Annotated in this window: 52 protein-coding genes (1 of these 52 running past the window's edge); 38 read left to right on the forward strand and 14 right to left on the reverse strand. The window is 71.9% G+C overall.

Going from position 1 to position 57671, the window contains the following annotated elements:
- The 6 genes from ACTWP9_RS14225 to ACTWP9_RS14250 form a co-directional block, all read right to left on the reverse strand.
- The coding region (locus tag ACTWP9_RS14225) for a (2Fe-2S)-binding protein (RefSeq protein WP_443246478.1) at positions 1-404 on the reverse strand (404 nt) is incomplete at its 3' end.
- Positions 401-1720 (reverse strand): NAD(P)/FAD-dependent oxidoreductase, encoded by a 1320-nt coding sequence (locus ACTWP9_RS14230; RefSeq protein ID WP_443246479.1) that lies wholly within the window; start codon positions 1718-1720, stop codon positions 401-403. The genes ACTWP9_RS14230 and ACTWP9_RS14225, both read right to left, overlap by 4 nt.
- 273 nt (positions 1721-1993) lie before the next feature.
- A complete protein-coding gene (locus ACTWP9_RS14235; RefSeq protein ID WP_443246480.1) occupies positions 1994-2635 on the reverse strand; it encodes a helix-turn-helix domain-containing protein in 642 nt (213 codons plus the stop codon).
- A gap of 127 nt (positions 2636-2762) precedes the next feature.
- On the reverse strand, positions 2763-4973 hold the full coding sequence (locus tag ACTWP9_RS14240; RefSeq protein ID WP_443246481.1) for an ABC transporter permease: 2211 nt from the start codon (positions 4971-4973) through the stop codon (positions 2763-2765).
- A gap of 71 nt (positions 4974-5044) precedes the next feature.
- On the reverse strand, positions 5045-5845 hold the full coding sequence (modA, locus tag ACTWP9_RS14245) for a molybdate ABC transporter substrate-binding protein (protein ID WP_443246723.1): 801 nt from the start codon (positions 5843-5845) through the stop codon (positions 5045-5047).
- A gap of 179 nt (positions 5846-6024) precedes the next feature.
- Complete coding sequence (locus tag ACTWP9_RS14250) at positions 6025-6420, reverse strand: TOBE domain-containing protein (protein ID WP_443246482.1); 396 nt, start codon at positions 6418-6420, stop codon at positions 6025-6027.
- A gap of 253 nt (positions 6421-6673) precedes the next feature.
- On the opposite strand from ACTWP9_RS14250, the gene ACTWP9_RS14255 reads away from it, so the two are divergent.
- Complete coding sequence (locus tag ACTWP9_RS14255; RefSeq protein ID WP_443246724.1) at positions 6674-7453, forward strand: SAM-dependent methyltransferase; 780 nt, start codon at positions 6674-6676, stop codon at positions 7451-7453.
- 23 nt (positions 7454-7476) lie between these two features.
- Here ACTWP9_RS14255 and ACTWP9_RS14260 read toward each other — a convergent pair whose 3' ends face one another.
- Together ACTWP9_RS14260 and ACTWP9_RS14265 are read right to left on the reverse strand one after the other, a co-directional pair.
- Positions 7477-8151, reverse strand: coding sequence for a response regulator (locus tag ACTWP9_RS14260; protein WP_443246483.1), 675 nt, complete (start codon positions 8149-8151; stop codon positions 7477-7479).
- On the reverse strand, positions 8121-9296 hold the full coding sequence (locus ACTWP9_RS14265; protein WP_443246484.1) for a sensor histidine kinase: 1176 nt from the start codon (positions 9294-9296) through the stop codon (positions 8121-8123). The genes ACTWP9_RS14260 and ACTWP9_RS14265 overlap by 31 nt, the downstream gene beginning before the upstream one ends.
- A gap of 110 nt (positions 9297-9406) precedes the next feature.
- On the opposite strand from ACTWP9_RS14265, the gene ACTWP9_RS14270 reads away from it, so the two are divergent.
- The 27 genes from ACTWP9_RS14270 to ACTWP9_RS14400 all read left to right on the forward strand — a co-directional run bounded on the left by ACTWP9_RS14270 (position 9407) and on the right by ACTWP9_RS14400 (position 42130).
- Positions 9407-10279 carry an ABC transporter ATP-binding protein gene (locus ACTWP9_RS14270; protein WP_443246485.1) on the forward strand — a complete coding sequence of 291 codons (873 nt, stop codon included), beginning with the start codon at positions 9407-9409 and terminating at the stop codon, positions 10277-10279.
- Positions 10276-12696, forward strand: a complete 2421-nt coding sequence (locus ACTWP9_RS14275) for an ABC transporter permease (protein WP_443246486.1) — start codon at positions 10276-10278, stop codon at positions 12694-12696. The genes ACTWP9_RS14270 and ACTWP9_RS14275 overlap by 4 nt, the downstream gene beginning before the upstream one ends.
- A gap of 306 nt (positions 12697-13002) precedes the next feature.
- The gene (locus ACTWP9_RS14280; RefSeq protein ID WP_443246487.1) at positions 13003-13983 is read left to right on the forward strand and encodes a pentapeptide repeat-containing protein; all 981 of its coding nucleotides are present in this window, start codon (positions 13003-13005) and stop codon (positions 13981-13983) included.
- A gap of 415 nt (positions 13984-14398) precedes the next feature.
- Positions 14399-16078: a tetratricopeptide repeat protein gene (locus tag ACTWP9_RS14285; RefSeq protein ID WP_443246488.1), complete on the forward strand. Its 1680-nt coding sequence runs from the start codon at positions 14399-14401 to the stop codon at positions 16076-16078.
- A gap of 292 nt (positions 16079-16370) precedes the next feature.
- Complete coding sequence (locus ACTWP9_RS14290) at positions 16371-17306, forward strand: thiopeptide-type bacteriocin biosynthesis protein (RefSeq protein ID WP_443246489.1); 936 nt, start codon at positions 16371-16373, stop codon at positions 17304-17306.
- Between the two features lie 723 nt (positions 17307-18029).
- Complete coding sequence (locus ACTWP9_RS14295) at positions 18030-19397, forward strand: lanthionine synthetase LanC family protein (RefSeq protein WP_443246490.1); 1368 nt, start codon at positions 18030-18032, stop codon at positions 19395-19397.
- Positions 19398-19583: 186 nt separating this feature from the next.
- The gene (locus ACTWP9_RS14300) at positions 19584-21440 is read left to right on the forward strand and encodes a glycoside hydrolase family 15 protein (protein ID WP_443246491.1); all 1857 of its coding nucleotides are present in this window, start codon (positions 19584-19586) and stop codon (positions 21438-21440) included.
- A 464-nt stretch (positions 21441-21904) separates the two neighbouring features.
- On the forward strand, positions 21905-23773 hold the full coding sequence (locus ACTWP9_RS14305; protein WP_443246492.1) for a fatty acyl-AMP ligase: 1869 nt from the start codon (positions 21905-21907) through the stop codon (positions 23771-23773).
- Positions 23770-25635 (forward strand): acyl-CoA dehydrogenase family protein, encoded by a 1866-nt coding sequence (locus ACTWP9_RS14310; RefSeq protein ID WP_443246493.1) that lies wholly within the window; start codon positions 23770-23772, stop codon positions 25633-25635. The genes ACTWP9_RS14305 and ACTWP9_RS14310 overlap by 4 nt, the downstream gene beginning before the upstream one ends.
- On the forward strand, positions 25629-27476 hold the full coding sequence (locus ACTWP9_RS14315) for an acyl-CoA dehydrogenase family protein (RefSeq protein ID WP_443246494.1): 1848 nt from the start codon (positions 25629-25631) through the stop codon (positions 27474-27476). Before ACTWP9_RS14310 ends, ACTWP9_RS14315 begins: the two co-directional genes overlap by 7 nt.
- 34 nt (positions 27477-27510) lie before the next feature.
- Complete coding sequence (locus tag ACTWP9_RS14320; RefSeq protein ID WP_443246495.1) at positions 27511-27849, forward strand: acyl carrier protein; 339 nt, start codon at positions 27511-27513, stop codon at positions 27847-27849.
- Between the two features lie 2 nt (positions 27850-27851).
- Positions 27852-30875 (forward strand): type I polyketide synthase, encoded by a 3024-nt coding sequence (locus tag ACTWP9_RS14325; RefSeq protein ID WP_443246496.1) that lies wholly within the window; start codon positions 27852-27854, stop codon positions 30873-30875.
- A complete protein-coding gene (locus tag ACTWP9_RS14330) occupies positions 30875-31996 on the forward strand; it encodes a 3-oxoacyl-ACP synthase III family protein (protein ID WP_443246497.1) in 1122 nt (373 codons plus the stop codon). The genes ACTWP9_RS14325 and ACTWP9_RS14330 overlap by 1 nt, the downstream gene beginning before the upstream one ends.
- Positions 31989-33353: a hypothetical protein gene (locus ACTWP9_RS14335; RefSeq protein ID WP_443246498.1), complete on the forward strand. Its 1365-nt coding sequence runs from the start codon at positions 31989-31991 to the stop codon at positions 33351-33353. The genes ACTWP9_RS14330 and ACTWP9_RS14335 overlap by 8 nt, the downstream gene beginning before the upstream one ends.
- A gap of 4 nt (positions 33354-33357) precedes the next feature.
- The gene (locus ACTWP9_RS14340) at positions 33358-33585 is read left to right on the forward strand and encodes a phosphopantetheine-binding protein (protein WP_443246499.1); all 228 of its coding nucleotides are present in this window, start codon (positions 33358-33360) and stop codon (positions 33583-33585) included.
- Between the two features lie 114 nt (positions 33586-33699).
- Positions 33700-34605, forward strand: coding sequence for a 4'-phosphopantetheinyl transferase superfamily protein (locus tag ACTWP9_RS14345; protein ID WP_443246500.1), 906 nt, complete (start codon positions 33700-33702; stop codon positions 34603-34605).
- Positions 34595-35905, forward strand: coding sequence for an FAD-dependent monooxygenase (locus tag ACTWP9_RS14350; protein WP_443246501.1), 1311 nt, complete (start codon positions 34595-34597; stop codon positions 35903-35905). Before ACTWP9_RS14345 ends, ACTWP9_RS14350 begins: the two co-directional genes overlap by 11 nt.
- Positions 35902-37005, forward strand: coding sequence for an alpha/beta hydrolase (locus ACTWP9_RS14355; protein ID WP_443246502.1), 1104 nt, complete (start codon positions 35902-35904; stop codon positions 37003-37005). The genes ACTWP9_RS14350 and ACTWP9_RS14355 overlap by 4 nt, the downstream gene beginning before the upstream one ends.
- A complete protein-coding gene (locus ACTWP9_RS14360) occupies positions 37002-37370 on the forward strand; it encodes a DUF4260 family protein (RefSeq protein ID WP_443246503.1) in 369 nt (122 codons plus the stop codon). Before ACTWP9_RS14355 ends, ACTWP9_RS14360 begins: the two co-directional genes overlap by 4 nt.
- A 186-nt stretch (positions 37371-37556) precedes the next feature.
- Positions 37557-37760, forward strand: a complete 204-nt coding sequence (locus tag ACTWP9_RS14365) for a hypothetical protein (RefSeq protein WP_443246504.1) — start codon at positions 37557-37559, stop codon at positions 37758-37760.
- Positions 37761-37765: 5 nt separating this feature from the next.
- Positions 37766-38302: a DUF6879 family protein gene (locus ACTWP9_RS14370; protein WP_443246505.1), complete on the forward strand. Its 537-nt coding sequence runs from the start codon at positions 37766-37768 to the stop codon at positions 38300-38302.
- Positions 38299-39141: a helix-turn-helix domain-containing protein gene (locus ACTWP9_RS14375; protein WP_443246506.1), complete on the forward strand. Its 843-nt coding sequence runs from the start codon at positions 38299-38301 to the stop codon at positions 39139-39141. Before ACTWP9_RS14370 ends, ACTWP9_RS14375 begins: the two co-directional genes overlap by 4 nt.
- 272 nt (positions 39142-39413) lie before the next feature.
- Complete coding sequence (locus tag ACTWP9_RS14380) at positions 39414-39710, forward strand: hypothetical protein (protein ID WP_443246507.1); 297 nt, start codon at positions 39414-39416, stop codon at positions 39708-39710.
- 205 nt (positions 39711-39915) lie between these two features.
- Entirely contained in the window at positions 39916-40140 is a 225-nt protein-coding gene (locus ACTWP9_RS14385) for a hypothetical protein (protein WP_443246508.1), read from the forward strand.
- Entirely contained in the window at positions 40133-40528 is a 396-nt protein-coding gene (locus ACTWP9_RS14390) for a hypothetical protein (RefSeq protein ID WP_443246509.1), read from the forward strand. The genes ACTWP9_RS14385 and ACTWP9_RS14390 overlap by 8 nt, the downstream gene beginning before the upstream one ends.
- A 534-nt stretch (positions 40529-41062) precedes the next feature.
- Positions 41063-41410 carry a hypothetical protein gene (locus tag ACTWP9_RS14395; protein ID WP_443246510.1) on the forward strand — a complete coding sequence of 116 codons (348 nt, stop codon included), beginning with the start codon at positions 41063-41065 and terminating at the stop codon, positions 41408-41410.
- 66 nt (positions 41411-41476) lie between these two features.
- Positions 41477-42130, forward strand: a complete 654-nt coding sequence (locus ACTWP9_RS14400) for a class I SAM-dependent methyltransferase (RefSeq protein ID WP_443246511.1) — start codon at positions 41477-41479, stop codon at positions 42128-42130.
- 17 nt (positions 42131-42147) lie between these two features.
- Here ACTWP9_RS14400 and ACTWP9_RS14405 read toward each other — a convergent pair whose 3' ends face one another.
- A complete protein-coding gene (locus ACTWP9_RS14405; protein ID WP_443246512.1) occupies positions 42148-43419 on the reverse strand; it encodes a cytochrome P450 in 1272 nt (423 codons plus the stop codon).
- 122 nt (positions 43420-43541) lie between these two features.
- Here ACTWP9_RS14405 and ACTWP9_RS14410 point away from each other — a divergent pair, with 122 nt between their 5' ends.
- Entirely contained in the window at positions 43542-44147 is a 606-nt protein-coding gene (locus tag ACTWP9_RS14410; protein ID WP_443246513.1) for a response regulator transcription factor, read from the forward strand.
- A 17-nt stretch (positions 44148-44164) separates the two neighbouring features.
- Here ACTWP9_RS14410 and ACTWP9_RS14415 read toward each other — a convergent pair whose 3' ends face one another.
- From ACTWP9_RS14415 to ACTWP9_RS14425, 3 genes are all read right to left on the reverse strand, one after another.
- Entirely contained in the window at positions 44165-45304 is a 1140-nt protein-coding gene (locus tag ACTWP9_RS14415; RefSeq protein ID WP_443246514.1) for a sensor histidine kinase, read from the reverse strand.
- A 141-nt stretch (positions 45305-45445) separates the two neighbouring features.
- Positions 45446-47749, reverse strand: coding sequence for a TOMM precursor leader peptide-binding protein (locus tag ACTWP9_RS14420; protein WP_443246725.1), 2304 nt, complete (start codon positions 47747-47749; stop codon positions 45446-45448).
- Between the two features lie 41 nt (positions 47750-47790).
- Positions 47791-48147: a hypothetical protein gene (locus ACTWP9_RS14425; protein WP_443246515.1), complete on the reverse strand. Its 357-nt coding sequence runs from the start codon at positions 48145-48147 to the stop codon at positions 47791-47793.
- A gap of 296 nt (positions 48148-48443) precedes the next feature.
- Between ACTWP9_RS14425 and ACTWP9_RS14430 the strand changes: the two genes are divergently transcribed.
- From ACTWP9_RS14430 to ACTWP9_RS14440, 3 genes are all read left to right on the forward strand, one after another.
- Positions 48444-49307 carry an AfsR/SARP family transcriptional regulator gene (locus ACTWP9_RS14430; RefSeq protein ID WP_443246516.1) on the forward strand — a complete coding sequence of 288 codons (864 nt, stop codon included), beginning with the start codon at positions 48444-48446 and terminating at the stop codon, positions 49305-49307.
- 113 nt (positions 49308-49420) lie between these two features.
- On the forward strand, positions 49421-50281 hold the full coding sequence (locus ACTWP9_RS14435) for a thioesterase II family protein (RefSeq protein ID WP_443246517.1): 861 nt from the start codon (positions 49421-49423) through the stop codon (positions 50279-50281).
- 36 nt (positions 50282-50317) lie between these two features.
- Positions 50318-51172: an AfsR/SARP family transcriptional regulator gene (locus tag ACTWP9_RS14440; RefSeq protein ID WP_443246518.1), complete on the forward strand. Its 855-nt coding sequence runs from the start codon at positions 50318-50320 to the stop codon at positions 51170-51172.
- 303 nt (positions 51173-51475) lie between these two features.
- Here the strand turns inward: ACTWP9_RS14440 and ACTWP9_RS14445 are convergent, their stop codons facing one another.
- Positions 51476-52561, reverse strand: coding sequence for a hypothetical protein (locus ACTWP9_RS14445; protein ID WP_443246519.1), 1086 nt, complete (start codon positions 52559-52561; stop codon positions 51476-51478).
- Positions 52558-54042 carry a DUF6002 family protein gene (locus tag ACTWP9_RS14450; RefSeq protein WP_443246520.1) on the reverse strand — a complete coding sequence of 495 codons (1485 nt, stop codon included), beginning with the start codon at positions 54040-54042 and terminating at the stop codon, positions 52558-52560. Before ACTWP9_RS14450 ends, ACTWP9_RS14445 begins: the two co-directional genes overlap by 4 nt.
- A 218-nt stretch (positions 54043-54260) precedes the next feature.
- Between ACTWP9_RS14450 and ACTWP9_RS14455 the strand changes: the two genes are divergently transcribed.
- The 6 genes from ACTWP9_RS14455 to ACTWP9_RS14480 all read left to right on the forward strand — a co-directional run.
- Positions 54261-55514, forward strand: coding sequence for an aldehyde dehydrogenase family protein (locus tag ACTWP9_RS14455; protein WP_443246521.1), 1254 nt, complete (start codon positions 54261-54263; stop codon positions 55512-55514).
- A gap of 234 nt (positions 55515-55748) precedes the next feature.
- A complete protein-coding gene (locus ACTWP9_RS14460) occupies positions 55749-56087 on the forward strand; it encodes a TcmI family type II polyketide cyclase (RefSeq protein WP_443246522.1) in 339 nt (112 codons plus the stop codon).
- Entirely contained in the window at positions 56084-56344 is a 261-nt protein-coding gene (locus tag ACTWP9_RS14465) for an acyl carrier protein (protein ID WP_443246523.1), read from the forward strand. Before ACTWP9_RS14460 ends, ACTWP9_RS14465 begins: the two co-directional genes overlap by 4 nt.
- Entirely contained in the window at positions 56341-57126 is a 786-nt protein-coding gene (locus ACTWP9_RS14470) for an SDR family NAD(P)-dependent oxidoreductase (protein ID WP_443246524.1), read from the forward strand. The genes ACTWP9_RS14465 and ACTWP9_RS14470 overlap by 4 nt, the downstream gene beginning before the upstream one ends.
- On the forward strand, positions 57126-57506 hold the full coding sequence (locus tag ACTWP9_RS14475; RefSeq protein ID WP_443246525.1) for a SchA/CurD-like domain-containing protein: 381 nt from the start codon (positions 57126-57128) through the stop codon (positions 57504-57506). Before ACTWP9_RS14470 ends, ACTWP9_RS14475 begins: the two co-directional genes overlap by 1 nt.
- A 12-nt stretch (positions 57507-57518) precedes the next feature.
- Positions 57519-57671 carry the start of an anthrone oxygenase family protein gene (locus ACTWP9_RS14480; RefSeq protein WP_443246726.1) on the forward strand. Its footprint extends 303 nt past the window's final position, so only the first 153 of its 456 coding nucleotides appear in the window; it begins with the start codon at positions 57519-57521; its stop codon lies beyond the right edge, outside the window.

Raw genomic sequence — 57671 nt, forward strand, 5'->3', positions numbered from 1 at the left:
GGGTGGGGGCGGGTGTGGGGGTGGGGGCGGGGGTGTGCGTGGGGCTGGGCGTGGGTCTGTGCACATGTCCGTGGGTGGGCCTGTGGGTGCGTCTGGGCGCCGGTCTGGGTGCGGGTCTGCGTGCGCACCACGTCACCGTCCACGGCCCGCCGCCGGCAGGCGCGTACGTCGCGGTCGTCGTTGACGGTCACCAGACAGTCGAAGCAGACGCCGATACCGCAGAACACCCCGCGCGCGGCGCCCGACGGGCCGGTGCGCCAGGCCGTCCAGCCGGAGGCGAGCAGCACACCGGCCAGCGTCTGACCCTCGATACCGTCGGCCGGTTCGCCGTCGACGGTGATCCGCAGCGGCCGGTCCAGACGTCCGGTGGAGTCGCTCTCGGCGGGTACGAGTCTCGGGCTCATGCCCCCTCCTGCTCCTGCTGCCGGTCCTGCTTGTGCTGCGGGGCCGGCTTCTGCTGTCGGGCTGGTTTCTGCGGTACGCGGGGCTGCGGTCCCCGCTTTCTGCGGTCCTGCTTGTGCCGGCGGGGCGCGGTTGCGGGTTCGAGGACGGCTGGTCGGTCCACCCGGAACGCGTGGGCGTCGATCTCGGTCGGCTCGCCCAGTACGAGGTTCCGCAGCAGCCGTCCGGTGCCCACCGACAGCCCGATCCCGGCCCCTTCGTGACCGCTCGCGTGCCACAGTCCGGCCAGCCTGGGATCGGCGCCGATGACCGGCAGATGGTCGGGCACGTACGGCCGGAACCCGCCGTACGCCCGCATCACCGGCACCCCGGCCAGCGAAGGGAAGAGCCGCAGGGCCTTGGCGGCGACGGCCGACAGCACCTCGGGCCGCAGCCGGTCGTCGAAGCCGACCCGGCGCCGCGAGGAGCCGATCAGTACGCTGCCCGCCTGCGTGGACTCGACCACGGCGGAGGTCTGCAACTCCTCCTCGCTGCTGCCGACGGCGCCCACGTAGGCGGCGTCGTACACCTTGTGGAAGACGGTCGGGGGGAGCGGCGTGGTCACCAGGACGTCGCCGCGCCGTGGTTCGACGGCGACGGGTGCGCCGAGCCTGGCGGCGAGCGCACCCGACCAGGGACCGGCCGCGTTGACGAACAGGTCGGCCTCCACCAGCCCGCCGGACGTGCGCACACCGGTCAGCCGACCGTCGCGGCCTACCCCGGCCAGCACTTCTTCGCCGGTCCGTAGCGTGGCTCCTGCCGCGAGGGTGTCGGTGAGCAGCGCTGCTGCCGCGCCCGCGGGCTGGACCTGGGCGTCCTGCGGATAGTGGACGGCTGCCGTATGGGCGTGGGTGACGAAGGGTTCGGCTGTACGGAGCGCGTCCGTGGTCAGCGCGTCGGACCGTACCTCGGCGCCGCGTTGCGCGGCGGCGAACTCGGTGAGCCCGTGTGCTTCCGCCTCGGTGGTGGCGACGACGATGCCGCCCTTGGTGTCCCATTCGGCGGCTTCGACGGCCCGCCGCCCGGCCGGGGAGCGTTCGGCGATCACGGCCAGCGCCTCGGGCCACAGCCTTCGGGAGAGCTGCGCGAGCCGGAGTTCGGGACCCGGTCCCTTGTCGGAGACGAGGATGTTGCCCTCGCCGTGCGAGGTGGTCGCCGCCGCGGCGCCGCCACGGTCGAGAAGCGTCACCTCCAGCCCGGCCAGGGCCAGTTCGCGAGCGCAGGCCGCTCCGATGATGCCGGCGCCGAGCACCACGACTCGGACTCGCGTTCCGTGCACCGAACCTCCTCGTTCGTCAAAGCGAACGATTGGGACGCTATGCGAGCGCTCGAGGTGTGTCAACGGTTTCGCGGCGCACTGGTGGTGGGCTGGTGGTGGGCTGTTGGGGGGTGAGGGGTTGTTGAGGGGGGCGTTGGGGGGGGTGCCGGTGGGGTTGCCGACTGGCTGGCGCCGGTTGGGTTGCCGGGGCGGTGCCGGTGGGGTTGCCGGGGCGGTGCCGGTGGGTTGATGGGCGGTGCCGCGGCCCGGGGTGTGCGCCGGTTCGGGGTGCCCCTACGCGCCGGCCGGTGTGCCTGGTCCGCCGCACAGGGCGCCCTCGCCGGGGAGGGAGTGCGGGGCGTTGTGGTGCAGCCGCTGGTCCGCCCGGTACTGGAGGAGCAGCACCGAGCGCACCGTTCCGTCCAGGGCGGCGTAACTGTGCGGCAGTGTGGCGTCGAAACCGACATAGTCCCCCGCCTCCAGCTCCACCTCGTGCCCGTCCACCGTGACCTGCAGTCGACCGGCCTGCACGATGGTGTGCTCGACACCGACGTGACCCAGTGAGTCCCGTCGCTCACCGGCCCTGACCTGCTGGTCGTACACCTCGAAGACGGCCTGCCCCGCCTCGATCCGCTGGAGCGGACGAAGGTCGATGCCCTGGCCGCTGAGCATCTCGACATCCTTGGCCCGGACCACCCGCAGGCCCGCGGGCTGCTGGGCGTCCAGCAGATCGGAGATCGGCACCTCCAGGACGCGCGAGAGGCTGAAAACCGTCTCGATGGTGGGGTTTCCGGTGCCGGACTCCAACTGGGACAGCGTCGCCTTGCCGATCTTCGACCGTCTGGACAGCTCGGAGATCGACAGCCCCCGCTGGACCCGCGCCCGCTTCAGATTGAGCGCCAGCATTCCCCGGATCGACCCCTCAGGACCGCTCACGGCCCCTCCCTTCTCTCGCGCTTCCCTCGCGACGACCGTTCGCTTTACAGAACGATGTCCTGGCGTGCCTGCTCATTATCCCGAACAAAGGACCGTGACGGTCGGGCTCACCCCACACGCTCAGCTCTCATCTCTCCACGAGGGTGATCTCCGTGGCCTTGACGCTGGTGAACACCTCCGCACCGTCCACCAGCCCGAGCTCCGCAGCCGCCTCCGTAGTGATCTCGGCAACAAGGTCCGGGCCGGGCGGGCCGGGCGCGCCGGGCGCGCTGTCCGGGCTGGGAGGGGTGTCCGGGCTGGGAGGGGTGTCCGGGCCGGACCGGCCGCCCGGGGCGGAAGGGCTGTCCGGGCCGGGCAGGGTGTCCGGGCTGGGAGCGGTGTCCGAGTCGGGTGTGCGGTGCGGGTCGTGTGAGCTGTGTGAGCCGTGGGGGCCTCCAACGCCGGGTGTCGATGTGACGAGCACCCGCAGCCTGCTGCCGACCGCCGTGATCTCCCGTACCGTCCCCGGCCACACATTTCGCGGGCTGCCGTGCGGGCGGTCGCGGTGCAGGGCGACCGCCTCCGGAGCTATGACCGCCAGCGCTGCGGTCCCCTCCGCCACCGGGTCGGCGACCACCAGACTGCCTCCGTCGTCGAGCTTCAGCGTGCCGTCCCCCGCGGCCGTTCCCGCCAGTGCGTTACGTCCGAGCATCCGTGCCACCCACGGCGAGCGCGGATGCCGGGTGACCTCGGCGGGCGGAGCGTCCTGAAGGGCCCGGCCGTCCTCCAGCACCAGCACGCGGTCAGCCAGCGAGACCGCCTCCACCGGGTCATGTGTGACCAGCAGACAGACGCCGCCGAAGCCTGCGAGATGGCCGCGCAGCGTGTGCCGTACATGCGCGCGTGTCGTCTGGTCGAGCGCGGCCAGTGGCTCGTCGAGCAACAGCAGCCGGGGCCGCGCCGCCAGCGCACGGGCCAGCGCCACCCGCCCCGCCTGTCCGCCGGAGAGCTGCCCCGGCCTGCGGTGCGCCAGGTGTCCGACACCCAGCCGCACCAGCCACTCCTGGGCCTGGCGGCGCGCCTCGGTACGCCGTACGCCCTGTGCGCGCAGCCCGTACGCCGTGTTCGACAGTGCGCTCAGATGCGGGAAGAGCGCACCGTCCTGCGGGACCCATGCGACACCGCGCCGGTGCGGGGGCAGCGCGCCTACCTCCAAGTCACCCAGCGACAGTTCGGCCCGGGCACGCGGCGTGAGACCGAGGAGCGCGCGCAACAGCGTCGTCTTGCCCGCACCGTTGGCACCGACGACAGCCACCGTGGTGCCGGGCGCGGCATCCAGCGTCAGCTCTGTGAAACCGGTGACGCGGGCGTGCAGCGGCCAGCTTCCACGGGGGCCGGTGCCGTCGACGGGATTCCCGGCAGGGCTGAGGGCAATCCCGGAGGTGGCGGTGTCCCCTTCGGTGGGGGCGCGGCTGGAGGCGGCCGGGTCGGGGACGGTGGCCTCGTGCGGCGAGGCGGTCACGCCAGGAGTTGGGCCGGGAGCCGGGATGACGCCCCCGCGGGTGCTCCCGGCGCCCGTCCACCGGCCGCGCAGCCCGACCAGCACCGCCATGGCTATGACGAGCAGCAGCAGTGAGACGGACGTCGCCGCCTCCGGCTGTTCCTGGAGCAGCAGGTACACCTGGAGCGGCAGCGTCTGCGTCGTCCCCGGCAGATTCCCCGCGAACGTGATCGTCGCCCCGAACTCGCCCAGCGCACGCGCCCATGTGAGCGCCGCCCCCGCCGCCAGCCCCGGAGCGACCAGCGGCAGCGTCACCGTGCAGAACACCCGCAGCGGCCCGGCACCCAGCGAGGCCGCCGTCTCCTCGTAGGCGGGCCGCAGCCCGGCCAGCGCGCCCTCCAGGCTGATCACCAGGAACGGCATCGCCACGAACGTCGCCGCGACCACCGCACCCGAGGTGTGGAACGGCAGGACGATGCCGAACGTGTCCTCCAGCCACGGCCCCAGCAGCCCGCGCCGCCCGAAGCCCAGCAGCAGAGCCACGCCTCCCACGGTCGGCGGCAGCACCATCGGCAGCAGCACCAGCGAGCGCACCACCGACTTGCCGGGGAAGCTGACCCGCGCCAGCAGCCAGGCCAGCGGAACGCCCAGCACCAGGGAGAGCCCGAGCGCGCCGAACGACACCAGCAGCGAGAGCTTCAGCGCTTCGGTGACGGCCTCACTTCCCAGATGCGAGCCCAACTCCCCCCATTCCGTTCGCGCCAGAATGCCCAGCAGCGGCACCAGCAGAAACGCGATCGCGAGCAGCGCGGGCAGCGCCAGCGCGAACGGCGTACGCGGCCGGGTACGGGGCCTCATACGACGCGTGCCGGACCTCGCGGGGCCTGTACCGGTCCCCGCGGGGCGGGTGCTGAGCTTCGCCGGGGGGATCATGGGCGCTGGAAACCGGCCTTCCGCAGCAACTTCTGCGCCTTGGGTGTGCTCAGCCACTTCACGAACGACGCGGCCTCCTTCTGGTGTTTGGACTGCTTAAGGGATGCGGCCGGGTAGGAAGCAATGGCGTTCTGGCGGTCAGGGATGTCAACGGCGTCGACCTTCTTGGGCGCCGTGGCCGCGTCCGTCCTGTAGACGAGACCCGCGTCCGCCTCGCCCAACTCCACCTTGCTGAGCACAGCTCGTACGTTCGGCTCCTGCGAAACGGGCTTGACCTTCAGCTTCTGCGCGTCCAGCACCTGCTTGCCGTAGCGCCCGACGGGCACCTCCGACGCGGCCAGCACCACCTTGAGCTTGCTGTCCGCCAGGTCCTTGAGCCCCTTCACCCGCTTCGGATTGCCCTCGCCAGTGGCGATCACGAGCCGGTTCTTGGCGAAGACGGCCGGCTTGCCCGTCTCGCCCTTGAGGCCGTCCATGGTCCTGGTGTCGGCGGTGGCCAGCACATCCGCGGGCACACCCTGCTTGACCTGCGCCGCCAGCGCCTGCGACCCCGCGAAGGAGAACTTCACCTTCGTGCCGGGGTGCTCCCTCTCGTACGCCTTGCCCGCCGCCTGGAACACATCGGTGAGGGATGCGGCTCCGAGCACCGTCAGCTCGGTCTTCCCGGCCTTATCCCCGCCGCCCTTACCGCCTCCGTCGCCGCTGCCCTCATCACCACTTCCGCACGCGGCGAGGGGGACGAGAACGGCAACGGCGGCGAGCGCAGCAGCCGCCCTCCGAGGCGTCAGAGTTCTCATGGCCATGGGGAAACTCCTGGTGAGGCGAGGCGGCACAAGACAAGGGGAGGGCCCGACGGAGCCCGCGGTGGGTCCAATCGGCCTGGGAGGCCCGACGGGCCCGTGCAGGTCCGACGAAGCCCGCGAAGGGTGCGACGGCGATGATGAATGTCGGGGACGGTGGACGGTCGGGCCGGACCTCACGGACGGTCGATATGGACATTGGTCGACTTCACCCGGGCCGTGGCCTGCATACCGACCCTCAGCCCCAGCTCCTCCACGGCCTCCCGAGTCAGCAGGGAGACCAGCCGGTGCGGGCCCGCCTGGATCTCGACCTGCGCCGCCACGTCCCCCAACTTGACGGCTGTGACAATGCCGGGGAACGCATTGCGGGCCGACGTGTAGGGGTTCTCCTCGTCCTCGCCGGTGTGCTGGGCGAGCTCGACGGAGAAGGCTGCCAGGTCACGCCCCTCGATCAGCCGGCGACCGCTCTCATCACGGTGCGTAGCGACCCGGCCCGCGTCGGCCCAACGTCTGGCCGTGTCCGGACTGACGCCGAGCAACCGCGCGGCCTGCCCGATGGTGTACGACTGCATGTGCGTCAACGTATGAGGTCCCCCCTCGCATCTGCAACGTTTATCGCCCCTCTCTATAGCATTTGCCAGCCCCTCCTGGAGGAATTGCCAACCACGCCTCTCCCTAGAGCGGCCGTGCGAGCGTGACCCCGCCACCGGCGCTGCGCTGCCGGAGCGCCCACCCCACGGCCTAGACTCGGCCCACAGCTCCTGGGCGCAGGCGTCGAGTGGAGAGGGCACCGAGGTGAGCGAGCGCAGCGACCCCCCAGGGGACATGCCCCCGGTCGCCCACGTCGCGCACAACGCCAGGGTGTGGAACTACTGGCTTGGCGGCAAGGACTACTACGACGTGGACCAGCAGGTCGGCGACCACGTCACCAGCATGTTTCCCAGCATCCGCGAGGTGGCCCGCGCGGACCGCACCTTCCTCGGCCGCGCCGTGGGGTTTCTCGCGGGCGAGGCCGACATCCGGCAGTTCCTCGACATCGGCACCGGGCTGCCCACCGTTGAGAACACCCACCAGGTGGCCCAGCGCATTGCGCCCACCTCGCGGATCGTCTACGTCGACAACGACCCCACCGTTCTCACCCACTCCCGCGCCCTCCTCGCGGGCTCCCTGGAGGGAGAGACCGACTACATCGACGCAGACGCCCACCAGCCGCAAGCCATCCTCGATGCCGCCACGGACACCCTGGACTTCGCCGAGCCGGTCGCCGTCATACTGCTGGGCATCCTCAACTTCATCGCCGACACCGACGAGGCAACAGCCATCGTGGAGACCCTGATGGCGGCCGTCCCCTCCGGCAGCTACCTGGCGCTCACCCACCCCACCCTGGAACTGGGCGGGGCCAGCAACGTCGAGGCCATGCGCTTCTGGAACGAGAACGCCACGCCCCCCATCACCGCCCGCACCGGCGCCGAGGTCGCCCGTTTCTTCCAGGGGCTGGTCCTGCTGGAGCCCGGCATCGTCTCGTGCGCCCGCTGGCGGCCCGGCTATGTGGCCGGACACGAGAAGACCGTTGCTCAGTTCGGCGCCGTCGCCCGCAAGCCTTGACCCCTCTCCTGGGTGCCCTCCTCCTACGTGCCCTCCCCTCGCAGATATGTCAGCACGGCGACCACACGGCGGTTGACGTCCGGATCGTCAGCCGGGAGCTCGAGCTTGAGCAGGATCCCCGCGATGTGCTTGGCGACGGCCGCTTCCGTCACCACCAGGCGGCGCGCGATGGCCGCGTTGGAGTGTCCTTCCGCCATCAGCGCCAGCACTTCGCGCTCCCGGGGAGTGAGCCGTTCCAGCGGCCCGCGCCGACGGGCGAGGAGCTGGCGCACCACCTCCGGATCCACGACCGTGATCCCGTCGGCGACGCGGCCGACCGCGTCCATGAACTCCTTGACATCTCCCACCCGTTCCTTGAGCAGGTACCCCATACCCGCACCCTGCTCGCCGTTCTCCAGCAACTCCTCGGCGAAGGTCTGCTCGACGTACTGGCTCAGCACCAGCACGGCCAGTTCCGGCTGCTCCGCCTGGAGGGCGCGCGCCGCCCGCAGTCCCTCGTCGGTGAAGTCTGGCGGCATTCGCACATCCGCCACGACCAGCTGCGGTCGGTGCTCCCGTACCGCCGCGAGCAGGGCCTCGCCGTCACCCACCGCTGCCGACACCTCGTGACCGAAGCGCTGGAGCAACTGGACCATCCCCTCGCGCAGCAGCACTCCGTCCTCAGCGATCACGATTCGGAGAGGACGCTCGGCCTGCATGGGATCTCCGCTCTCACCCGCGTGGGTCCGCCCCGCGGACTGGACAGGAACATTCGGCCGTCGGCCGCGGCCACCCGGTCGGCCAGACCGGTCAGGCCCGAGCCGACCTCCGTGTCGGCACCGCCCACTCCGTCGTCCGTCACCTCCAAGTGCAGCACTCCCTCCTTGACGCGCGTCCTCACCCAGCAGCGTGCTGCCCTGCTGTGCTTCGCCGCGTTTGCCAGCGCCTCGGACGTCACGAAGAACGCTGTGGTCTCCGCGGCGGCCGGCAGACGGCCCGGCAGCTCGATATCCAGGTCGACAGGTATTGGCGAGCGGCCCGCTATGTCCCGTACCGCCGCATGCAGGCCCCGCTCGCTGAGGACCTGCGGGTGGACGTTGCGGATCAGCTCTCGCAACTCGGCCAGAGCCTCCTTGGCCAGTGCATGCGCCTCACCGACCTCCTTGGCCGCGACGCTCCCCGCCGGAAGGTCCAATGCGGCCAGCCCTAGCCGCACGTTGAGCGCCACCAGCCGCTGCTGTGCCCCGTCATGCAGGTCGCGTTCGATGCGGCGGCGCTCGGTCTCGAACGCGTCCACCAGCCGGGCCCGGGAGCGGACGACCGCACGCAGCTCGCCGTCCTTGGGCGCCAGCACCGAGCGCGTGACGGCACCGCGGACTCCCGCCCACGCGCCTATCGGATAGGTCGCAACGATCAGCAGCATTGCGCCGGCTATCGGGCCGGTGACCTTCTCCCAGCTCGTCGCCGTCGGCTGGAGCGGCGAGAGCAGCAGCATGCCGGGGATACCGAGCGAGACCAGCGCCACAGCCAGGTCGGCCCACGCCACGGCGAGCACCGACACCGCGCCGTACCCATATGTTCTCCGGTCCATGGGCGGGAGCGGAACGTCGGGCTCCACCAGGCCGAGACGCCACCGCTCCAGCGGGCCGGACAAGGCGGCGCCGAACGCTATGGCCAGCACGGCGCACAGCATTCCCGCCACTCTGCCGAACGGTGCGGCCAGCACGGCCGCGACGGTCAGATACACCGCGGCCGCCAGCGCGCCGCCGGTCAGCAGATAGACCAGCGAGCGCCATGGCCAGGCGGTGAGTGGAAACCGCAATGGCGCACGGCCGAGAGCTTCCAGGACGGTTCGTGAGATCACCAAACGACCGTAGCCGGGCCGCGCGGGCCGGGGCAGTAGTGCCAGGTGTAGTCCTGATACTCGCCCAGGCACTGCTGCGTCCGGGGCATCCTGCGGCGTTCCCTTGAGCCATGACCACGGAACAGACCACGTCGCGGGCCGCCGGCCCGGCGGCTGAACATCTCGCCGCACGAACTGAAGCGCCCGCGCGGGTGGAACTGCGCGAAGTGGAGAAGCGGTACGGAGAAGGGGAACGAGCCGTCACCGCACTTCGGGGCGTGACCCTCAGTTTCGCGAGCGGCACCATGACCGCCGTCATGGGCCCGTCCGGATCCGGCAAGTCCACGTTGCTGCACTGCGCGGCCGGTATAGAACGGCCAACTCGAGGAAGTGTCCTGGTCGACGGGGCCGAGCTGGGCGTCTTGAACGAGAATGCGCTGACGGTGCTGCGCCGCGAACGGATCGGCTTTGTCTTTCAGGCGTTCAACCTCGTCTCCGCGCTGACGGCTGCCCAGAACGTCGAGCTGCCGCTTCGGCTCGCCGGGCGCCGGGCCAGGCCGGGAGAAGTGGCCGCTGCCCTCGAACGGTTCGGGCTCAGGGAGCGTGCCGGGCACCGGCCCAGCGAGCTGTCCGGCGGCCAGCAGCAGCGGGTGGCCTTGGCCCGAGCTGTTATCACGCGCCCGGCTGTGCTCCTGGCCGACGAACCCACAGGCGCACTCGATACACATACCTCGCGCGGGGTCCTTCGCCTGTTGCGTGAACTGGTCGATGCGAACTGCCAGACGATCATCATGGTCACCCACGATCCCGCAGCCGCCGCCTATGCGGACCGCGTGGTGCTGCTTGCCGACGGCAGACCCGTCAGTGAGCTGCGCGGCAGCGAGGGCGCGGAGGCGATCGCAGCACGAATGGCCGCGCTGGAGAAGTCCACAGCAGCAGAAGACGCTACCGCTGACAGCGACTCCCGGCCCACAGCCGAAGGCGAGGGGGCGGTGCAGCCGTGATCAGCTTTTCGACAGTACGGGAACGTTGGCTGGCGTTTCTGGGATCGTTCGTGGCCGTGGCGCTGGGTGTCGCCGTGGTGACAATGAGCGCGCTGATGCTGCTGTCCGGCGGCACCGGAGTGCCCGAACGTCTGGCTGGCGCGCCCGTGTTGGTGCGGGCGCCGACAGGCGAGCAGGTGGGAGGCCAGTTCGCGGAGCCGCCGCCGTGGGCGCCGGAACGTGCGACAGAGCTGGGACGGAAGCTGGCCAGACTCAAGGGGGTGCGCGCGGCCGTCGCCGACCGCTCCTTCTATGCCCAACTGCCGGGTACGGAGCAGGACAAGGGGGAGCGGCAGGGTCACGGCTGGTCCTCGGCAGCCCTCGCCTCGTATGGCTTGCACAACGGGCGGGCACCGGCGAGACCCGACCACATCGCCCTCGACCGCAGCTACGGGCGCAAGCCCGGAGACCGCGTCACTGTACTCACCGCCGACGGCCCCCACCGTTTCACCGTCTCCGGCACGCTGGATGGACCCGGCTACTACGTCACCGACGCGCGTGCGGCAGCGCTCGCAGGCGGCGTTCGGGTCATCGGACTCACCCTTGAGCCCGGCACGTCCGCCGCGGACGTGGTGGATGCTGCCGAGCGGGCTGTAGCAGGCACGGCCGGGGGAGGCGAGGTCCTCGCCGGGAAGGACCGTGACGCCCTGGCGCCGCAGCAGGACGAGATGACCCGGTGGATCGGTGCGCAGGTGCTCACCGCCATGGCCGCGCTCTCGGCCTTCGTGACCGTCTTCATCGTCTCTTCGACGTTCGCGTTCAGTGTTGCGCAGCGGCGCCGCGAGTTCGGGCTGCTGCGGATCATCGGGGCCACCCCGAAGCAGGTGCGCCGCACGGTCTGCGCCGAGGCGATAACCGTAGGGGTGCTCGGAGCCGCCGTGGGGGCGGTGATGGGGTCGGCCGTTGCACCCTCGGTTGCCGGAGTGCTGGTGGACGCAGGTCTGCAGCCGGAGGGCTTCGCGGTGCTCTCCCGCTGGTGGGTACCGTGTGCTGCCCTGGTGCTGGGAAGTGTTGTGGCGCTGGTGGGGGCGTGGTCGGCTGCACGGCGCGCGGCGCGGGTCGCACCGATGGAGGCGATGCGCGAAGCGGCCGTCGACGAGCGCCCCATGACCCGAAGGCGATGGGCGGCCGGACTGGTGGTGACGGTGCTGGGAGCGGCCTGCGCGGTCGGAACGGCCTTCGCCGGCAGCGACACCATGGTGCTGCTCGGGCTGGGAACGGCAGCGGGGCTGGCCGCTGGGCTCGCCCTGCTGATACCTGTGCTGGTACGGCCCGTCGTCGGAGCGCTCACCCGCCCGCTGGCAGGCCGACCGGGGGCCACGTCACTACTCGTGCGGGAGAACATGCGAGCAGCGGTGCGCCGCACCTCTGCCACCGTGGCTCCGGTATTGGCCACCGTGACGTTCGCAGTGCTCATCACCAGCACGGTGCAGACGACGGAGACCGCCGACACCGACCGGCAGGCTGCCACCGTGCGGGCGCGCACCGCACTGGCGCCTGCGGGCACCCCGGGCCTCAGCGACGCGGCGACAGCGACAGCCGGCGTGACCCGCAACGCGATGCTGAGCACCACCGTCTATGGAGGACGCGGGCAGGTGGCGCTCACGGCGACCGGGGTGGGTGGGGGCTTTGCGAAGCTGTACGGCCACCACGCGCCACCGATGGACAGTGTCGTGGTAACCGAGTCTGTGGCTGCCGCGCACGGCTGGCGCCAGGGGCGGAGTGCGATGCTCACCTTCGAGGACGGCCGCAAGGAGCGGCTGCGGGTGGCGGAGGTGCTGGGCGACGGGGAGGTGCCGTATCAACTGGTGCTCCCGCGAGCGGTGGTGCGGGCACACGATCCGTCGGCTCTCGCGGACGTCGCCTACCGAACGGGCGAGGACACATTGCCGCAGCTCGGCGGTGCACTGGGGGCCCGCGAAGTCTCGGTGCAGCGCTATGCCTCTTCGACCGAGGCCGAAGAAGACCGGTTGGTGTGGATATTCACGCTGATGCTGGTGGCAATGACTGCGGGGTACACCGCCATAGCCGTGGCCTCCACCTTGCTGACGGCCACCGCTGACAGGGCCCTGGACCTGCGGATCCTGCGGCTCTCGGGAGCAACGTCCGGGCAGGCGTTGCGGGCGGTCGCGGGGGAGACGGTGTGCGCTGTTGCGTTGGGAGCCGTGCTGGGCATGGTCGTGGTCATACCCGCGCTGCTGGGGATGGTCCATGGGCTGCGGGAGAGCCTGGGCGTCGCGGTGGAGGCGGTGGTCGCCTGGCCGTGGGTGGCGGGTTCCGCAGGTGGCTGCCTGGCGCTGGGTCTGGTGGCGAGCGTCGTTCCGGCATACAGCCTGTTGCGGGGCCCGGTGGGAAGGCCGGGGGCGCGTATGGGATAGCCCGATATGTCGGTGACGAAGCCCGCCCGCTCCACCGGCCTCGCGGGGGCGTTCGCCAGATACGGGGGCCTTCGCCGGATGTTCGTCGGGGTTGGCCTTCCTCGGAGGGGCGCCTTCGTCGGGACGTTTGTGGGGGCAGGCCCCGGTTGGGGCGCCCCCGAGGGGGCCTCCCTGGGGACTCCGTGGGGGCGGGGGTCGGCGTCTTGGCGGAGCAGGTGCCGTTGGCGGGCGGAGGGAGGAATTGGCGAGTATGGGTGCCGCTTGATGAGGGCGGGGTTGATTTCCGGGGCGGGTTAGGTTGGGAGGGTGAGTGAGACGAGCGGGCAGGGGAGCGCGGAGCGGTTGCGGGCCGACTGCGGGAGCTGTGCGGGGCTGTGCTGTGTGGCGCTGCCGTTCACGGCGTCGGCGGACTTCGCCGTCGACAAGCCGGCCGGGAAGCGATGCGCAAACCTGACCGCGGAGAATCGGTGCTCGATCCATGCGCGGCTGCGGGAGAGCGGGTTCACTGGCTGCTCGGTCTTCGACTGCTACGGGGCCGGGCAGCGGGTGACTGCGCGGGAGGGGCTGGCGCCGGGACCGGAGATGTTCGCGGTCTTCCGGGTGACGAGGCAGCTACACGAGTTGCTGTGGTTGCTGACGGAGGCCGAAGCTGCGGGGTACGACGGGGAGGCACGCCTCTTGATCGCGGAGATCGATGCGTTGGTCGAGGGCGATGCCGATGTACTGCGAGGCGTGGAGCTGGACGCGTGGAGGGGGCGCGTGGGGCCGGTGCTGGAGCGGGTGAGCGAGCGGGTACGGAGCGGCCTCGGCGGGCGTGATCTGCGGCGGGCCGATCTGATGGGGGCCCGGCTGGGCGGCGAGCGGCTGCGCGGGGCCACGCTGCGGGGAGCGCTGCTGATCGCCGCTGACCTGCGTGGTGCGGATCTGCGTCAGGTGGACTTCCTCGGGGCGGACCTGCGTGACGCCGATCTGCGGGGTGCCGATCTGACAGGGGCGCTCTTTCTGACCCAGCCGCAATTGAACGCCGCCCGTGGTGATGCGACCACCACTGTGCCCGACACGCTGACCCGCCCCGCTCACTGGCTGCCCGGCACTCCCCCCCGGCAGCATGAGGCCCCGCGGCAGGTGCGGGGCATGCCGCGTGGGAAGGCCACCGCGGGCGGCGGTGGCGGCGTCGGCGGGAGGAACGGCAATGAGCAGCGCACCGGGCGTGGAGGAAGCGGCAAACGGAACGGAGGAGCGGTTCGACGCAACGGCACCGGCCGGCCCGGACGCTCCACCGAGTGAGGAGCACGCGCCGAACGGACCGGCGCTGAAGGAGCCCGCCAAGGACCGGCCGGCCTCCGAAGAGCCTGCCGGGGATGGGTCGGCCTCCGCGGAGCTTGCCGGGGATGGGTCGGCCTCGGAAGAGCTTGCCAGGGACGGGTCGGCCTCAGCGGAGCTTGCCAACGACCGGTCGGCCTCCGCGGAGCTTGCCAGGGACGGGTCGGCCTCAGCGGAGCTTGCCGGGGGCGGGCCAGTCCTGAAAGAGCCTGGCGGGATTGGGTTGGCTGGGGGCTCGGCGTGCGGGGTGTCGGTGGGTGGCGGGGCTGGTTCGGGTTCGGGCTCGGGGGAGGGGGCTGCCTCCGGCAGGGTCGCGCCGGGCGGGACGGCGAGGGCCGGGCGGGGTGGCCGTCGACAGAGGGACCGGCATGGGCTGGAGATGAGTGGGCTCGGCAGCGGCGATGGTGGTGCGGAGGCAGCGGCGTGGTACGAGAGCGCGGTCGACTCGCTGCTGTTCTTCCGGGGTGATGTTGCCGAGTCCGTCGGTGCGATGCGTCGGGTGGCGCCGGGGGCGCCGCTGGGCCAGGTGTTCGCCGCGTATCTGGGTCTGCTCGGTACCGAGCAGACCCAGGCGGCAGCTGCGGGTGAGGAGTTCGCGCGCTTCCGTGCCGGGGCGGACCACACCAACTTCACCGAGCGCGAGCGGGCCCACCTGTGTGCGGCGTCCGTCTGGCTCGGCGGGGACATCGAGCGGGCCGGTGCGCTGTTGCGTGAGATCAACGTCAGCTGGCCGCGGGACACTCTGGCGTTGGCGGTCGGACACCAGATCGACTTCTTCACCGGGAACGCCGCATCGCTGCGTGACCGGATCGCCGGGGCGTTGACGGCCTGGGACGATGAGGATCCGCACTACGGTCCGCTGCTGGGTATGTTCGGCTTCGGTCTGGAGGAGTCGGGGCACTATGCCCGGGCGGAACAGCTGGCGTCGGCCGCTGTGGAGCGGCAGCCGGGCGATGTATGGGGCATCCACGCAGTCGTACACACCCTGGAGATGCAGGGGCGCTTTGCGGAGGGCATCCGCTATCTCGACGCGCGTACGCGGGACTGGGGCGCCAACAACATGATGGCGGTGCACAACTGGTGGCACTACGCCCTCTATGCGCTGGAGTCAGGCGATACGGGCCGCGTGCTGGAGATCTACGACGCTGTGCACGATCCCGCCTCTTCCGCGGGACTGGCTCTCGAACTGCTGGACGCGGCCGCGCTGTTGTGGCGGCTCTACCTGGATGGGGAGGAGGCCCGGCGGGCTGTCGGCGACCGTTGGGGCCCGTTGGCCGATGCCTGGGCGGCACGCGGGGACGGTCCCCACTATGCCTTCAACGACACCCATGCCGTCATGGCCTATCTCGGTGCCGGTCGGGTGCGGGAGGCCGAGGCGCTGGTGGCCGACCGTACGGAGTGGGCGGAGCGTCCGCATCCGGGCGTCACCAACCACACCATGACGGCGGAGGTCGGGTTGCCGGTCTGCCGGGCGCTGATCGCCTTCGCGCGGGGGCGGTACGAGGAGGCTGTCGAGCTGTTGCTGCCGCTGCGCGGGCGGCTCCATACGTTCGGCGGCAGCCATGCACAGCGGGACGCGGTGGAGCGCACGCTGGTCGAGGCGGCGCTGCGGGCACGCCGGTTCGAGTTGGCCCGCACCCTGCTGAGCGAACGCCTCAATCTACGCCCCACCAGCCCCTACAACTGGCTTGGCCAGGCCCGCCTCGCCGACGAGTTGGGCAGGGCGGCGCTGGCCGCCACCGCCCGTGCAAAGGCCACCGATCTGGCCGCCCTCGGCAAGGGTGCGCTGGCTGGTGCCGCCACCCCGGCGGAAACCCTCGCCTTGGCGGAGTGCGTCGCTTCTGCGGAGAGCCTCGCCTCTGCGGAGTCCGTCGATCCCGCTGAAAGCGTCGCTTCTGCGGGGTCCGTCGCTTCTGGGGGAGCCCGTACTTCCGGGGGATCGCCCGCTTCCGCGGGGTCCGTCGCTTCCGCGGGGTCCGTCGCTTCCGCGGGGTCCTCCACTCCGCCGGAGTCCTTCGTCTCGGCGGAGACTCTTACCCAACGGATCTCGGCAGACTGACAGCAGCTCCCGATGCTGCCCCGGCCCCGGCCCCGGCCCATGCTCATACGTGGCGCGTTGCTTTGCTTGCGGGTTCGGCGCCCGCTGCCTTGTGGCAGTGCTCCGGCGTACAACTGCCGGTTATATGAAGAGAAGTGGTCGGTCGTTCGATGGCCGGAAAGGCGGGCAAGTCCCTTTTGTGACGTGATTGCGGCAGCGTAATCACCGGCGAAAGGGGCTGGAATTGCCCGATGCTTGGTATTTGCTGCGCCCGCCGCATTCCCGGTCTGCCGCGGGGGAACGGTTGCGGGAGATGCGCTCGCGTGGTCGGGCGGCTCTGTCGGCGGGAGTTGCCGCCGGGCTCGCCGCCGCGCGGGATTCGAGGGCGTACGCGCCCTGGGTGCAGGTCAATCTGGCTGTGGAGCAGGAGGAGCGGGCCCGCGCGCATTTCTGTGCGGAACTTGGCATGGTGGCACGCGAATTCCTCGGCGCGGATCGAGCGCGGAACTTCTTCTTCATGCACAAGGAACCCGGAATGCGGGTGTGCTTTCAGGCGTCCGGTGCGGACGGCGCCGCACCGTTGCGGGCCGCGTTGCTGCGTCGGCTCGCCCGGTGCGAGGGTGTGCGGACGCGGCCGGTGTGCGTGGTGTACGAGCCTGAGCAGTATCTCTTCGGCGGCCCGGCGTCGATGGCGTACGTGCACGACCTGTTCACCCTCGATTCCTTCGCCTGGCTGGATCACCATGTCGCGCACACGGGCTGCGAGGGGCAGTTGACGGCTTGGCGGCATTCGCTGTTGCTGCTGCGGGAGCTCTTTGCCGGGCTGGACATCGTCGGCTGGGAGCAGCGTGGGGTGTGGCACGGGGTGTGGCACGCCCTGAGCCGCGAGGCCGGGCGCGGGCTGAGAGGCGCGGCGGCGGGCGTCGATCCGGCGGCACGGCAGCAGGTTGCCGCGGCCATCGTCGGGTACTGGCGCGCATCCCGCGAAGAGGCGCTGCGCGCCTTCCCCGAGAAGCGTCGCCCCGCACTGAACCGGCACGCCGAGGCGGTCCGTCAGGCAGCCACCCGCTGGCGGCAGGGGTACTTCGAAGCAGGCGGGGCAACGGTAGGGCCGAACACGGCCGCCGCCTACTTCACCGTCTTCCACTGGAACCGAGGCCGACTGTCCCTCGCTCGCCAGAGCCTGCTGACCGACGCGCTGGCATCCGACGGAGGGGTTCCCCATGCGGGCAGACCGACCCGGCGCTGACGTCGCCGTCACGAGGCCCGAAAGAGGCCACCCGGCACCCGCGGGCCCACCCGGCCCGGTGATGAGCGCGCTGCCGCGCGGGTCGGCCGCGGGTGCGCCGACGTTGCGCGGGGCGGCAATTGGAGGGGCGCTGCCCGATCCCCCGGCGGCGCCCCACGGGCCGACGCCGCGGACCCGGTATGAGGGGCGGCGGCCGGTGCGTACGCCCGGATCGCCCGGCGACTGCCTGCTGCGACCGCTGGGCCGCGCCCGAGCGGGTACGGGATCGAGTTCGGCATCGGGTGCGGAAGCGGGTACGGCATCCGGTGCGGCACCGGGTACCGAAGCAGGTGCCGGACCGGTGCGGACTCGGGTACGGAATCAGGTACGCGAAAGGCTGCTGGAGCCAGCCTGTCGGAAGCCGCCGAACCGCTCGGCGTGGTCTCCCAGTTGCTGCACCTCCTGCCGCCGTACGGCGGAAGAGCTCGCAGAACGCGCTGCTGCCGCCTGGTGCGGCGCGGCAACCGGCCTCCCCGGCGCCCGTCCGTCCTCCCACAGCGGCGGTGCGCCGGGGCGGACGCCGCATCAACAGGCGACGACGCCGCATCAACAGGCGACGGACGCCACCCAGCAGCGACGGGACGCCACCCAACAGCAACAGGCACCACATCAACAGGCGACGGACACCACATCAGCAGCGACAGAACAGCGAACAGAACAGCGAACAGAAAGGAGGGGCCCGCCATGACCCAGCACACTCTCACCGATGCGGGGATCCGTACGGTGGCCCTGCGGGTCGCCGTCGCCGCGCTCGACCGATGGGCCGACCGCGCCAGACAGGCCGCGGTACAGCGTCCGCCCGACGTATCCGTCGGGGCGTCGCCCGAACAGGCCGGTGATCCCGGAATCCCCGTACTGGCGCGGCAGGTGGCCGCGGCCGGAGGTGCCGAGGCGGCGGTGGTCGCGGCCCGTGCCTGCGCGGTATGGGCCCGGGCGGCGGGACGCGGGCCGGGCCACCGCGGGCTGTACGACGGCGGGCTCGCCGGGACGCTCGTGGGGCTGCGGCAGTGTGCCGTACTGCATCCGGCGCTGCATCCGGTCGCCGACCGGCTGCGGGACCGGCTGCTGGACCGGCCCGTCAGCGGCCAAGTGCCCTATGGGGCGGTCACCTTCCCCGACTACGACCTGATCCTCGGCCCCTCCGGCGTCCTCCTCGCGCTGACCGGGGACCTGCCCCACGCGGGGAGTACGCGGGACAGGGTGGCCGGGCCGCGAAGCACACTGGCTGGGACGGACGACACGAGGCGCGCGCCCAAGGGTTTCGGGAAGGGGCTGACGGAGGGCGTTCCGAACGGGAGGGCGCCTGGCGAGGCGGGGCTGGCCGCGTACGCCGAGCACCTTGCCGCCCTCTGCGACACTGCCGAACTGCCCGGCCTGCGCACCCACTACCCCGACCATCCGCTGCTGGGCTGGCTGCACGGGCGTATCAACACCGGTATGGGGCACGGGGTCGCAGGCGTCACGGTGGCGCTCAGTGCGGCCGTACGGCGGCTGGGTCCGCGTCCTGAGCTGACCGCCGCGCTCGGTCACACCTGCCGCTGGCTGGTGGGCGAGTCCTTCGACGACGCGCGGGACATCCGCTCCTGGAACGGCTGCGGGTCCGACGGAGCGCCCCGGCTGCCCGGCGCGCACGCGCGCCAAGGGTGGTGTTACGGCACACCCGGTGTCTCCTGGGCGCTGTGGGAGGCGGCCGACGTGCTCGAGGGCGGGGCGGCGTCCAACTGGGCGGCGTCCGCTTTCACCTCGCTGGCCGAAGGCTTCCATGAGGGCTACCACCTCTTCGGGGACCATCCCGGCGACCGGCTCGGTCTGTGCCACGGTGCTGCGGGCGTGCTGGCGATCGCCGACGCGCTGCACTGCCACGGCCGGTTGCCCGCCGCCACCCAGCTGCGGGGCCGACTGCTGGGTCTTCTGGTCGCGCATGAGGACGAGTTGGCGGCGCTGGCCGAGGAACGGTGCGGGCTGCTCGGCGGCGTCGGCGGTGTCCTCGCCGCCATGCTGACCGCGACGGGCGGCAGCCGCACATGGCTGTCCTGCCTGGGCCTGCGCTGAACCCCTCCCCAGGGGGCGCCCCGCAAGGGGCGCGGGGAACTGCGCGACCAGCCACAACGGGACCCGCAGCCTGCGTACGCCAGGAAGGGGCACTCCCTCGCCAGTCGGGCTCTAGCGAAACTCCACGGCAGGCGCTTGTGCTGGCGGTGGTGGCCGTAGGCCCTACGGCGGTTTCAGGGAGGCCGGGTGGCGACGCTGATCGAGGACTACGCGCTGATCGGGGACATGCAGACGGCCGCACTGGTCGCCAGGGACGGCTCGGTGGACTGGCTGTGTCTGCCGCGCTTCGACTCGCCCGCCGTCTTCGCCGGTCTTCTGGGCACCGACGACCACGGGTTCTGGCGGCTGGCGCCCGCCGCCCGCGGCCCGGCGCCGGTGGTGGGGGAACCTCCCGGCCGGAGCCAGGGGCGGGCCGCCGCGCGGCGCCGCTACCGGGGCGACTCGCTTGTGCTGGAGTCTGAGTGGGACACGCCCGAGGGCACCGTACGGGTCACCGACTTCATGCCGCCGCGCCGGAACGCGGCACCGTGCCTGGTGCGGATCGTGGAGGGCGTCTCCGGGCGGGTGCGGATGAGCTCCGCGCTGCGGATGCGGTTCAGCTACGGCCGCGTCGTGCCGTGGGTACGGCGGGAGGGCGGGCGGCGCGGTACCGGCCTGGCGGACCGTACCGTCGCCGTCGCGGGGCCGGACTCGCTGTGGCTGGACACCGACGCCGAGACGTACGGCAGCGACCTGACCACCCACGCCGACTTCACCGTCACCGCGGGCCGGCGGGTGACGCTCACCCTCAGCTGGCAGCCCTCGCACCTGGCCGCGCCGCCCCGGCCCGACGCGGAAGAACTGCTGCGCGGCACCGAGCGGTTCTGGGACGGCTGGACCGCTCAGTGCAGCTACACCGGGCGCTGGCGGGAGGCCGTCGTCCGCTCCCTCATCACCCTCAAGGCCCTCACCTATGCGCCCACCGGTGGCATCGTCGCCGCGCCCACCACCTCGCTGCCCGAGGAACTCGGCGGGGTACGCAACTGGGACTACCGCTACACCTGGCTGCGGGACGCCGCCATCACGCTGGGCGCGCTGCTGCGCACCGGGTACCGCGAGGAGGCCCGGCGCTGGCGCGAGTGGCTGCTGCGGGCGGTGGCCGGTGACGCGCAGAACCTCCAGATCATGTACGGCGTCGCCGGTGAGCGGGAGCTCGCCGAGTCCGAACTGGCCTGGCTGCCGGGGTACGAGGGCTCCCGGCCGGTACGCATCGGCAACGGCGCAGCCGACCAGCTCCAGCTGGATGTGTACGGGGAGGTCGTCGACGCGCTGTGGCTCGGCCAGACCTCCGGGCTGACGCCCGATGCCCGCGACGACAGCACGCACATCCTCCAGATGAAGCTCATGAACTACCTGGAGTCCAACTGGCGCGAGCCCGATGAGGGCATCTGGGAGGTCCGCGGGCCCAGGCGGCACTTCACCCACTCCAAGGTGATGACGTGGGTGGCCGCCGACCGTACGGTGCGCCGGCTCTCCCGGCTCGGCCTGGAGGGGCCCGTCGCGCGGTGGCGTGCCCTGCGGGACGACGTACATCGTGAGGTGTGCGCCAAGGGGTACGACGCGGACCGCAACACCTTCACCCAGTCCTACGGTTCGAGTGAACTGGACGCCTCGCTGCTGCTGATACCGCAGGTGGGCTTTCTGCCGCCGGACGATCCGCGGGTCGTCGGCACGGTGGAGGCGGTGCAGCGGGAGCTGTGCGAGGACGGTTTCGTACGCCGCTACCCCGTCACCGGCGAGGGGGACGGGCTGCCCGGCGGGGAGGGCGTCTTCCTCGCCTGCTCCTTCTGGCTGGCGCACGATCTCGCCCTCATCGGCCGCCCCGCCGAGGGCCGCCGGCTCTTCGAACGTCTGCTGGCCCTCCGCAACGATGTGGGCCTCCTCGCGGAGGAGTTCGACACCGCGCGCCAACGGCTGGTCGGCAACTTCCCGCAGGCCTTCAGCCATGTGCCCCTCATAGACGCCGCGTTGCGCCTGGGGCGCCCCGCCGAAGGTGAGGGCTGACACCGACATTCCGCTTGCCCGGCGTGGGGGCTGCGCTTGCCAGCCCTGCGCCTGGGGGTACCCCCTGCTCGAAGAGCTTGGGGGAGCAGACCTCCCAAGCTCCGCAGGGGGACGCGCCCCGAAGGGGCGCGGGGAACTGCTCCCCCAGCCTCCGGCCGGGAGGTGCCCCCAGCAACCACAATGCGCCCGCAGTCCGCGTGCCACGGGCAGGGGCACCCCGTCGGGCTTTAGAGCCGTCCACGAGTGGGAGCTCTCACGCTGGGGGCCCAGTCGGTTGCCCCGGGAGGACACGTGTGGATTCGCAAGGCATTGGCAGCGGTGTGGAGGGCCCTCTCCACGTACGGAATGCTCTGGGTGGTCCCGCATTTCGATGTGAGGGAGAACAAGGCGGCGGCCCGCGATCCGCAAGGATCCACGGTGAATAAAGGGGGACTTGAGAGGGTCGAGTCAAGCTCTGGCCAGAGATGACACGTTCGCGTGTCGTCCGGAAAGGCCCGCCCGTCGGGCGGGCCGCCAACGGGGCTATGGGGGCGATGATGGCTGTGCCCAGGAACTTCTCGGAACTCGCACTGCGGAGAATCCACGAGCGGCCCGAAGCGACCGCTTACCAGTTCGTCCGGGCAGGCCGCGACGACCGGCTCGAAGCCGACTCCCTCAGCTACGGCGATCTGGGCACCCGCTCCCTCCAGCTGGCCGCCTGGCTCCAGGAGCGCGGCTGTCACGGGCAGCGGGTGCTGATCCTGCACACCGACGGCGCGCAGTTCGTCACCAGCTTCCTCGGCTGCCTGTTCGCCGGCGCCGTGGCCGTCCCGGCGCCGCCGCCCAGCGGCGCCCGGCAGAACGTGGAGCGGGTCGGGAACATCATCAAGGACGCCGCCGTCAGCTATCTGATGACGGACTCCGCGAACGCCTCCGCCGTCTCCCAACTGCTGGCAACGATCGGTCACTCCGAGGTCGTCTGCCTGGCCACCGACCGGGCGACGAGCACGGACAGCGCGCCTGCGCCCGAGTGGCACGAGCCCGGGCTCTTCCCCGACGACGTCGCATATCTGCAGTACACCTCCGGATCGGTCAGCGACCCCAAGGGCGTCATGGTGACGCACCGGAACATGCTCGCCAACCAGGAGGCCATCCGGCAGGGGATGCGTACGACGGGCGACTCGGTGGTCGGCGGCTGGCTGCCGTTCCACCACGACATGGGCCTGGCGGGCCATCTGCTGCACCCGTTGTGGCTGGGCAGCAGGGGCGTGCTCATGCCGCCGATCAGCTTCGTCAAGCGCCCGGTCAACTGGCTGCGCATGGTGGACAGCTACGGCATCACCACGGGTGGCGGCCCGAACCTCGGCTACGACCTGTGTCTGCGCCGTGTCACCGACGAGCAGCTGAGCGGGCTGGACCTCTCCCGCTGGACGACGGCCGTCAACGGGGCCGAGCCGGTGCGTGCCGAGACGATGGACGCATTCGCCGAGCGGTTCGCACCCGCCGGGTTCCGCCGCTCGGCGTTCTACCCCTGCTACGGGCTGGCCGAGGCGACCCTGCTGGTTTCCGGGGGGACGCCCGGCTCCCCGGCGCTGGAGCGCACCGTCGACTCGGGCGACCTGGAGCGCCACTCCGTCTGCGAGGCGCGGCCGGGCAGACCGAGCCGCACCCTGGTCAGTTCGGGCATCCCGCGCGGCTGCGAGGTGCGGATCGTCGACCCGGAGAGCCACGCGCAGCTGCCGGACGGGCGGGTCGGCGAGGTGTGGGTGCGCGGGGACAGCGTGGCGCACGGCTACTGGAACCGGCCGCTGGACAACGCGCACGCCTTCCGCGCCACCACTGCCGACGGCACCGAGGGTTTCCTGCGTACGGGAGATCTGGGCGTGCTGGACGGCGGGGAGCTGTTCGTCACCGGACGGCTCAAGGACATCATGATCGTCGCCGGGCGCAATCTGTACCCGCAGGACATCGAGCGCAGCGTGCAGCAGGTCAGCGCACTCTTCGGCTCCAGTGCCGCGTTCTCCGTGGAGTCGGACCGGGACCATGTGGTGGTCGTGCAGGAGGTACGCACCAGCCGCAACTACGACACTCGGCTGGCATCGCTGGCGGCGGATGTGCAGCAGTGCGTGGCCCGGGAGTTCGAGGTGGCCGCCGAGAACGTACTGCTGGTGCGCCCCGGCACCGTGCGCAGGACCACCAGCGGCAAGCTGCAGCGCCGCGCCATGCGGCAGATGTTCCTGGAGGGACAGATCCAGCCGCTGCACGAGGTGATAGCGCCCGAGGTGCGCAAGCTCGTCGACGCCGGGGCCGACGCCCGCGCAGGCAGCCGCCGCGGCGCGGGGGAGCGACGATGACGGTGCTGCCCGGGCGGCGTACACGGCAGGGGCCCGAGCCGGCCCCCACCCGGGAGCCCGCCTCGGCGTCGGTCACCCGGGAACCGTCTTCGGTGCCCGTTGCGCGGTGGCCGCTGGCCGAACGGCTGGACGCCTGGCTCGGTGACCCCCACGACAGCACCGGGCCGTTCGGTTACGCCACCGCGGCCCGCGAGGACGCCGCCGAGGAGTTCCCCTCGGCCGCCTGCGCCGCGCTCGACGAACTGGGTGTCCAGCATTACTACGTGCCGGCGCAGTACGGCGGCACCCTCACCAGCCTGCCGCAGCTGCTGGAGCTGATCCGTACTCTCGCCCGGCGGGATCTGACGACGGCGGTGGGGCACGGCAAGACGTTTCTGGGTGCCGTGTGCATCTGGGTCGCCGAGGAGGGCGCGGGCGCGGCGCGGCTGGCCGCTCTGGTGCGCGCGGGGGAGCCCGTCTCACTGGGGCTGACCGAACGCGCCCACGGCAGCGATCTGATGGCCGGCGAGGTCGTCGCCGAGCCGACGGCCGACGGCTATCGTATTTCCGGTGAGAAGTGGCTGATCAACAACGCCACCCGCGGCCGGCTCGTCTGTCTGCTGGCCCGTACGGCGCCGGAGGGCGGGCCGCGCGGCTTCAGCCTGCTGCTCGTGGACAAGGCGGAGCTGCCGGCCGGCACCTTCCGCACCCTGCCCAAGGTGCCCACGCTCGGCATCCGGGGCGCCGACATCAGCGGCATCGCCTTGGACGGGGCACCGGTGGGCCGCGAGTGCCTGGTGGGGCGGGAGGGCGAGGGCCCGGAAACCGTGCTGAAGGCGCTCCAGATCACCCGCTCGCTGTGTACGGCGCTCTCGCTGGGCGCCGCCGACCACGGGCTGCGGCTCGCCCACGGCTTCGCCGCCGAGCGGGAGCTGTACGGGCGGCGGATGCTGGATCTGCCGCTGGTGCGGCGGACGCTGGCGGAGTGTTACGGCGACCTGCTGGCCGCCGAGGCGGTCAGCGCGGTCGCGGCACGCAGCATCCACACGCTCCCGGGCGAGCTGAGTGTCACCTCGGCCGTCGCCAAGTACCTGGTGCCCACCCTGGTGGACCGGATGCTGCTGCGGCTGCGCGGGGTGCTGGGGGCGCGTGCGTTCCTCAGCGACTACCACGCGCACGGGCGCTTCCAGAAGCTGGAGCGCGACCACCGCATCGTCGGCATCTTCGACGGCAACACGATGGTGAACCTGTACGCGCTCACCGCCCAGTTCCGCACGCTGGCCCGCGAGTTCACCGCACCGGACCGGCACTCGGACCGGCACGCGGACCGGGAGGCCGACACCTTCTCCCTCGTACGCGCGCTGCCGGATCTGCGGCCTGACCGGCTCAGCCTGCTGGCCCGGCGCGGCAGCACGCTGATGGCCTCGTTGCCCGGGAACACGGCGGCTCTCGAACGTGCCGCGGCCGGTGATGTGCGGCTGGCCGCCGCGGCGCGGACGGCACGCACCCTGACGGCAGCCTGCGGCGAGTTGCATGCCCGGATGGGGGCTGCCCGGCTGGTGCCGGGCGGGGCGCCCGCGGAAAGCTTCGAGCTGGCGCGCGGCTACAGCGCCTGCTTCGCCGCGGCCTGCGCGCTGGGGCTGTGGCGGCACAACAGCCAGCCGTCGCCGCTGTGGCTCCAGGCGGTGCTGGACCGGCTCTCGAGCGCGCTGGAGGAGGCTGTACCCGGCAGTACCGGGCCGTTGCCGCGGCCCTGGGGGCTGGAGGAGGAGGTGCGGGAGCCGCTCTACGAGCGGCTGCTGGAACGGATGGCAGCACAGTACGCGGCGGGGGAGCTGTTCTCCCTGCTCCCGTGCCGCATAGCAGAGGGACCACCATGCTGACGCCGACCGAGGGCACCGAGGGCACCGGGGCCGAAGAGGAGCTCCGTGTCCAGCACCGGATCGCCGACCTGGAGCGCCGCTTCGGCGATCCGTCCGACCCGGACAACCCGCTGGGCATCACGGCGCTGCTGGCCGCCGACGAGCGGGGCGAGCTGCTCGCCGAGGCCGAGGACGTACTGACCGACTTCCAGCTGAACGCCGAGTTCGTACCCAGGGAGTGGGGCGGCAGGCTGGAGCGGGTGGACACGATGGGCCGGGTGCTGCGGGCCGTCTTCCGCAGGGACGCCAGCCTGGGGCTCGGGTACGGTGCCACCTCCTTCCTCGCCGCGATCGCCGTATGGGCGGCCGGCACCGAGGAGCAGCGGCGGCGGGTGGCCGAACTGCTGCTGGGCGGCGGACGGCTGGCCATCGCGTACCACGAGCTGGCGCACGGCAACGACTTCGTACGCAACGAGTTCCGTGCGACCCCCACCGCCGACGGCGGGTTTCTGCTCGACGGCGTCAAGCAGGTGATCAACAACGTCGTCCGCGCCGAGGCGCTGGTCCTCTTCAGCCGTACCGACGACGCCGCGGGCAGCCGCAGCCACTCCGTGCTGCTGGTGGAGAAGGACCGGCTGCCGGACGGACAGCTGCGTTATCTGCCGCGCTACGCCACCGTGGGGGTACGCGGCTGCCAGAACGCCGGTATCGAGTTCACCGGCTGCCCCGTGGCGGGCGACGCGCTCGTCGGCGAGCTGGGCGACGGTGTCGAACTGGCGCTGCGCTCCTTCCAGATCACCCGCAGCGTCGTACCGTCGATGATCCTGGGCGGGGGCGACACCGCGCTGCGGACCGCTGTGAGCTTCGCGCTGAACCGGCAGCTGTACAACCGTTCGGTGCTGGAGATCCCGCACGCCCGTGCCACCCTCGTCGGCGCCTTCACCGATCTGCTGATCTGCGACTGTCTGGCGCTGGCCGCCACCCGCGCCGTCCACCTGCTGCCTGCCGAGACGAGCGTGTACGCGGCGGCCGTGAAGTATCTGCTGCCCAAGCTGCTGACGGAGACCACCTACGACCTGTCCGTCGTGCTGGGGGCCAACTTCTATGTGCGCGGCGGCGAGTACGGCGCCTTCCAGAAGCATGTACGGGACCTGCCGATGATCAGCCTCGGGCATGCGGGCACCGCGGCCTGCCAGGCGACGATCATCCCGCAGCTGCCCCGGCTGGCCCGCACCGCGTGGTTCACAGGACCGCCGGCACCGGACGGGCTCTTCCGGATCCGCGACCCGCTGCCGCCCCTGGACCCCGCGCGGCTGGAGCTGGTGGCGACGGCGGACGGGCTGGCCTGTTCGCTGGCGGGAGCCGCCGAGGAACTGGCGGGCGAGGGCGGCACGGAGGCCGGTGCCCGCACCGGTGCGGGCACCGGCCTCCGCGCCCGCACCGGCGAATACGGCGAGCCGCTGGTTGCGCTGGCCGGCGAGCTGGAGGCGGAGCTGCGCGGCCTCCAGGAGGAGTGCGCCGCCATGCCCGCCAAGGACCGCACCGTACTGGCCAGTCCCCGCGCCTACGCGGGCGCCGACCGCTACGCACTGCTGCTGGCGGCGGCGGCCTGCCTGGGAGTGTGGCGCAACCAGGGCGGCGGCCGGGGCCCGGACGGGCAGGCGGACGCGCACGCCGCCTCCACGGACTTCCTCGCCTCCCCGGTGTGGCTGACGGTCGCCCTCACCCGGATCGCCAAGCGGCTCGGCCGCCCGCTGCCCAAGCTGCCCGCGGGCTGGGAGGAACACCTGCTGGACGAGGTGCTGTCGCGGTACCACGAGGCCCGCAGCTACGACCTGTACGACACCCCGCTCGCCGGCTGAGGAGCAGGACGAGGAGCAGGACGAGGAGCATGCCATGGTGCCGCAACCGATCGGAGCCCACGTCCCCGACCCGCCAGGGACGCAACCGGCGCTGGGGGAGCGCGAGTTCGCGCGCTGGCTGACCGCCCGGCTGGCGGAGTTCCTGAACCGGTCCGCGGAGGACATCGACCCGCGTACGCCGTTCGCGGAGTACGGACTGGACTCCGTCGCCGCGCTGAGCCTCTACGGCGACATCGAGGACGAATTCGCGCTCTACCTGGAGCCGACCGTCGCCTGGGACCACCCCACCGTCGAGGCACTCGCCCGCTGCCTCGCCGACGAGTACGCGCGGAGCGGCGGCACCGCACGCGCCGACGGATCCGCGGAGGTGTGACGATGCCGCGCCACGACTGGGCAGCCGGCCCGGCGGCACAGATGAGTTCGCGTGCCATCGCCGTCGTCGGCCTGGACTGCGCGTTTCCCGGGGCTCCGGACCCGGCCGCGTACTGGCGGCTGCTGAACGGCACCGCGCACGCCGTCGGCAGTCCGCCGCCGTCCCGGTTCCGGGCCGGAGCCAAGGGCGCGTTCCTCGCCGACGCCGATGCCTTCGACCCCGGCTTCCTCGGCATCTCCACCGCCGAGGCGAGCGCCATGGACCCGCAGCAGCGGCTGCTGTTGCAGTGCGCCTGGCGGGCCGTCGAGGACTGCGGGGTGCCGCCGCCCGAGCTGGCCGGCAGCCGCACCGGAACCTACGTCGGCGCGATGTCCGACGACTGGGCGCGGCTGGCGCTGGCCGACCCCGCGGGCATCACGCCCCGCACCGGCACCGGCAGCGGGCGCTCGATGCTGGCCAACCGGCTCGCCTACCAACTCGATCTGCGCGGCCCCAGCCTCACCGTGGACACCGCCTGCTCCTCGTCGCTGGTGGCCGTGCACCTGGCCTGCAACGCGCTGCTGACCGACGAGTGCGACCTGGCGCTGGCCTGCGGCGTCAACGTCGTCATCGGCACCGCGCTGGACCAGATCTACCAGCAGGCCGGGCTCGCCGCCGCCGACGGGCGCTGCAAGCCGTTCGCCGCAGAGGCCGACGGCATCGGCCGTGGCGAGGGCGTGGGCGTGGTGGCGCTGCGCAGACTGGACGAGGCCGTACGGCACGGCGACCCGGTGTACGCGGTCATCCACGGCAGCGCCGTCAACCAGGACGGGCGCAGCAACGGCATCATGGCGCCGCACCGCGCTGCGCAGCGGGAGGTCGTCACCGCCGCGTGCGTACGCGCGGGCGCCGAGCCCGGCCAGATCCGCTACGTCGAGGCACACGGCACCGGCACTGCGCTCGGCGATCTCATCGAGGTCCTCGCTCTCGACGACGCGCTGGGCGCCCGGCAGGGTCCGCGTGCGGTGCCGCTCGCGCTCGGCTCCGTCAAGGCCGCCATCGGCCACACGGAGGGCGCCGCGGGTATGGCGGGCCTGGTCAAAGCGGTACTGGCGATACACCACGGCACCGTGCCGCCCGGCCCCTCCGTGGGCACCGAGAACAACCAACTTGCCCTGGACAGACGGCAGATGGAGCTGGTGACCGAACCGCTGGAGCTGGCTGCCGAGGGGCCCGGCTGCCGCGTCGGCGTCTCCAGCTTCGGCATGGGCGGCACCAACGCCCACCTCGTACTGGGCCCGGCACCGCACCCGCAGCGCGGCGACGAGCCGCATGCACCGGCATCCGGCGTCTTCACCCTCTCCGCCGACACCCCCGACGCGCTGCGTGCCAACCTCCGCGTCCAGGCAGCGGCAGCCGAAGCCACCCCCTCCCGGGATCTGGCGGCACTGTGCCGTACGAGCAACCGGGTGCGGTCGGCGCAGCCGTGCCGGTTCGCCACGGTGGCCGGCACCCCTCAGGAGCTGGCCGAAGAGCTGCGGACCGCGGCCGGGTCGATGCCCGAGCCGGTCGCAGCCGCCGAAGAGCCCATGGTGGCCTTCGCGTTCACCGGGCAGGGCGCGCAGTACCCCGGGATGACGGCCGCGCTGTACGCGGGCTCACCGCTCTACCGCGGCTTCCTCCAGGACGCGTCGGCCGCGCTGCGCCCCTGGACCGGCGAGCCGGTGCACGAGCTGCTCCTCGCGGGCAGCGAGCGCGTGCACCGTACAGGGCTGACCCAGCCCGCGCTGTTCGCCGTCGAGTACGCGCTGGCCAGGACCCTGACGGAGCTGGGGCTGCGGCCGTGCGCGGTGATCGGGCACAGCATCGGCGAGTTCGCCGCCGCGGTGCTCGCCGGCGGGCTGGAGCTGGCCGACGCCGCCCGGCTGGTGGCGCGGCGGGGCGCGCTGATGGAGGCGCTGCCCGAGGGTGGCGGCATGCTCGCCACCCGGGCCCGCGCCCGGGAGGCGCGGGCCCTGGCCGAGGACGAGCCGCTGTGCGCGGTCGCCGCCGTCAACGCACCCGGCGCCACCGTGCTCTCCGGCGACCTGGCGGGGCTGGCCCGGATCCGGGAACAGCTGGAGCGGGGCGGCTTCGGCTGCACCCCGCTGACGGTCTCGCATGCCTTCCACTCGCCGCTGATGGAGCCGATGCTGGACGCCTTCGCCGCAGCGGCGGACGGCGTGCCCGGGGCGCCGCCGCGGATTCCGTTCCACTCGACGGTGCACGGCGGGCAGCTGCCCGAGGGTGCCGCGCTGGACGCCGCGTACTGGAGGGAGCAGATCCCGGCGACCGTACGGTTCGAGGAGGCCGTCGGCTCGCTGTGTGCCGAACCGCCCACCCACATCGTGGAGATCGGCCCCAAGCCGGTGCTGACCGGTCTGCTGCGCCGCATCACGGCAGCGCGCGGCATCCCCGCGCTGGCCCCCTGCCGGAACGCCGACTCCGGACCCCGGCAGCTCGCCGAAGTGGTGGCCCGGCTGTACCAGGACGGGCTCGACCCCGAGTGGGAGCGGCTGTACGCCGAAGCGGACCGGCGCACCGTACGGATGCAGCCACACGTTTTCGCCACCAACTGGCGCTCCTGGCGGCAACCTGTGCACCCCGCAAGGGGGGCGGGGAGACGCGCCCCGTCAGGGGCGCGGGGAACTGCTCCCCCAGCCTCCGGCCGGGAGGTGCCCCCACCAAGCACTGGGGGTACCCCCTGCTCGAAGAGCTTGGGGGAGCACCCGCAGCCCGCAAGCAACGGACACGGGCACCCCCTCGCCGGAATCCGCACCGTGGTGTCCGAGATCACCGGGAGGGCCCCCACCGAGCTGAAAGAGGACCTGCGCTTCTACGACGACCTGGGCTTCGACTCCGTGATGCTGATGGAGCTCAAGTACCGGCTGGAGGTCCGCTTTCCCGAGCTGGGCGAGCTGTCGCTGCCCGAGATGCTCTCCAGCCTGGTGAGCATCGGCTCCCTCGCCGCCTATGTGCGCGGCCTGCTGGCACCGGCGGCCGTGTGATGGCCCGCGCCCGCGCGGCGGACACCCCCTCCGTGCATCTGCTGGGCACCGGGACCGCGCTGCCCGGAGAGCCGGTCGGCAACGACCGGCTCTCCCGGCGCCTGGGCATCCCCTCCGCGTGGGTGGAGACCTTCATCGGCACCAGGACCCGGCACTTCACCGTGGACCTGGACAGCGGCCGGGTCCGCTGGTCCCTGGAGGACCTGTGCACCGACGCGGCGGACCGTGCGCTGGCCGACGCGGGCACCGAACCGTCCGAGATCGGCTTCATCGTGCTGGCGACGGCCACCCCGGACGCGCTGATGCCCACCACCGCCGCACTGCTGGCCGACCGGCTCGGCATCGGGGGCGCCGCCGCCTACCAGCTCCAGTCCGGGTGCAGCGGCGCCGTTCAGGCGTTCGCCGTGGCCCGCGCCCTGCTGTCGGTCAGCCCGTCCGGGCTGGGGCTGGTGGTCGGCGGTGACGTATGCAGCAAACACCTGGACCTGGGCCAGGACTTCCGCGAACTGCCGCCGGGCGCGCTGGTCAACTACGTACTGTTCGGCGACGGTGCGGGCGCAGCCGTCGTCACCGGCACGCCGCGCCCCGGCACCCGGGCCGTGCTCACCCATCTCGAACACCGGCTGGCCGGGCCGGGGCTGCCGCCGGGGCAGCGCGTCGAGTGGTTCGGCGCGGCCGATCTGCGGGCCGGCGGTGTGCGGCGCCCGGCGGTGACGGAGGACTACAAGGCGGTGGAGAACCGGGTGCCGGTGCTGGCCCGGGAGCTGCGCGACACGCTGCTCACCGTCTCGGGCTGGCGCCGCGAGTCCGTCGACTACCTCCTCCCGCCGCAGCTCAGTGGCCGGATGACCGAGCGGATCGCGAGCGAGCTGGGCCGTGGATTCGAGTGGGAGCCGGTCTCCTGTGTCGCGGACACCGGCAACAACGGCAACGCGCTGGTCTTCCTCCAGCTCGACCGCCTGCTGCCCCGCCTCACCCGGGCGCAGCGCGCCCTGGTGCTGGCTGTCGAGTCCAGCAAATGGATCCGTGCGGGGTTCACGATCGAGGCGCCGGAAGGGGCACCGCAAGCAGTACCGCCGGCAGCACCCCAGGAGGCACCCGAGGAGGCACCCGATGCGTGAGAGGGACCGCGTGCCGACCGGGTACGGAAACCCCGGCCCTGCCCCTTCCCTGCGCACGCTGCACGCGCAGGGCAGGCTCGCCGCCGCCTATCCGGCCGTACGCGGCCTGCTGGCCGCCGCGGATCCCGGCGAACTCGACTTCGCCGGACGGGCGCTCGCCCCCCTCGACCCCGACGAGGTGCTCGCCCACCACCCGGACACCCCCACCGTGCGCGTTGCCGTCACCGGGCGGAGCACCGTGGGCGAGCTGGTGCCCGCACTGACCGGACAGCTGGCGCGGCACGGCATCCTGGCCCGCACCCGGGTGTGCGGCAGCGGCGACCGGTTCGCCGCCCTCGCCGACCCGCGCTCCCCGCTCTACGCCCACGCCCCCGATGTCACCCTGTGTGTGCTCGACCCGCTCACCGTCTGGGACAAGGTCCCGACGCCGTGGCAGCCGATCGAGGTGAGCGTCGCGGCCGAGCGGCAGCGCAAGGTGCTCGGCGAACTCGCCGAGACGCACGCCGCCTACGCGCCCGCCGGGGCGACTCTCGTACTGAACACCGTGCCGCTGCTGCACCGCTTCACCCACCAGCTCACCTCACTCACCCAGCGCGCCGAACTGGGCGGGCTGTGGCGGCAGTTCAACGCCGATCTGCTGTACATGGCCGACCCCTCCGCCGGGCTCGCCGTCCTCGACCTGGAGCCGGTCACCAGCGCGGGCGTCCGCGCGGACGAGCCACGCGCGGGCGTCCGCGCCGACGAGCCACGCACGGGCGCCCACGCCGACGAGCCGCGCACGGGCGCCTGCGCCGACGCGCCCTGCGCCACCGAGCTGCTGACCGGTTACGCGCGGGAGGCCGCGCACCTGATCCGCGGGCTGCGCGGCGCCGCCAAGAAGTGCCTGGTGCTCGCTCTGGACGGCACCCGCACGCTGCGCGGCGCGGCCTTCGGCGCCTTCCGGCGCACCGTCGGACAGCTCGCCTCCCAGGGCGTCCTGCTCGCCGTGTGCAGCAGAAACGACCCCGAGGCCGTCGCCCGCGCCCTGGCCGCACACCCCGAATTCCCGCTGAGCGTCGACGATTTCGCCACCCTCGTCGTGGACTGGGGTTCCAGGGCCGAGGGTGTGCGCACCGTCGCGGAGCAGCTGGGCCTCGCCCCGGAGGCCGTCGTCTTCGCCGACGACACGCCTTTCGAGCGGGAGAGCGTCCGCGCTGAAGTGCCCGGTGCCGTCGTGGTCCCGCTGGGCGGCGAGCCCGCGCTGCACGTCGAACGTCTGCTCGCGGACGGCTGGTTCGACACTCCCGTCCTCCCCGACGAGGAGCGGAAAGCCCCGGCCGGACCCCGGGCACATCCGGTAGGAGGGGGGAGGTGGTGACGGCATGCGTACCGTCGAAGAACTGATCGAACTCGCCAATACGCACCTCGGAACGGCGCTCGCAGCCACCGATGCCGGGACGGAGCTGACCGAGCTGGCCGAGTGGGACTCCGTACACCTGTTGCGGCTGGTCGCGCTGCTGGAGCAGGAACTGGGCCGGCCGGTACCGGTGGACGCCGTACTCCAGGCACGCAGCCTGCGCGACATCTGGGCCGTGGCGGTGGGCACATGACCGCGCGCGCCCCGGCCGCCCGGCAGGCACTGCCGGGCACGCCGGCGGTGAACTCGCCGGGTCACCGCGCGGCGGACGTACTCGACGGCGTGGGCACACGCCTGGAGGGCTGGCATGGCGATCACCTTGGGCCCCGCGACGGACGAGCGAACGGCACAGACCCTCGCCCGGCCGGTGCGGGTGAGCGGACCGGAGGGACCCTGGGAGCGGGTCCGTGAGGCGGTCGAGCGCCACGGAAGCGTCGTCGTGCACGCGCGGTTGGCGCAGTGGCTGCCCGACGACCTGGAGGACGAGGGGCTGCGGCCGCTGCTGGGCCGGGACCACGCCCGCTTCCGGAAGATGACCCACCCGCAGGTCCGGGCCCGTTTCGTGGCGTCCCGGCTGCTGCTCAAACATGTGGCGTGCGCGGTCATCGAGGCAGCACCGGAGGCCGTCGAACTGGCCTACAAGCCCGGCGGACGCCCCTATCTGCGCGGCCTCGACCAGATCGACATCAGCCTCAGCCACACCGAGGACCTGCTGCTCGTCGGCCTCACCCGGCGCGGCTGGATCGGCGTGGACGCGGAGGCCAAGGACCGGCCGATGCTGGGCCTGGGCACCGAGAACCAGGTCTGTACACCGTACGAGCGCAGCACCCTGGCGCAGATTGCCGAGGAGCGGCGCAACGCCGCACTGGTGCGGCTGTGGACGCTGAAGGAGGCGTACAGCAAGGCCATCGGGCAGGGCATGCGGTTCCGCTTCACCGAGTTCGGCTTCAGCCCGCAGGACCGCAACGTACAGGTGCTGCGGCCCGACGGCGCGCCGGGCACCGGCGAGGAGTGGGCCTTCCACACCTGCCTGATCGACCGGGCCTACACCGTCAGCGTCGCCCTCTTCGACGCGGGCTTCGGCGATACGAGCGACACGGCGGCGGCCACCATGCTGGACGCGGGTCTCATCGCGGCACTGGTGGACGGGACGGACGGAATGGACGGAACGGACGGGACCGACGGAGCGGGGGAGGGGAACCGTGCGGAGTGAGCCACCCAGGTCGCCCAGGGAGAAACACAGCGGGACCGCGGCACTGAGCGCGGACGTGTGCGTGGTCGGCGGCGGACCCGGCGGCCGGGCCCTCGCGCTGGCGCTGACCCGGCTGGGCTGCGACGTCGTCCTGCTGGAGAAGCGCGACCCGGCCCGCGGTGCTGGCCCCGCCTTCCGGGGCGAGTCCGTCTCGCCGGACGGCGTACGGCTGCTGGCCGCACTCGGCGCCTGGGAGCGGGTACGGGAGTCGGCGCACCGGGTGGACCGGCTGGAGATCGAGGACGCGGGCCGCCGCGTGCTCGACGTACGGTTCGCCGACTTCCCCTACCGCTACCGGCACCCGGTGGAGCTCGCCCAGCCCACCCTGCTGGCCGCCCTCGCGAAGCTGACCGGCCCGCAACCGGGCGCCTGCACCGTGCTGGAGCCCGCCACCGCGGTCGGCCTGCTGGTGGAGGGCCCCGCGGTGACAGGCGTACGGGCGAGCACCCCGACCGGAACGGTGCGGGTCCACGCGGCACTGACCGTCGGCGCGGACGGCCGCTACAGCGCCGTACGCCGCCTGAGCGGGCTTGCGGAGCGGGCGCGGCACATGCCGCTGGAGCGGGACGTGATCTGGCTCAAGCTGCCCTTCCCCGCCGGCTGGGACCGGCGCGCCTACCGGGTCCGGATCACCGGCAGCAGCCACGGCCTGTTCCTGCCCAGCACGGACGGCACGGTCCGGGTCGGCCTCAACATCCCCAAGGGCGGACTGCGGGCACTGCGCGCCGGCGGCCTCGACCAGCTGCACGCCCGGATCGCCCAACTCGCCCCGCAGGCCGGTGAGTCGGCCCGCAAGGGCGTACGCAGCTGGTCGGACACCGCACTGCTGGACATCTTCACCACCGACGTGCCGCGCTGGTCGGCGCCCGGCGTCGTACTGATCGGCGACGCGGCGCACACCCTCTCGCCCGTCCTCGGCCAGGGCGTCAACCACGCGCTGGCCGACGCCGTGGAACTGGCCCCGCTGGTCGCCGAGGCACTCAGCCGCGACCGACAGGCCCGCGGCTCGGCACTCGGCACGGCCCTGCACCTCTTCCAGTGCCGTCGGGAGCCGGACGTACGCCGCTCGCGCGCCCTCCAGCTGCGGCAGGAGCGGATGTTCACCCTCACGTCCCCCGCCGCGACCGCGCTGCGCCGCAGCCTCTACCGTGCCCTGGACGCGAGCCCGGCACTGCGGCGCCGGGTGCTGGCCCCCGCCTACTTCCCGGGCCATGCCCCGCCGAGACAGTCGGCCTGCCCGAGCGAGGTGACACCCGCATGAGCGTCACCCAAGCGCCGACGCTGTCCGAACTCCGCGCGCTCGCGCCCCTGCACGCCCGCGCGCAGGGCATCCCCGCCGCCCGCTGCCGCGCCGTGCTCTCCCGCATCCGTACGGCACACGGCGACGAGGCGGACTCCTGGCCCGTGGTCTGGAGCCGTGCCGGGGATGCGCTCGCCGCCCGTGGCCGCCACCTGGACGCCGCCCGGCACTATGCGCTGGCCCGCTTCCCCTCCGTGGACGGACCCGCGCGGGAGCGGGCGCAGCGGCTGTGCGTGCGGGCCTTCGACGGCTGGCGGTCCACCTACCCCGGCATCGGCCGCACGGAGCTCGAACTCCCCTCCGGCGGCGGCCGGTTCGCGGCGTGGACGGCCGGCCTGTCCCGGCAGGCGCCCCGCCCGCTGATCCTGGTGTGCGGCGGCATCGTCTCCGTCAAGGAACAGTGGGCGCCGCTGCTCGCCCGCGCCGCCGCGCTGGGCACCGCCATCGCCGTCACGGAGCTGCCCGGCGTGGGCGAGAACACCCTCCCCTACGACGCCGCCGCGCCCGCCATGGTGAGCGCCCTCCTCGACCGGCTCGCGGACCGCGCCGACGTCCGCCGCACCCACGCCGTGGCCCTCAGCTTCGGCGGCCACCTCGCGCTGCGGGCCGCGCTGACGGACCGCCGCCTGGTGGGCGTCTCCACGGTGGGTGCCCCCGTGCGGCACTTCTTCCGCGACCGTGACTGGCACGCCGGCCTCCCCGCGACAACGGTGCACACCCTGACGCGGCTCACCGGCGGTCCGCCCGCCGACTTGGGGGAGTGGGCGCTGACGCCGGACGAGCTGGCCCGGCTGACGGATCTGCCCGTCACCTACGTCGCCGCACTACGGGACGACATCGTTCCGCTCAGCGACGCTGCAGCGCTGGCCCGCAACCCGTCGGCGCGACGGCGGTTCCTCCTGGTCGACGACGAACACGGCGCCCCCGCCCACCTCGGCCGGATCCGCCCCCTGCTCCTCGGCTCGGCCCTGCGCGGCCTGGACGTCCACCCGGTGCGGCGTACGGTACTGGAGGCGGCTGCCGGACTACGCGGGGGCCGACGGGGCCGGTTGCGGACATGAACGGCTGGAGCTGGCGCCCCCCTTGGGGCCGAGCCCTCAGCGGCACGGTCGGCGCGGCAGCCCTTCTTGCGGGCGCCCGGCTGGGCGGGCCCCGCAACCGCCTGCTCTGGGCCTGCGCGCTCCTCCCCGACGCGGCCCTCCTCTACGGGATTGCCTCGGCCCCCACCTTCGACCCCCTCCCGCCCTATGCGGTCCGCCCTTACAACGTCCTGCACTCCCCGGGTGTGCCGCTGATCCTTTTCGGCGCCGCGAGGGCGCTGCGCTTGCCTGAGCTGAACGTCGCCGCGTGCGGCTGGCTCGCCCACATCGCCGTCGACCGCGCCTTCGGCTACGGCCCGCGTGCCGCGGACGGCTCCCGCCTTTAGCTGCGCTGGGCACTCTGTTCCTGCTCGAGGACATCTGCCCCTCCCGCCCAGCGGATGAGGGAGGTCCGGAGGCGAATTGCGAGCAACTTCAGCGTTAGCGCGGGGGCGCGCAATCTGCCGCAATCCTCCAGCGGCGGCGCGCGATTCGCTGCATGCTGGGTTCGCCCATCTGTGAGGGAGAAGGCCATGGCACTGGAGTTCCTCGGCACCACATCGAAGGACGGCGATTGCCCGACGCTCTACAGGGACACAGAGACTGGGGACATCGTCGTCCAAGGCGAACGGCTCACCAACCCGGAACACCTCGGCCAACTCCGCGACGTCAAGGCATCCGAGACCTTCGTCGTCGTTCCGGCCGAACTTCTCACCCGCTTCGCGCCGAAGGAGTAGCCCGCGTGCCCGACCTGATCGCAGGCCCGGCCATCACAGAGTTCTTCCGCGACGGTTTCGAGGAGTCCGCTTGGAGGTGGGAGACCCGCCGCGAGTACGGCGTACCCCACGAGTCCGAGGACTTCCAGCGGTTCCTCCGCGGCGAGCCGACCCCGCACGATATCGATCGCCCATGGCTGGTCACCATGCGCGCACTACGCCAGCAGGGCAAAAGTGTCGCCCGCGTTCGAGTTCTGGACGAACCACCCACCGACTACCAACGCTGGCTGCTCGAAGACGTCCTCGACAGCGTCGACGCCGGCGAGGACATCAGATACCTGGCTCGGTCGGAAGCCGACAACCTCGCCGTCTCCATGCAGGATTTCTGGCTCTTCGACTCTCACACCATCGGTGTCTTCCACTACAACGGGAACGCTTCCCTCGGCATGGAACTCCGCCAGGACCCGGGCGAAGTAGCCGCGGCTTGCCACATCCGTGAGTTGGCCGAGCCGAGGGCACGACCTGCCGCTGAAGTTGTACGGCGGGTACGTTCCTCCATGTGAGCACCGACTTCCAGACCGCCCGTATCGCCCTCGGTGCGCGAATGCGCGAGTTGCGCACCGAGGCCGGGCTGAACGGTCGCGGGATGGCAGCTCGGCTGAGCTGGCAGCCCTCGAAGGTCTCGCGGCTGGAGAACGGCAAGCAGACTCCAACCGCGCGCGATCTCGAAGCGTGGGCAGAAGCAGTCGGTCAACCGGATGCAGCTGCCGAGTTGCAGGGGCGCCTCCGAGGCTTGGAGAGCCGCTACCGCACGTGGCGCCGCCAGTTGGCCGTCGGCCACAGGCCCCGGCAAGAGGCAGGGATCTCTGAGACCCAGCGCACGCGAGTGATACGAGGCTTCGAAGCTTCGGTGGTGCCCGGCATGTTCCAGACAGCGGACTACGCCCGCCATGTGCTGTCCCGGTACGCCGACTTCCGAACGACTCCTCGTGATACCGAAGCTGCGGTCAACGCCCGCATGCGCCGCCAGGTCGCGCTGTACGAGCAAGGCCGGGAGTTCCGGATGCTCGTCTGGGAGGGCGCTCTCTACGTTCTCATTTGTTCTCGCGAGGTACTGGCCGCGCAGCTCGACCGGCTTATCTCTCTGCTTGGTCTGGCCAATGTGTCACTGGGCATCGTGCCGTTCAGCGCGCCCTTGTCCATCGCTCCGGGCGACGGGTTCGCGATCTACGACGACCGGCTGGTCATCTCCGAGACGTGGAACCTGGAGATGTGGCTGGAAGAGGCTGAGGACGTCGCGTTCTTCTCCAAGGTCTGGACGGCCATGGACGAGGTGGCTGTGTACGAGCACCGGGCACATCGGCTGATTGCCCGAGCGAGAGCGTCACTCGACCTGCCATAGCCGCAAACTCTGCCAACGTTGCGTGTCACAGGCGCAATTCCGCGCAACGCCTGGGATGAGCTGCAACGCGTCGCCATAGCGTGCTGCGCATGGTGACGAGTACCCCGCGTACTGCTACTGCTCGTGATGGCTCATGGTCACGAGGTGCATGCTGGCTGGCCGAGTCCACGCCCCGCCCCACGGCCGTCTTCACGGCCTGGTCCCGAGACGGCTTGGCCACTGTTCCTCTGCCCACAGAGTGGACGGTCATTGAGGCTGACCTGCTGGACAGCATGGACGCCATACCGGTCCTCTCCCGCGCGGGCAAGCTCGGCCCCGTTCTCGTCCACCCGGAGAGCCGCCTGGCCTGGTGGCTCCTTCCGCCGGACGCGGCTGACCACTTGGACGAACTCCGCCACCTCACGCTGTGGGGCAGCGACCGGACTCTGCGGTGTCCAGCGCCCGGGGATTACGGGCACGGCCAGGGCTGGCTCGAAAGCCCGGACGGTACGGGCCGACTGACAGACCCTGTCGCGCTCGGCGCTGCCTTCGGCGGGCGCATGCGCCTGCCCGCGGCGGCATTCGTATGAGCGCCGCACCGACAACGGCAGCCAGTGACCCGGCAGTCCGCGCGGTCCTTGATGCGGTCTTGGCCGAACGTGTGGCGTGCCGACGCTGCGGCGTACTGCCGACCGTCGTGATCGGCACCGAGCCCTCACCGAGTGCCGATCAGCCCGGCTGGATCACCGCGCAGGGCACCTGCGTCTGCCCGCCCGCAGAGAAAGAGAAGACCACATGACGGCCGGATACTGCGCGTGGCACCAGGGCATGGCCGACGATGTCGCGCTCATCATCGTCCACGAGCAGGGCTCGGGAGCGGGGGGTGGGGAGTACGCCTGCTGGCCGTGCGCGCGAGTGCTGGCCCATCAGTGGACGACATCCCCCGATGCCAAACAGGCGATCGCGGCGCTGGCGAAGCGAGCCGCCGCGGCCGAGGCCGGGGAGGCCGGTCGTGTCTGACACCCGCCACCTGACGCTCCGCCGGTTCATGACCGAGCACCTGCGGACACGCGGCCCCGAGAGGGCTATGGAGTCGAAGTTCCTACGGGTCTTCTGGGAGAACTCCAGCGCTGGGGAGCGCGCTCTTGTCCTCACGTATCTCGCCCGCCGGGCCGCGTATCTGGAACTGGCGCATCCAACCGGGCCCGAGGCCGGGCAGTTCGCCGTCGAGTTGCAACGGTCCGCTCGTGAAGCGCGGGCCGACGTGCGCGTTGCGCCGGACGGGCTGCCCGCGGACCCGATGGTCCAGCTGGAGGCCGGGCTGCTGCTCTTGGACGCCCTCCTCACAGCCTTGAAGTCGTCGGCCGACGATGGCCCGCTGCCCGCAGTGAGGGTGGTGGCGATGTGACCGTCCGCTGTGAAGGCTGCGGCACCGAACACAGCGTCGAAATTGTCCGCTGTCTGTCCACCACCGGTCCGGACCGCGATGTGCCGGTGTGCGCGGATTGCAGGAGGCGACCGGCCAACCTGCCGCCCGTGGTCGACGAGATCATCCGCCGGGCGCAGCAACGACGAGGCGCCCCCTCATGACCCCCCTGGCCGGAGCGACAACCGCCCTGAGCGGTTACCCCCGGCAGGACTCCGACGCGAAGAAGGACTGACCCCCGCCCCCCGGGCGAGCCGCCGCGCACGGCTTCCACTCCAACGCGTGACGGCCACAGCCCGGAGGGCGGGTCCCCGAGAAACCCAGCAGAAGGAGGAGCACCATGCATGCGCTGATCCTGGCCGCCGATCCCGAGGACGACGAGCCTACCGACCCGGCTGACGCCCCTGACTGCGGCAGCGGCCAAGGCTGTGGCGGCGGCGACCAGTAACAACTCCGCACGCGTGGCCCTTCGTTCGCGGAGCAGGGCGCCACGTCCACTAGAAAGGACGCCGGACGGTGCACTGGCACGCGTACAGGTACACCGGGGCACAGTGGCCCAAGGACAGCGAGGCCCGAAACCTCCAAGCCGCAGTTCCCCCGAACACCATCTCGCAGTGGTTCCGCAAGCCCCAGTCCATGCGGGCCGGCACCTTCACCGATCCCGCTCAGACCTACGCCTGGCTGGAGAAGGAGGTGCGCGGCATGCCGCCCACGGACGTCGAGGGAAAGCTGGCCTACCTGCGGGGCTGTATCGACCGGGACGCCGACGCCTACGCGGGCTACTACGCGAACGGGCAGTTGGTGGTGCGGTGTGCGCTGACCTGCCCGCGCGACGGCGAGCGTTGCCCCGCCCCGCCCCACTGACCGCCCCTACCCTGCCCGCCCCGCTCACACCGGGGCGGGCACTCCCGCTCCCTGGAGAGGAACCCCGTGCCCGTCCCCCATGACATCGCCGCCGAGATGGAACTGTGGAACGCCTACGCGGAATCGGCGTTCGACCCCGACGCCGAGCCGGTCTTCCGGTGGACCCAGTACGCCGAGCACGGCCCCGGCCCGGAACTACTCGGCTCCCCGCAGACCGCGCTGGAGATCGGCTGTGGCACCGGCCGTGCGGTGGCCTACCTCGCCCAGCAGGGAGTCCGGACCACTGGGCTGGACCTCTCCCCGGTCATGGTCAAAAAGCTGCAAGAACACTGGCCCATCCCGGGCGCCACCTTCGTGCAGGGCGAAGTGCTGGACCACCTCGCCATGCACCAAGTGTCCTACGACGCGATCTACTCCATCTTCGGCTGCGCGTGGTTCGCCGATCCCGGTCGGCTCTTCCCTCTCGTCCGCGCCCGGCTCAACGCCGGCGGCGTGTTCGTCTTCTCCCAGCCGCCGGCCATTCCGGGCGCCTACGGCCCGCAGGGCATGTACAAGGGTGGATTCGCCGGGCCCGCCATGTTCACCTACCGCTACAGCTTCCGGCCCGCCGTATGGGAACGCCTGCTCACTCGTGCAGGCTTTGCCACCGCACAAGCCACCGTGCTGGACGCACGCGAGCCCGGACACATCGGCACTCTCATCGGTGCCGCACAAGCCTGAGCGCGGTCCTCAAAAGGTCACCCCCACACGACCGGCAGCTCCGTCAGCCGGTTGACCAGCAATCCAGCATGCATGGTGACGGACTCGACGGGCGCGGCCAGCCGCAGGGTGGGGAAGTGGTCGGCCAGCACGCGGAGGGCGATGGCGAGCTCGGCGCGGGCCAGGGGGGCGCCCAGGCAGTAGTGGGGGCCGTGGCCGAAGGCCAGATGCGGTGGCTGGGCGGGATCATGGGCACGGCCCGGGACGAAGCGGTCGGCGTCCGGGAAGCGGGCACCGTCGCGGTTCGCCGAGCAGATCGAGGCGATCACCGCACTGTTGGGCGGCAGCACCCGCCCCGCGATCTCGACCGGTTCCGTGGTGACCCGCAGCGGCCCACCGTCCCCGATCGGGTTGATCCGCAACAGTTCCTCGACCAGGGCGGCCAGCTCCTCCGCCCCGTCCGGCACCAGGGTCAGCCGACCGGGGTGCCGCAGCAGCGTGAAGACGGAGGTGCCCAGGACACCGACGGTGGTCTCATGCCCCGCGATGAGCAACGTCATGGCGAGGGTGAGCAGTTCGTGCTCGCTCAGCCCGCCCTCGGCGCCGCCTTCCGCGCCGCCCTCTTCGTCCCGTACCGCGACCAGCGCACTCAGCAGGTCCTCGCCCGGCGCACGCCGCTTGTCGGCCGCCAGGTCCCGCAAGTAGCCCAGCAGCGCCTGTTTGTGCCGCAGCATCTCCTCGGGCGTGTGCGCCGTCAGCGACAGCACGGCGTCCGACCAGGTGCGGAAGCGCTCCCGGTCCGCGTAGGGGACGCCGAGCAGTTCGCAGATGACGGCCACCGGGAAGGGGAAGGCGAAGGCCGCGTTCAGGTCGGTGGGGCTGCCGGAAGCGGCCATTGCAGCGGCCAGTTCCTCGGCCAGTTCGGCGATACGGGGCCGCATGTCCTCCACCCTGCGCGGGGTGAAGGCCCGGGCGACCAGGCCGCGCAGCCGGGTGTGCTCGGGCGGGTCCATGGTGAACAGGCCGCCCGCGTCGAACGGGACGGCCGTCAGCTTCGGTGCCCCGGGCAGCACGGTCGCGGCGCGTGAGCAGCGCGGGTCCGCGAGCACGGCCCGTACGTCGTCGTAGCGGCTGACCAGGTGACCGGTGTCGCCGCTGGGCAGGGTGACCTCGGCGACCGGCTCCTCGGCGCGAAGTACGGCATAGGCGTCGGGCACCTCGGTCGCCGAACGGCGCGGTGGAGGGTAGGCACGCGAGCTGATGCCCGCGTCGGCGCGGACATCGGTACGGGCGGCGGAATCCTGGGCCATGCACGCACTGTTCAACTTTGGCCTCGATTCGTGGTCGAGCCGGTGTTGCCCGCGGCATCAGGCGGTATTCTCTCGTCCCTAACCGCCAGTCAGGGCGGCCGAGTCCGCGGGGGAACTCGACGATGATCTCAGTGGTGCTCGCCGAGGACATGCACATGGTCCGTGGCGCCCTGGTGGCGCTGCTCGATATCGAGACGGACATCGAGATCGTCGCCGAGGTCGACTCGGGCTGCGACATCCTGCCGACCGTCTTCGCGCACCGCCCCGACGTCGCCGTCATCGACATCGATCTGCCGGGCATGGACGGGCTGACCGCCGCCGGCGAGGTGCACGAGAAGCTGCCGTCCTGCCGCACCCTGATCCTCACCAGCCTGGGCCAGCCCGGCAATCTGCGCCGTGCGCTGGAGGCACACGTCTCCGGCTTCCTCCTCAAGGACGCCCCGCCCAGCAAACTGGCGGACGCCATCCGCCGCATCCAGGTGGGGGAGCGCGTCATCGACCCCGAACTCGCCCTGGACGCCTGGTCGGCACGGGAGAACCCGCTCACGGCGCGTGAGACCGAGGTGCTGCGGCTGGCGGCCGAGGGCGCGGAGGCCGCCGATATCGCGGGCCAGCTGTTCCTCTCGGTGGGAACCGTACGCAACTATCTGACGACCATCGTCATCAAGCTGGGGGCCCGCAACCGGGTGGACGCCCTGCGGATCGCCCGCGAACAGGGGTGGCTGTAGCGGCGGTTCCGGAACGCCTACGGACCTTGCACCACGGCCGGAATGCTGGCCTCCAGGTGGAAGCAGCCGTCCTCGTGCACGTCGGCACGCAGGGTGCCGCCGATCGCCGCCACCCGCGTGGCCAGGTTGCCGATACCGCTGCCCCCGTCGGAGTCCGGCTGCGGGGTCGTCGGGTCCAGCGGGTCGGGGCGCGGCTGCACCCCGTCGTTGACCAGCCGCAGCACGGCGTGGTCCGGGCCGCCGCGCACGGTGATCTGGCAGTGCCGGACCTTGCTGTGCCGCAGGATGTTGGTGACGCCCTCGCGCAGCACGGTGGCCAGCACCGTGCCGACCGTCTCCGAGATGTTCTCCAGCGTCGAGTCGACCTCCGCCTCGATCCCGGCCGCCTCGAACACCGAGACGGTCGAGGAGATCTCGACGGGCAGCGAGATGTTGCGATAGCTGCGCGCCACCGCCCGTACGTCGGACAGCGCCTGCCGGGAGATCTCCAGCACGTGGGTCACCTCCTCCTTGGCGCGCGGGGGGTCGGCGTCCACCAGCCGATGCGCCAACTCGCTGCGCAGAGTGATCGCCGAGAGGCTGTAGCCCAGCAGGTCGTGCAGATCGCGGGCGAAGCGCAGCCGCTCCTCCTCCACGGCCAGCCGGGCGATCTCCTGCTGGGCAGCGCGCAGTTGGATGACGATCTCGGACAGCTTGGTGAGCCCGTAGACGACGGCGCAGGTCGTGAGCGCGGACACCCCGTTGTAGGCCACGCGCAGTGGCGGCCAGCCGGAGGCCGAGGTGACGAGTACGACACTCGCCACGCACCCGGCTGTCCCCAGCCACGACCACGGCTTCGGCAACGTGAGCAGCAGCGATCCAGCCAGCAGCCCGGGCAGCCCGATCCAGGCGGTCCCCAGCAGCAGCATCGGCGGGAACGTACAGAGAGTCTGCACCCCCAGCACCCAGTACTGGCGCGTGCGGCTCATCCGCATTCCGCGGGGTGTGGAGCGGACCACCTGGGCGCAGAACATCACTGCGATCGCCGGGCCACCGACGAGCACCTGCTTCAAGGAGGCGCCGATGGTGAGCAGATGCAGCAACGCGGCGCCCATGATCCCGGAGAGGGCCACGACGAAGACGGTCAGCACGATGCGGGGAGCCGTGTCGGCATCCACCCCGTAAACAGCCGGTCGCTGCCCCCAATGCGGTTGCTGATGTAAAGAGGTTTGCTCTCCCCCTGGCCTCACCTGGCGATCCCCCCTCGCCCTGACGAAGGTGTGCTCAGCATAGGCGAGGGGGTCCGGTGCCACCATCGGCTAGACGAAGACCGGGATGGGGTTAAGGCCGTTGTAGTCGACCGGCCGGTCGAGGCGACCGAGTCCCACCGGCACATCGAAGAGCCTTCCGGGTGCGAATCGTGCCCAGAAGTGCCGCAGCCCCGGCACGATGACCTTCACGACCGGGATGCCCAGATCGGGCCGCGTCTGGTCCAGAACCAGCAGCTCCATTCCGTGCCTGCGCAGCAGCGCGACGGCGTCCGCCACGTCCTCGCGCAGATCGGCGCGCGGTGTGTAGGCGTAGTCGGCGGCACGCAGCACGGCAGCCTCCGGGTCCGGCGCCAGATAGGGCTGATCGGCGACCCTACGCCGGATGCACCAGTCGCGGAAGACCGGGTCCTCGAAGCTGAGTTCGGTGTCCAGCGCCGCTGGCAGCATCTGCGTCATCTCCGTCAACGCCCGGCGCAGCGCAAGCGCCGGGTCCAGATGGCAGCCGAAGCCGAAGACGATGTCCTCGCGGCCGTCCTCGCGGCCGTCCCGCCCGCCGACCGTGCGACCGGCGTACCGGGAGAGCGCACACATCACCGGAATACCCAGGTCCGAGGTCAGGTCCAGGACCCAGAACTCGCGGCCGATGGCGGCGTACGAGGCGCGCATCCGGGGGATCCACTCCTCGTCGAAGGACTCCGGATCGACCTGCGGCTGCCGGGTGCGGTTGTACCACCACAGTGCCACCGCGTCCCGCTCCACGAGTTCCAGGAAGCCCTGGAGGACGGCGTCCTCCAGGCTGCTGCCCGCCGCGTTGCCATTGGAGTCCGCGCGGGCGAAGACCGGCGCTCCGGTGTGCTGCGGGGTGGCGAAGTAGAGCATGGCGGTGGGCAGCAGCCGGTGCCGCCGCTCGGTCAGCGACCACACCGGGGTCCAGTCGATGACCGCCTTCTCGTCGAACGGGTCGCAGACGAACTGGAACGGCGAGTGCAGCGCGTTCCACTCCCGCCGGCGGGCGAACTGCCGCTCGTCGTAGAGCTGGCAGGCGTTGGGGTGTACCGCTGCCTCGCCCAGCTCCGCGTACCGCCCCGGGACGCGGGCCTCGTCGCCCTGGAAGGTGCCCGAGTACCGCTCCAGCGCCTCGCACAGCGCCCCGACCTTCGCGTCCAGCTCTGTGACGCCCTTTCCGGCGCTGTGGCTGCGCAGCGCCGAGCGCAGGTTGCGGATCCCGTTGCCGCGCAGCGCCGGATTGCTCCCGGAGACGAACGCGTTGAGGTCGGCGGGGCAGCGCGGGTCGCGCTGCAGCAGCCGGACCACACCGGTGACCTCGCCGACGAGGTGCTCGTACCGCTGCAACATCTCGCGGCTCGTCATCGACCGGTGGCCGCCGCCGGTGGCCACCTTGGGGCGGGAGACGAGCGTGACGGGCTGCCGTACCCGCGTCGCCACCAGTGTCGGATCACCGCAGGCCGGGCACTGCGGCCGGCGTTCGACCGGATGGTGCCGGCCCTCGCCGCGCAGGCTGTCCAGGGTCCAGACCGCCGACTGGCCCGCGTCCCGGAATCCCCCCAGCCAGGTTGCGGCCTGGAGCGCCAGCAGGTGGAGCGCGCAGGCCCGGCTCGCGGGGATGTGCGCACGCGGCGGCGTGACCGGCGCCGAGAGGCCGAGTGCCCGGCCCACATAGCTGTGCGCGGTCCTGTGGTGTCTGAGGCGGTGGGCGAGACAGTGCCAGCAGGCGCCCCCTTCCGGCTGGAAGAACGGCCCGATCCACGGCTGGACGCCGTACGGCTTGGCCAGCAGCCAGGGCCGGCCGGCCCGCCGCTGCGCGGTGTCGATGTCGGCCAGAACCGGTGAGAGGTAGTCCTCGCACAGCACCACGGTGAGGGTGTGCTCGGCGGACTCGCCCGGCTCGGCCAGGCCCACCCCGGCCGCCCGGAACGCGTCCCGTGCGGCGTGGTGGCCCTCACCTCCGTCGACGGCGAGCAGCCTGACGCGCCCCGCGGACAGTTCGGCGTCGGCCCGCACCCCGTTGAGCCCGGCGGACTCCCAGAACGCCGAGGTGGCATCGGACTGGACTGCGGCAGGGCCGGACGCCGGGGTGAAGCTGGCGACCAGGTTGGCCTCCGTCAGCTGGCCCAGCAGGCTGCCGAGTTGGCCGGGCGAGAGCACTCCGCGGGTCTCGCGGGCCAGTTCGGCCAGGTCCCGGCTGCCGTCGAGCAGCGGTGCCAGGGCGGCCATCGCGGCACCCTCCACCGCCGTGACTCCCTGCTCGGAGATGAGATACGTGGCATCGCCGGGCACGACGGCCGGCCGCAGATTCTTGCGGAACCCCAGTCGGGGCAGCGCGGTTTCCATCTCCATTCTGTTTTCCCCCGTTCCTTTCCGCCCGTTACGCGTCAGACGGCGGGTTCGCCGGGTGAGAAGGGAGGAGCGGGAACCCGGGGCTCTGCCACGGGCACGGGCACCCACGTCTGGCAGTCGGTGGTGTGGCCGACGGCCTCGTGCGGATCGAGGCTCGTGATCGTCACCTCCGCGCCGAGCCCGTCAGGCAGTGCAGGAAGGGGTGTCTTGTCGTCGGTGTGAATGCCGAATTCGGCCAGCACCTCGAGCGGTTCGACGGCATAGCGCACCGCGAGCGCCGGGTCGAGACAGCACTGGGCGGTCAGTTCGGCGAAGCGCCAGTCCTGGTCGATGGAGTCAACGGCGGCGTGTGCGGAGTTGACGGTGACCTTGGCGAGCGCGTGACCTGACATCGTGACGTCTCCCGTCTGATGAGAGAAACCCATGGCCCCCCGTGGACTCATGGGGCGACGCTGGTGTGGGGAGTGGCCCGATTCTCTGGGTCCGTTGCGCAGAATGAAGTGTGAGCGGGTGCCGGTACGGGGGCCAGTGGGCGCTTCACGACCCTCCATGTGAAGAATTCATGGGCCGCCCCGCCGCATCTCCGCTCCAAGATCGTGAGTTCCTCACTGTTCCGCTGCACTGATGGAGTGCGATTCTCCGAATCCTGCTATCAGTTCAGCGAGAACCGCCAACGGGGAGGCCCCCAATGCGTATCAGGGTGCTGGGAACTCTGCACGCCGAGACGGCGGGCGTCTCGATCGCGCCGAGCGCGGCCAAGCCGCGGCAGATCCTGGCCCTGCTCGCTCTCCAGAGCCGGCACATCGTGCCGGTGTCCGACCTCATGGAGGAGGTGTGGGGCTCCGGCCCGCCGCGCAGCGCCCCCACCACGCTCCAGACGTACATCCTGCAGCTGCGCCGCAGGCTGCGCGCCGCGCTCGGCGAACCGGGACCGCTGCCGGGCACCGGAACCGGTGCCATGCCCCGCGACCCGTACGCGCCCAGCGACAAGGAGATCCTGGCCACCCGGCACGGCGGCTACCAGCTGGAGATCGCCGACTGTGACGTCGACGCCCTGGAGTTCGCGCGGCTGACCCGCACCGGGCACGCCGCCTACGAGGCGGGCGACATGGCCAAGTCGTCACGGCTGCTGGAGAACGCGCTCGCACTGTGGCGCGGCCCCGCGCTCGCCGACCTCCCGCACGGCAAGCACCTGTCCATCGAGGCCACCCGGCTGGAGGAGAGCAGGCTGGGCGCGCTGGAGCGGCGTATCGACGCCGACCTGAGGATGGGACGCCACCGTGAGGTGCTGGCCGAACTGTGCGCCCTGCGCGGCCGCTATCCGCTCTACGAGAACCTGCACGCGCTGCTGATGGTCGCCTTCCACCAGGACGGCCGCTCCTCGGACGCGCTGATCGCCTTCCGGCGGCTGCGCAGCACCCTCGTGGAGGAGCTGGGCCTGGAGCCCTCGCCCCGGATCGACCGCCTGCACCAGGCCATTCTCCGGGGCGAGGATGCCTTGGACACCTGGCGCGGAAGCGGTTCGGGGCAGGCCGCCGGTCTTGCGGGGTGATGAGCCCCTCCCGGGGCCGGTCCACCCCGCTTCGAGCTGTCGTCCAGCGCCGGTCGTGAGGATCTGCCCCTCGGCGACCGGCCCCGTCAAGGGGACGGGGGAAGGGGGCAGGGATGAACGCGTATCTCGCGGCACCTCCCGGCCACCGGCCGACGGACGCACCGCCCACCATGGGCGAGGCGCCCGCCACCGGATTGCGGCTGTTCTGCTTCCACCACGCGGGAGCCGGCGCGCTCACCTTCGCGCGCTGGCGCCGCGGTTTCGACCCCGGCGTGTGTGTACTGCCCGTCCGGCTCCCCGGACGGGAGACCCGGCTGCGTGAGCCCCGCATCACCGACGGGGTCCGGCTGCTGGACGAGCTCGACGCACAGCTCGGCCCGCTGCTGGAGGAGCCCTACGCCCTGTACGGGCACAGCCTCGGCGCTCTCGTCGCCTACCGCTTCGCCCAGCGCGTACGGCGCGCGGGCCGCCCGGCGCCGGTGCTGGTCGGGTTGGGCGCCTGCCCTCCGCCGCATCTGCCGACGCCGCTGACCGAGCAGCGTGAGCTGCCCGACGCGGCACTGCTGGCCGCGCTGGACCGCTACGGCACGCTGCCCTCCTACCTGTTCGAGCGCCCGCGCTGGCTGCGCACCCTGCTGTCCACCATGCGCGACGACCTGCGGCTCGCCGCCAGCCTGCGCGCGGTCGGCGGGCGGGCGGCCCGCGGTGCGGCGGGAGGCGGTGCGGTGGACGGGGGCTGGGACGAGCCGCTCGACTGCCCCGTGCACGCCTTCGCCGGCACCGGGGACGAGGCCGCACCGGCCGCAGCCGTCGCCGAGTGGCGGCGCTGGGTGAGCGGTCCGTTCGCCCTGCACACCGTCCCCGGCGGCCACTTCTTCGTCCGCGACACCGCGCTGCCCGAGCTGCTGGCGGCACAACTGCGCCTGCGCACCGGGCGGGAGCGCGTCTCGCACCTGTCCGATTCATCAACCTGATTCGTCAGTTCACAACGCACCCGAAGGGAGCGAGAGATGGACATCAGCGTGCTGGGACCCTGCCGGGTCGTCCAATCGGGGGTCTCCGTCGTCCCGACCGCGGTCAAACCGAGAAAGGTGCTCGCCCTGCTGGCCCTCTACCCGGACCAGGTGGTCTCGGTCGCCTCCTTGGTGGAGGAGCTGTGGGGGGAGTCGCCGCCGCGCAGCGTTCAGACCACGCTGCAGACGTACGTACTGCAGCTGCGCAACCTCATAGCGGCGGCCCTGGGCGACCGCCTCCCCGCCGACCTGCCGAACGGCGCCAAGAGTGTGCTGATCACCGAGTCGGGCGGCTATCTGCTGGACACGCAGGGCGGCATGGTCGACGTCTGCGAGTTCGAACGGCTCTCCGGTGCCGGGCACCGGGCGCTGGAGGCCGGCGACTTCGTGGGCGCCTCCGCCTCCTTCCGCAGGGCGCTGGAACTGTGGCGCGGCCCCGCACTGGTGGACGTGCAGTGTGGACCGCTGCTGGAGATCGAAGCGACCCGGCTGGAGGAGTCGCGGCTGGGCATCCTCAACCAGCGCATCGAGGTCGACCTGACCTTGGGGCGCCACCACGAACTGGTCGGCGAACTCTCCGGGCTGGCAGCACAGCACCCGCTGCACGAGGGCATCCAGGCCCAGCTCATGCTCGCCCTCTACCGCTCGGGCAGGCGCGGCAACGCGCTGGAGGTCTATCAGCGGCTGCGCGGTGTCCTCTCCCGCGAGCTGGGGCTGGACCCCTCGCCCGACCTCCAGCGGCTCCAGTGCGCCGTGCTCGACTCCTCCGTCGAACTGGAGCTGACCGGCGCCGCCCGCGACGTGGCTTTCAGCGGCAGCGGGGGGCCGCTGAGGGCACTGCGTGGCGGCTGACGCCGCGTCCAGTCGGTGAGGGCGTGCCCGGCGGATCTTGGCCTGCCCTCCCGGGTGTTCCGATCAGGGGCTGCCCCTGTCCGTCGTCTGCGGGGTGCGGGTGCTCCCCCAAGCTCTTCGAGCAGGGGGTACCCCCAGTGCTTGCTCGCGCAGTTCCCCGCGCCCCTGACGGGGCGGGTCCGCGTCCCCTTGCTGTGCTTGGGCAGTCTGCTCCCCCAAGCTCTTCGAGCAGGGGGTACCCCCAGGCGCAGGGTGGGCAAGCGCAGCGCCCATGCGGGGTACGCGAAAGGCGCTGGGCAAGCCTCAGCGGGCCAGTACGGCGCCTGGCGCTGGATACCGGATCCGGCAGCCGGCCGGGCGGTTGCCGAACAACAGAGTGCGCAGCACCAGCGGCGAAGCCGCTGGTCGCACGTACTCCTGGACCACGCTGTCGGCCTGTTCGAAGGCCCGCCGCACCGCGGCGGTCCAGGTGCGGTTGTCCGTTTCGTGGCCCACCAGGACGGGTCCCGTACCGGACACAGCTCGCTTCAAAATGAACCGTTCGCGGTGGGCCAGCAGCAGGTCGGGCAGTTGTTGCTCGGTGCCGTGCCATCCGGTGCGGCCCGCGAGGGTGATCCGTGTCCATGGCAGCCGGCGTTCCACCAGTGCGCGCTCGCCGCGGGTCATCCAGGGCAGCCCCTCGGAGACGAGGGCCAGCGCCCGTTTGTCGGCCAAGAGCCCACTGCTGAACGGCGGCAGCAGCAACAGTCCGGCGCGCTGTGCGTGCCGTACGGGCGCCGGATCCGTACCGCCTGACTGCCGTGCGCCCAGCAGGCCCAGCGCATAGCGCAGTTCGCCGGGGCGGCCCAGCGCGCCGGGCAGCCGATCGGGGTCCAGCAGGTCGGCGGTGAAGCCGCGCTGCCGTAAGTCGTGGGCGTCATCGAGGGTGAAGCCGGGCCCGATCAGGGCCACGGCGCACGGCAGTCCCGTGCGGGCGCACAGGTCCGCGAGTGCCTCGGCGCGGGCGGCCTGCGGGTCGTGTCCGAACAGCGGCTCCCCGTCCTGTTCCGGGAGCACTCCGGACTCGCGCGGGACGCCGAGGGCGCCGCCGGTGTCCAGGCCCACCAGCCACGGTCCCGCCTCACCGACCACGAAGTCGGCACCGGACAGCAGGGTGCAGCAGTCCGTCTCCGTGGTCTCCAGCCCTGAGTGCGGCAGCTGGTCAGCGGGGTCCGCGCCCAGGGCGACCAGCCTCTCCGGCCAGGTGGGTGCCAGCGCCAGCACTGCTCTGCGCACCAGCGCGAGCAACTGGGCGGCGACCTCGAACAGTTCGTCGTAGGACTGCCGGGACAGTACGAGCGGCCCGGTGGGCGGTGGGCGGTCGCCGGACCGGCCGGGCTTCGCCGTCACGGCCGCCACCCGTGCGGGCCGAGTGCCCGGCTGACCACGGCGTGCAGTTCGTCGACGGAGTCCGCGTACCGTGCGCGCGTGTCCGGCACCGGAGCGCGGTCGTCGTCGTCCGCGCTGTAGGAGCCGGTGCTGTGCACCACCACCTCCGGCTCGGCCAGCAGGCCCCGCTGAACGGCGTTCATGACTCCGGTCAGCGCCATCACCAGCGACCACTCGGCCAGCCGCGCCGGGTCGGCGGGGAGTTCGACGCCTGCCGGGCGCAGCATGGCGCGTACGGACGGATAACGGGCCAGGCACTCGTAGCGCGAGACGACGATTCCGCCGCCCCCCTGCGTACGCACCAGCGCGCTCGTCTCGGGCGCCGTCCCGGGGGCGCGGGTGAAGAAGGTGGGCTCCAGGATCTCTTCGGGACTGTGCGTGGTAGGCGGAAAGCGTGGGTCCAGGCTCTCGGGCGGTTGCCGATGGACGCGGCGCGCCCGGTCGTACTTGTACGGCGGCACGCCCTCCCGGGAGAACGATCCGGTCAGCAGATGGAGCACCAGGTCCGGGTTGTGCAGCTGCTGCACCAGCAGATAGCGCGCCGAGGCCGGCCCCGCCGCACCCTCCGGGTCCACAAGCGTGCTGCCCAACCGGTGCCCCAGCAGCCCGGACCCGGTGGCGACCGCCTGCGCGTGCACCCGCCCCGCGGCCGGAGCGGCACCCAGCGCGTCCCGTTCCACGAAAGCGCGCAGCGCGTCCACCGCCCGCTGGTCGACCGGATCGTGTACGTACCACAGCGCGGTGCCCGTCCCGGTACGCAGCGTGCGAGCGCGCTCCCGGCAGTATGCGGCGGCCAGCTCGTGCACGGCGCCCGGCTCCGAACCGTGGTAGACCACCAGCGGGTTGCGGCGGCGCAGCTGCGGGTGCCGGGCCAGCGCCGAGTCCGCCACCTTGTGCCGCGAGCAGGCCGGCACCAGGCTGACGACCCGCACCTGGTCCGGGCCCGCCAGCCCGCATTGCTGGGCGCGCAGTACGGCATCGCGGAGCGCGGTGGCCCGGTTGCCGGACGAGGGCGCCAGCAGCGTGACGTCCTGGCCGGTTCGCCGCACATGCTGCACAGCGCGCGCGACCATCACCAGCGCCCCGCCGGACTGCACCGAACGCGACCCCGGGCCATGGCACATGTCGAGCAGGTGCAGCCGGGTGCCGCGGTAGTCCGGCAGCCGTACGACGCGTGCTGCCGCGGGGGCCAGGAACGAGCGCAACGGGCCGTCGAGCGGCGGGAGTTCGCCGTCAGGGGTGAAGGCGGCGGGGTCCTGCGGGGCGGCCGGTTCCGCGGCAGCCGTGCCCTCGTGCAGCGCGCGCACGAGGGCACGGACGGTGTCCCAGTGGCGGGTCAGCGGCTGACCGGGCGGTGCCTGCTGCTGCGGGGCAGCGGTGAGGCCGGTGTGCGCGGCGAGGTCCGGATGGGCAGCGAGGCCGGTGTGCGCGGTGAGAGTCATGGATGGTCCCCCTCTGGTCGACTCCTGGTCCGGGTCGCCCCTCTCGACACCCCGCCCTTGTCCCCTTACGCTGAAATCACCGTCACTGGTCTGACATAAAACGACTTCGGTGATTCCTCGGAAATGCGGCGGTGAGCCGCAGGGAAAGGTAACCCGGCGGGGTCGAGGGCCGGTTGAAGCCGGTCGGACCGACCCCGCACGCGCCCGAGGAGTCGTCGATGACCCAGCCCTCCATGCCCGTGCTGGAATCCGTCACCCGCACGTGGCCCGACCTCGAGGCCGCGCACGAGAGGGCCGCGGGCGCCGCCGTTGCGCTGCTGCACAGCCGCACCGATCTGCTGAGCGCCCTCACCCGGCTCGCCACCTATGCCAGTGCCCGCGACGAACTGCTGCGCTCGCTGCGCGCGATGGCCGGAGCGCCCTGGGAGCTGGCCCGCACGGGAGTGCCGCAGCTGTCCCGGATCTCCGTCGTCCTCCCGCAGCACACCGCGCTCTACTCCTACGTCCGCGACTGCCTGGTGCCCGCGCTCTACTGCGACGAGGTAGTGGTACGGCCCACGCCGCGGATCCGGGAGACGTCCTATGAGGTGCACCAGACCATCAGCCGCAGGCTGGAACCGCAGTTGGCGGCGCGCATCCGGTTCACCGACGCCGACGAGAGCGACTTCATGCCCGTCTGCGCGGAGTCCGACGCCGTCGTCCACACCGGCTCCGCCGAGGCCGGCAGCCGGCTGCTGACCCGGGTCGGCGACGGACCGCTCATCCTCCACTCCGGGCACGCGCCCAACCCGCTGATCGTCGGCCCGCGCACCGACCCGGCCGCCGCCTGCCGTGCCGTGCTGCGCGCCCGGCTGTACAACTCCGGGCAGGACCGGCGCTGTCCCGATGTGCTGTTCGTCCACAGGCTGCGGCTGAACGCGCTGGTCGAGCAGTTGCGCGCCGAGCTGTCCGTGCTGACGGTCGGTGCCCGCAGCTGGCCCGACGCCGTCCTCACCGCGCTCACCTACGGGGAGGCCGTGCAGGGTGCGGCCCGGTTCCTGGACGAGCACGCCGACCGGGTGGTGGCGGGAGGCGGAACCGATCCGGAGCGGATGCAGGTGGAGCCCTCCCTCCTCGTCTTCGACGAGGATCCCGGCTTCCATCCGCCGCAGCTGGCCGGGCCGCTGTTCTGTGTCGTCCCCTATGAGGACCCCGAACTGCCGCGGGCCTGGGCGCGGCATCCGGTGGAGCTGGAGCGGGGGATGTACGCGGCGGTGCTCGGTGAGCCGCGGCTGACAGGACAGACCCTTGGTACGGCTGTCGTCCTGCGTGATGCCACGCCTTTTGATGCGGAGGACGGGAATCAGCCGTTCGGCGGGTATGGCGTGCAGGCCAGCGGGGTGCGGTGGGAGGGGCGGTTGATCGGGCGTCCGCTGTTGCTGTCGCGGGAGGTCGCGCAGCGCCGGGCGGTGATTACGGGCCCGCTGCGGTAGCCGGTCTGGAGAGGGGCTGCCCCTTGCTGCCGTTCGCAGGCTTGCGGGTGCGTTGTGGCTTGTCGCGCAGTTCCCCGCGCCCCTGACGGGGCGCGTCCGCGTCCCCCTGCCGGGCACGCAAGACCTCGCCGGACGCGGCATTGAGTGGGGCTGTAGAGGGTGCTGGCACGCTGCGCGGGAGGCCCGCCGAGCGAATGGGACGGGCTGCTCCAGACCTTTCCGAAGGAGGCGACGGTGGCACACCGGACGCTCATAGTGGCGCGGATGGAGCCGGGCAAGGCCGACTCCATCGCGCGGATCTTCGAGGAGTCGGACGCGACCGAACTCCCCCACATGGTGGGGGTGGCGCGGCGGACGCTCTTCACCTTCCACGACCTGTACTTCCACCTCGTCGAGGCGGACGACGACATCACCCCCAACCTCTACCGCGCCCGCAGCCACCCCCTCTACGACGACATCAACACCCGCCTCGCGCAGTGCGTGTCGCCCTACGACCCGAACTGGCAGGAGCCCAAGGACGCGATGGCCAACCCGTTCTACGTATGGACGAAAGACGGAGGGAGGATCCAGTGAGCGAGTTCACCCAGCGTGAGCTGGCCGCGAAGCTGCTGGAGTGCGCGGGCGAGGCCGACGATGTCGACATCGCCGACGAGGCGGCTCTGGACGTGCCGTTCCTCGAACTCGGTTACGACTCGCTCGCGCTGCTCCAGGTGACCGGGGTCATCAAGCGCGAGTACGGCGTCGAACTGTCCGACGACGCCGTGGTGGAGGCGGAGACGCCCCGGCTGCTGCTCAAGATGATCAACGCCAACCTGCCCGATGCGGCATGAGCGGCGGAACAGCAGCCGGTACGGAAACCGGTGTGCTGCCCGCGCCGGGGCTCGCCGGCAAGCGTGTCCTGGTCACGGGCGGCACCCGCGGCATCGGACGTACCACGGTGCTGGCCTTCGCCGAGGCGGGTGCCCGCCTGGTCGTCGCCCACCGCACGGCTGGTGACGAAGCGCGCACGCTGGCCGAGGCACTGACGGCGACCGGCGTGGAACACCACCTGGTACGCGCCGATGTCACCGATTCGCAGGACGCCGCCCGCCTCGCCGAGGAGTGCGGGAGGCAGCTGGGCGGTCTCGACGTGCTGGTCAACAACGTCGGCGTCGACGGGCACAGCAAGTTCGCCGACCTGGACGAGACCGAGTGGCACCGGCTGATGGACTCCAACGTCACCTCCGCCTACCTGGTCACCCGTGCCGTCCACGATCTGCTGGCCGACGGCGCCTCGATCGTCAACGTCGGCGCCTCGGTCGCCCTGCGGGGGCGGGCACTGGGCACCCACTACTCCGCCTCCAAGGCAGCACTCGTCGGTTTCGGTCGCGCTCTGTGCAAGGAGGTCGGCAGCCGGGGCATCCGCGTCAACACCGTGGCGCCCGGCGTCACCGGGACCGAGGACGAGCCGGGTGCCGGCCTGCCGCCGCAGCTCGTCGAGCGCCTCGCCGGGATGACGGCACTGGGCCGCCTGGGCACCGCGGCGGACGTGGCGGGCGCGGTCCTCTACCTCGCGGGTGACACCTCCCGCTACATCACCGGCGCCACGCTCACAGTCGATGGAGGAATCTGATGCCCTACGCGGCAATCACCTACCGGGTCAAGCCCGGCCACGAGGAGGAGATCGCGGAGATCTTCGCCAACTTCAAGCGCGTCGACACCCCCGATCTGACCGGCGACGACGGCCAGGCGGCCGGTCGGCTGCTGGGCACAGGCGTCTTCATCAAGGACGACGTGATGGTGCGCGTCATCCACTACGAGGGCGACTTCGCGGCGGTCGGCAAGCACATGGCGCAGCAGAAGGGCGTCCACATCCTGGAGGAAAAGCTCCAGCCCTACCTCGCCGAGGAGCGCGACACCTCCTCCCCGGCAGCCTTCGCCGCCTACTTCCGCGACGCCACGATGCGGTCCATCGCCCAGCTGACCGTGGACACGCACCCCGCCGGGAGCTGACCTGCGATGAGGATGGACGCTGTCCTCGGAGTGGCCGTTCTCCTCGGCAGCGGCGTCACGGCGGGGGTCCTCTTCGCCGTGGCGCTCAGCGTGCTGCCGGCGCTGTTCGCCATGGAGACCGGCACCTATGTGCATGCGCACAAGCTGCTGGGGCGGAACTGGGAC

The sequence above is a fragment of the Streptomyces sp. 3N207 genome (assembly GCF_052246355.1).
Lineage (GTDB): Bacteria > Actinomycetota > Actinomycetes > Streptomycetales > Streptomycetaceae > Streptomyces.

Bases quoted from the DNA above. Each gene is read 5' to 3' on its own strand.
- ACTWP9_RS14240 (WP_443246481.1), bottom strand. From the start codon at position 4,973: ATGAGGCCCCGTACCCGGCCGCGTACGCCGTTCGCGCTGGCGCTGCCC.
- modA (WP_443246723.1), bottom strand. From the start codon at position 5,845: ATGAGAACTCTGACGCCTCGGAGGGCGGCTGCTGCGCTCGCCGCCGTT.
- ACTWP9_RS14250 (WP_443246482.1), bottom strand. From the start codon at position 6,420: ATGCAGTCGTACACCATCGGGCAGGCCGCGCGGTTGCTCGGCGTCAGT.
- ACTWP9_RS14255 (WP_443246724.1), top strand. From the start codon at position 6,674: ATGCCCCCGGTCGCCCACGTCGCGCACAACGCCAGGGTGTGGAACTAC.
- ACTWP9_RS14260 (WP_443246483.1), bottom strand. From the start codon at position 8,151: ATGCAGGCCGAGCGTCCTCTCCGAATCGTGATCGCTGAGGACGGAGTG.
- ACTWP9_RS14270 (WP_443246485.1), top strand. From the start codon at position 9,407: ATGACCACGGAACAGACCACGTCGCGGGCCGCCGGCCCGGCGGCTGAA.
- ACTWP9_RS14285 (WP_443246488.1), top strand. From the start codon at position 14,399: ATGAGTGGGCTCGGCAGCGGCGATGGTGGTGCGGAGGCAGCGGCGTGG.
- ACTWP9_RS14290 (WP_443246489.1), top strand. From the start codon at position 16,371: ATGCGCTCGCGTGGTCGGGCGGCTCTGTCGGCGGGAGTTGCCGCCGGG.
- ACTWP9_RS14295 (WP_443246490.1), top strand. From the start codon at position 18,030: ATGACCCAGCACACTCTCACCGATGCGGGGATCCGTACGGTGGCCCTG.
- ACTWP9_RS14305 (WP_443246492.1), top strand. From the start codon at position 21,905: ATGACACGTTCGCGTGTCGTCCGGAAAGGCCCGCCCGTCGGGCGGGCC.
- ACTWP9_RS14310 (WP_443246493.1), top strand. From the start codon at position 23,770: ATGACGGTGCTGCCCGGGCGGCGTACACGGCAGGGGCCCGAGCCGGCC.
- ACTWP9_RS14315 (WP_443246494.1), top strand. From the start codon at position 25,629: ATGCTGACGCCGACCGAGGGCACCGAGGGCACCGGGGCCGAAGAGGAG.
- ACTWP9_RS14320 (WP_443246495.1), top strand. From the start codon at position 27,511: ATGGTGCCGCAACCGATCGGAGCCCACGTCCCCGACCCGCCAGGGACG.
- ACTWP9_RS14325 (WP_443246496.1), top strand. From the start codon at position 27,852: ATGCCGCGCCACGACTGGGCAGCCGGCCCGGCGGCACAGATGAGTTCG.
- ACTWP9_RS14330 (WP_443246497.1), top strand. From the start codon at position 30,875: ATGGCCCGCGCCCGCGCGGCGGACACCCCCTCCGTGCATCTGCTGGGC.
- ACTWP9_RS14335 (WP_443246498.1), top strand. From the start codon at position 31,989: ATGCGTGAGAGGGACCGCGTGCCGACCGGGTACGGAAACCCCGGCCCT.
- ACTWP9_RS14340 (WP_443246499.1), top strand. From the start codon at position 33,358: ATGCGTACCGTCGAAGAACTGATCGAACTCGCCAATACGCACCTCGGA.
- ACTWP9_RS14345 (WP_443246500.1), top strand. From the start codon at position 33,700: ATGGCGATCACCTTGGGCCCCGCGACGGACGAGCGAACGGCACAGACC.
- ACTWP9_RS14355 (WP_443246502.1), top strand. From the start codon at position 35,902: ATGAGCGTCACCCAAGCGCCGACGCTGTCCGAACTCCGCGCGCTCGCG.
- ACTWP9_RS14360 (WP_443246503.1), top strand. From the start codon at position 37,002: ATGAACGGCTGGAGCTGGCGCCCCCCTTGGGGCCGAGCCCTCAGCGGC.
- ACTWP9_RS14365 (WP_443246504.1), top strand. From the start codon at position 37,557: ATGGCACTGGAGTTCCTCGGCACCACATCGAAGGACGGCGATTGCCCG.
- ACTWP9_RS14380 (WP_443246507.1), top strand. From the start codon at position 39,414: ATGGACGCCATACCGGTCCTCTCCCGCGCGGGCAAGCTCGGCCCCGTT.
- ACTWP9_RS14385 (WP_443246508.1), top strand. From the start codon at position 39,916: ATGACGGCCGGATACTGCGCGTGGCACCAGGGCATGGCCGACGATGTC.
- ACTWP9_RS14405 (WP_443246512.1), bottom strand. From the start codon at position 43,419: ATGGCCCAGGATTCCGCCGCCCGTACCGATGTCCGCGCCGACGCGGGC.
- ACTWP9_RS14410 (WP_443246513.1), top strand. From the start codon at position 43,542: ATGATCTCAGTGGTGCTCGCCGAGGACATGCACATGGTCCGTGGCGCC.
- ACTWP9_RS14420 (WP_443246725.1), bottom strand. From the start codon at position 47,749: ATGGAAACCGCGCTGCCCCGACTGGGGTTCCGCAAGAATCTGCGGCCG.
- ACTWP9_RS14425 (WP_443246515.1), bottom strand. From the start codon at position 48,147: ATGTCAGGTCACGCGCTCGCCAAGGTCACCGTCAACTCCGCACACGCC.
- ACTWP9_RS14430 (WP_443246516.1), top strand. From the start codon at position 48,444: ATGCGTATCAGGGTGCTGGGAACTCTGCACGCCGAGACGGCGGGCGTC.
- ACTWP9_RS14435 (WP_443246517.1), top strand. From the start codon at position 49,421: ATGAACGCGTATCTCGCGGCACCTCCCGGCCACCGGCCGACGGACGCA.
- ACTWP9_RS14440 (WP_443246518.1), top strand. From the start codon at position 50,318: ATGGACATCAGCGTGCTGGGACCCTGCCGGGTCGTCCAATCGGGGGTC.
- ACTWP9_RS14450 (WP_443246520.1), bottom strand. From the start codon at position 54,042: ATGACTCTCACCGCGCACACCGGCCTCGCTGCCCATCCGGACCTCGCC.
- ACTWP9_RS14455 (WP_443246521.1), top strand. From the start codon at position 54,261: ATGACCCAGCCCTCCATGCCCGTGCTGGAATCCGTCACCCGCACGTGG.
- ACTWP9_RS14470 (WP_443246524.1), top strand. From the start codon at position 56,341: ATGAGCGGCGGAACAGCAGCCGGTACGGAAACCGGTGTGCTGCCCGCG.
- ACTWP9_RS14475 (WP_443246525.1), top strand. From the start codon at position 57,126: ATGCCCTACGCGGCAATCACCTACCGGGTCAAGCCCGGCCACGAGGAG.